Raw genomic sequence first — 48,598 nt, forward strand, 5'->3', positions numbered from 1 at the left:
GCAGCCGCCCCCGCCGCTGCGAAGGCCGGGCCCGACGACAAGGTCGCCGCGCTGGTCAGGTCCGTGACCGGGCCGGGCGTCCGCAAGCACCTCGTGGCGTTCGAGAAGATCGGTGACCAGCACGGCAGCCGCGCGTCGGGCACCCCCGGCTACCGCGCGTCGAAGAACTACGTGGTCAACCAGCTGCGCAAGGCGGGCTACCACCCGCAGGTGCAGTCCTTCGACTTCCCGTACTTCGAGGTCACGGCACCGCCGGTGCTCGAGCGCACCGACCCCGACCCGGCGACGTACGAGGAGGGCACCGACTTCGACCTCCTGGAGTACTCCGGTTCCGGCGACGTCACCGGCACCGTGCAGGGCGTCGACCTCGCGCTCGACGACATCGAGAACTCCACCAGCGGCTGCGAGGCCGAGGACTTCGCGGGCTTCACGGCCGGCAACGTCGCCCTCGTCCGCCGAGGCACCTGCGACTTCGCGGTCAAGGTCGTCAACGCCCAGGACGCCGGCGCCGCCGCCGTCATCCTGATGAACCAGGGCAACGGCGAGGACCGCAGCGGCCCGTACATCGGCACCCTCGGCGGGCCGGTCGGCACGGTCCCGGCCGTCACCACCAGCTTCGCGGTCGGCCGCGACCTCGACGGCGCGACCGTCCGCGTCTCGACCTCCACCGAGTCCGAGACCCGCACCACCTGGAACGTCACCGCCCAGACCCAGCGCGGCCGGCAGGGCAACGTCGTGATGGCCGGCGCCCACCTCGACAGCGTCGTCGAGGGCAACGGCATCAACGACAACGCCACCGGCAGCGCCGCGCTCCTCGAGGTCGCGGAGAAGCTGGCGAGGAAGATCAAGGCGCCGAAGAACCAGGTGCGGTTCGCCTGGTGGGGCGCCGAGGAGTCGGGCCTGCTGGGCGCCGAGCACTACGTCGGCGAGCTCGCCGCGGAGAACCCGCGGGCGCTGCGCGACATCGCGCTCTACCTCAACTTCGACATGGTCGGCTCGCCGAACTACGCGCTGTTCGTGTACGACGGCGACAACTCCGCGTTCCCCGCCGGCGACGAGGCCGCCGAGGCGCCGAAGGGGTCGGCGCAGATCGAGCGGGCCTTCCGGAAGTTCTTCAAGAGCCGCGGCCTCGCCACGCGCCCGACCGCCTTCGACGGCCGCAGCGACTACGGCCCGTTCATCGCCGAGGGCATCCCCGCGGGCGGCCTCTTCACCGGCGCCGAGGGCATCAAGACCGAGGCCGAGGCGAAGCTGTTCGGCGGTGAGGCCGGCGTGGCGTACGACGCGTGCTACCACCAGGCCTGCGACGACCTGTCCAACGTCAACATGAAGGCGGTGCGGGTCAACAGCAAGGCGATCGCCTCGCTGGTCGGCACCTACGCGTTCAGCACCAAGACCGTCAACGGCCGCGCCACGGGCCACGACCGGCGCAACGCGACCACGCCGCTCGCGCACGGCCACGGGCACGGGCACGGGCACGGGCACGGCGGGACGCCGACCGTCACCCGCTGACGACGGTCCCGACGGGCTGGGCGCTCAGCCCAGCCCGTCGAGGATCCCGACGACCTCCGCCCAGGCCGGGCCGTCGGGGTCGATGACGACGAAGTGGTCGCCGTCGACGGCCACCAGCTCGGCCCGCGCGCCGGCGGCGGTCGCGGCGGCGACGTACTCCTCGGACTGGTTGATCGGGACGACGTCGTCGTCGCGGCCGTGGACGCACCACAGCGGCACGTCGAGCGGCAGCTGCTGCTGCGGGTCGTACGCCGCGTCGACCGCGCCCGGGTCGGCGTCCGTGCCGAGCAGGTCCGGCACCGCGGTCCCGCCGACACCCTCCCGGACCGCCCGCCGCAGGTCGAGCACACCCGCCTGCGACACCACGGCGGTGAGCTCGACGCCGCCGGCCCAGCGCTCGTCGCGCGTGCGGGACGCCGCCCACGCCGCCAGGTGACCGCCCGCGGAGTGCCCCACGGCGACGACGGTCGACAGGTCCAGGTCGGTCCCACGCAGTGCGTCGACGGCAGCGGCAACGTCGTCGAAGGTCTCGGGAACGCCGCCGCCACCGCCCGGCCCCGAGCCGACCCGGCGGTACTCGATGTTCCACGCCGCCCACCCGCGCCGCGCGAGGTCGACGGCCAGCGGGGTGCCGAGCGACAGGTCGTACTGCGCGCGCCAGAAGCCGCCGTGCACCACCACGACCACCCCGTGCGGGTCACCCGCGGGCAGGTGCAGCTCGGCGAACTGCGCCGGCCCGGCGCCGTACTCGATCCGTCGGGGCTCCGGGGTCGTCGTCACGCGCTCGCTCCTCCTCGATGTCGGGGCCGGCGGCGGGTCCTCGCCGCAGGCAGCCAGCGACCCGATACCCAGACCGCCCGCGAGGAGCGCGCGGCGGGTGGTCCTCACTCGAACCGCCCCTGCCGGCCGCGCTTGGTCTCCCCGCGCCGCTTCTTCGCGGCCAGCCGCCGCTCCTTCGACCCGCGGGTGGGCCGGGTCGGCCGTCGGGTGGGCAGTGGCGGGGCGCAGGCGTCGCGGAGCACGGAAGCCATTCGTTCCCGGGCGGCCCGGCGATTGGCGAGCTGGGTGCGGTGCTCGCTCGCGGCGATGGTCAGCACCCCGTCGACCAGCCGCCCGGCCAGCCGGCCGAGGACCCGGTCGCGCAGGTGGTCGGGCAGCGACGGCGAGCCGGCGACGTCGTACGACAGCTCCACCCGCGAGTCGGCGGTGTTGACGCCCTGGCCGCCCGGGCCGGACGAGCGGGAGAACCGCTCGGCCAGCTCGGCGTCGGGGACGGTCCACCGCCCCGTGACGACCAGGTCTTCGGGCAAGGCCCCGGACCGACGATCAGGCCAGCGCCGCCGGCAGCGTCGCCATCCAGGCCGACCGCAGCTCGAGCAGCGGCACCTCGAAGGCACCCTCGACGACGAGCGCGTCGCCGCCGGTGGTCCCCAGCTCCGCGAGGGGCACGCCGTGGCGCGCGGCGAGGTCGCGCAGGCGGTCGGCGTCGCCTGCCCGCACCGTGACGACCGCGCGGCCGGCCGACTCGGCGAACAGCCCGACGAACACGTCGCCCGGGAGGGTCACGGTGACACCCACCATGTGCCGCATCGCGGCCTCGGCGAGGGTCTGGGCGAGCCCGCCGTCGGCGAGGTCGTGGGCGCTGGTGAGCAGCCCGACGCCCTCGTGGAGCAGCTGGGCGAGCGCCTTCTCGGCGGCGAGGTCGACCCGCGGCGGGGTGCCGCCGAGGTGGCCGTGCACGACGTTCGCCCACTCGGAGCCGGACAGCTCCTCCCGGGTCTCGCCGAGCAGGAACACGGTCTCGCCGGCCTCGGACCACGCGGACGGGGTGCGCTTCGTGACGTCCTCGACGACGCCGAGCACGGCGACGACCGGGGTCGGCAGGATCGCGGTCTCGCCGGTCTGGTTGTAGAGGCTGACGTTGCCGCCGGTGACCGGGATGCCGAGCTCGGCGCAGCCGTCCTTGAGGCCGCGGCAGGCCTCGGCGAACTGCCACATGACCGCCGGGTCCTCGGGCGAGCCGAAGTTGAGGCAGTCGGAGATCGCGAGCGGGACCGCCCCGCCGGTCGCGACGTTGCGGTAGGACTCCGCGAGGGCGAGCTGCGCGCCGGCGTACGGGTCGAGCTTGGCGAAGCGGCCGTTGCAGTCGGTGGAGACCGCGACGCCGAGGTTGGTCTCCTCGTCGATGCGGACCATGCCGCTGTCGGAGGGCTGGGCGAGGACGGTGTTGCCGCGGACGTAGCGGTCGTACTGGTCGGTGATCCACGACTTGTCGCAGAGGTTCGGGCTGGCGACCATCCGCAGCAGCGTCGCGCGCAGCTCATCGGGCGTCGTCGGGCGCGGGAGGTCCTCGGCACGGTCGGCCTGGAGCGCGTCCTGCCACGACGGGCGGGCGAGCGGGCGGGAGTACGTCGGGCCCTCGTGGGCGACCGAGCGCGGCGGGACGTCGACGACCCGCTGGCCGTGCCAGTCGACGTGGAGCCGGCCCGTATCGGTGACCTCGCCGATGACGGCGGCCTCGACGTCCCACTTGGCGCAGATCGCGAGGAACGCCTCGACGTCGCCGGGCTCGACGACGGCCATCATCCGCTCCTGCGACTCGCTCATGAGGATCTCCTCGGGCGAGAGCGTGGAGTCGCGCAGCGGCACCTTGTCGAGCTCGACGTGCATGCCGCCGTCGCCGGCGGAGGCCAGCTCGGAGGTCGCGCAGGACAGGCCCGCGCCGCCGAGGTCCTGGATGCCGGCGACGATGCCCGCGGCGAAGATCTCGAGCGTGCACTCGATGAGCAGCTTCTCCATGAACGGGTCGCCCACCTGCACGGCGGGGCGCTTGGCCGGCCCGCTGGTGCCGTCCTCGGCTGCGTCGAACGTCTCGCTCGCGAGCACCGAGACGCCGCCGATGCCGTCGCCGCCGGTGCGCGCGCCGTACAGCACGACCTTGTTGCCGACGCCGCTCGCCTTGGCGAGGTGGAGGTCCTCGTGGCGGAGCACGCCGACGCAGAGCGCGTTGACCAGCGGGTTGCCGAGGTAGGTCTCGTCGAAGACCGCCTCGCCGCCGATGTTGGGCAGGCCGAGGCAGTTGCCGTAGCCGCCGACGCCGGCCACGATCCCGGGCAGCACGCGATGGGTGTCGTCGGCGTCGAGCGGGCCGAAGCGCAGCGGGTCCATCACCGCGACCGGGCGGGCGCCCATCGCGAGGATGTCGCGGACGATGCCACCGACGCCGGTCGCGGCGCCCTGGTACGGCTCGACGTACGACGGGTGGTTGTGGCTCTCGACCTTGAACGTCACCGCGTAGCCCTGGCCGATGTCGATCACGCCGGCGTTCTCGCCGATGCCGGCGAGCGTCTTGCCGAGCGGCGTCTCCTGCGGCAGCTCGGAGAACTGCTTCAGGTGCACCTTGGAGGACTTGTAGGAGCAGTGCTCGCTCCACATGACCGAGTACATCGCCAGCTCCGAGCTCGTCGGGCGGCGCCCGAGGATCTCGTGGATCCGCTCGTACTCGTCGGCCTTGAGGCCGAGGTCGGCCCAGGGCTGGTCGCGGGCAGGGTCCTCGGCGGCAGCGGCCACGGTGTCGAGCACGGCGACAATCTACCGGCGCGGTGACCGGCTCCTGACCACGTCCCGGGTCGGGCGAGAACTACAGGTCTGTAGTTCACTCGAACGCCTGTGACGGGTGTGACTGCTGTGGTTATGGTGATTCGCCTTCCCCCACCCCTGGAGTGACGACCGATGCGCCGCCGTACCCCTGCCGTCCTGTCCGCCCTGCTCGCCGGAGCGCTCCTGCTCGGCCCGCAGGCCGCCGGCGCCGACCAGTCCGCCCCGACCTCCGCTGCCGCGACCTCCGCCGCGGCGGCACCGGTGGCGAAGAAGAGCACCAACCCGGTGACGCCGGGCGACTTCACCGGCTACGGCTTCGACCAGTGCCTGACCCCCGAGCAGTGGAAGATGAACCGCTGGCTCAAGCACTCGCCGTTCCTGGCCGTCGGCATCTACATCTCCGGCGACTCCCGCGCCTGCCGCAACCAGCCGAACCTCACGCCGAGCTGGGTGACCAAGCAGCTCAGGAAGGGCTGGCGGCTCCTGCCGATCACCCTCGGCCCGCAGGCGTCGTGCCAGCCGCGGTTCCCGCGCTACGACGACGACGTGAAGATCAACCCCAAGCCCGGCGGCAACGGCCGCTACTTCCTGGCCCGGCAGCAGGGCTTCGCCGAGGCCGAGAAGGCGGTCGCCGCGGCCAGCGCGCTCGGCATCGCGCAGGGCAGCACGCTCTTCTACGACCTCGAGGGCTACGACAACAGCAACACCCACTGCCGCGAGTCCGCGCTGGCGTTCGTCGGCGCGTGGACCGAGAAGCTGCACGAGCTCGGCTGGGTCTCCGGCGTCTACTCCAGCGCCGGCTCCGGCATCAAGGCGCTCGACGACGCGCGGGTCAACCGGCCCGGCACCTACACGCTGCCCGACACGATCTGGATCGCCCGCTGGGACGGCGTCGCCAACACCTCCACCCCCTACATCCGGGACGACGGCTGGCGCCCCGGCGGCCGCGTCAAGCAGTACCGCGGCGGCCACGACGAGACGTGGGGCGGCGTGACGATCAACATCGACAGCAACTTCCTCGACGTCGGCCGCGGCTCGATCGCGCCCCGCGAGGTGCCGATGTGCGGCGGCGTCCGCGTGAACTGGCCCGTCTACGCCCCGCTGCGCCCCGCCACCGGCACCCAGAAGCCCTCCGACCCCCGCCAGGTCAAGGCGCTGCAGTGCCTGCTCAAGGACAAGGGGCGGTACGCCGGCGACGTCAACGGCACGCTCAACGCCCGCCTGCTCACCAGCATCCGCGCGTGGCAGTCCGCCACCGGCGCGCCGGTGCGCGACCGGTGGACCAAGGCGAACTGGATGTCGCTGCACGCCGCCGGCTCCTCGCCGGTCCTCAAGCGCGGCTCCGCCGGCGCCGAGGTGCGTCGCGTCCAGCGCGCCCTGAACGCCGCCAGCCCGAAGGCCAAGGTCGTCGTCACCGGCGTCTTCGACGCCCGCACCGACGCCGCCGTCCGCGCCTGGCAGAAGAAGGTCGACCTCCCCGTCTCCGGGGTCGTCAACCCCGAGTCCTGGGCGGCGCTCCGCAACGGGATCCGCTGACGTGATGCCGGGCCGGTCCTCGGGCCGGCCGGATCGCCAGGTTCGTCGGGGCCCCGATGAACCTCCCGGTCCCCCGATGAAATTTCATCGGGGGACCGTCAGCCTTGCCGGGGCCCCGATGAAGCTCGCGACCGACGCGGCCGGGCGGGCAGCTCGATCAGCCGACGGGCGGGCCGGCGAGGAGCGCGATGCCGAAGAGCGCGAGGACGGCGACGACGGCGGCAGCGAGCCCGCGGGCGGGGTTGCGGACCAGCCAGCCGACGGGCCGCTCGAGACCGGAGCCCCCGGACGAGCCGGCGGCGGCCGAGGAGCGCAGCCGCCAGGAGTCCGCGAGCAGGCCGTGCTTGGCGGCGTACCGCTCGAACCACAGGGTGAGGAACGGCGGCACCGACGAGGCCAGGCCGGCGACCAGGCGGCCGGCGGACCAGCGCTGGTCGACGGCGACGACGACGGTGGTCACGCAGTAGGCGATGAACACGGCGCCGTGGATGGGGCCGAAGATCGTGACGCCGGCCTCGGTGGTGTCGGTGACGTACTTGAGGAACATCCCCGCCAGCAGCCCCGCCCAGGTGACGGCCTCGGCGGTAGCGACGGTGCGGAAGAGCCGGTTCGGGGAGGAGATCACGCGAAGACCTCGGCGGCCAGCGAGGCCAGGGTGAAGAACCCGAGCCCGTCGGTACCGGTGCCGCACAGCTCCTCGACGGAGTGCTCGGGGTGGGGCATGAGGCCGACGACGTTGCCGCGCTCGTTGGAGATGCCGGCGATGTCGCGCAGCGAGCCGTTGGGGTTCTCGCCGAGGTAGCGAGCGACGACCTGCCCCTCCCCCTCGAGCCGGTCGAGCGTCTCGGTGTCGGCGACGAAGGACCCCTCGCCGTTCTTGAGCGCGATGACGACCTCCTGGCCCTCGGCGTACGCCGCCGTCCACGGGGTGTCGGTGCGCTCGATGCGCAGGCGCTGGTCGAGGCAGAGGAACTTCTGGCGCTGGTTGCGGATGAGCGCACCGGGCAGCAGGTGGGACTCGCAGAGGATCTGGAAGCCGTTGCAGATGCCGAGCACCGGCATGCCGCGGCCGGCCGCCTCGATCACCTCGGTCATCACCGGCGAGAAGCGCGAGATGGCACCGCAGCGCAGGTAGTCGCCGTAGGAGAACCCGCCCGGCAGCACGACGGCGTCCACGCCCTGCAGGTCGTGGTCGCCGTGCCAGAGCGCGACGGCCTCGTGGCCGCCGAGCCGGACCGCACGCCGCGCGTCGACGTCGTCGAGCGAGCCGGGGAACGTGACGACGCCGACCTTCATGCGTCCTGCTCCACCCGGACGGTGTAGCTCTCGATGACGGGGTTGGACAGCAACGTCTCGGCCATCCGGTCGACGTCGGCGAGCACCGCGTCGGTGACCTCGCCCTCGACCTCGAGCTCGAAGCGCTTGCCCTGGCGGACGTCGGTCACCCCGCTGAAGCCGAGCCGGGGCAGCGCCCCGAGGACCGCCTTGCCCTGGGGGTCGAGGATCTCGGGCTTGGGCATGACGTCGACGACGACTCGGGGCATGGATCCAGTCTAGGTCCGTCGGGCACTGTTGCCGTATGAGCATCCCCACTGGTGCGCCGATGGGCGGGGCCGGCGCCGGCCGCTCCCCCCTCGGCCTGGAGTTCCCGCAGTCGCTGGCCGTGTACGACGACTACGCGGCCGCCCAGAAGGCCGTCGACTTCCTCTCCGACCGGGAGTTCCCCGTCGAGCAGTGCATGATCGTCGGCACCGACCTCAAGCGGATCGAGCGGATCACCGGCCGGCTCACCACCGGCAAGGTCGCGCTCGGCGGCGTGCTGTCCGGCGCCTGGCTCGGCCTGTTCATCGGGCTGCTGTTCAGCCTGTTCACCACCGAGGGCCTGCTGGCGATCCTGCTCTCGACGGTGCTGTTCGGTGCGCTGTTCGGCGTGATCTGGGCGCTGGCCGGCTACGCCGCCACCCGCGGCCGCCGCGACTTCTCCTCGGTCACCCAGATCGTCGCCACCCGCTACGAGGTGCTCGTCGAGCACAAGGTCGCCGCCCGGGCCCGCGAGCTGCTCGCGGAGCTGCCCGGCGGCCGGCCGGACCCGTTCGCCTGAGCCACGTCGGGCCGACGCGGCCGGGCCGGGCCGCGGTGCAGGGGTCACCGGTTCACCGGTGACCCCCTCGCTTACCACGGCAGATCTCCCCCGGTAAGCGAGGGACTCCCGTGGGAAGTCGACCCGCTCAGCGCGTGACCACGCTCCGCCCGAAGGTCAGCCCGAGGCCGAGGACGACCAGGTAGAGCGGGGCGAGCAGGGCCGGGACGCCGGGCACGCCGAGGCCCAGGACCATCGCGGTGGTCTGCAGGACGGGCAGCAGGCTGACGACGCCGAGCCAGCGGGCGACGGTGCGCTCGCGCAGGCCCATCCAGGCGATGCCGGCAGCCGCGACGACGACGCCGAGCCAGCCGATCCAGGAGCCGAAGTCGTTGAGCATGAAGTACGTCGTCAGGCCGGCGTCGTCGAAGGAGCCGCCCTCGGTGCCCTCGGGCAGGTAGAGCCCGAGCGCGCCCTTCCAGCCGTAGCCGTAGGTCAGTCCGGCCGCCGACGAGACCAGCCCGAAGGTCACCAGCGGGGCGGCCGTCGAGGTGGGCACCCGCGGCTCGACGCGCCGCCGCCACTGGGCGGCGAGCAGCAGGAGCATGGCGACGGCGGCGTACCCCAGCACCAGCGAGAGCCGGTAGACCACCGGGTCGAGGGTGTCGAAGAAGCCGTCGGTGAAGCGGACCTCGGTCGGCACGTCGTCACGGCCGTCGAGCACGAGCGTGGCGACGAGGCCGAGCGCGCCGGCCGCCGTCGCGGCGAGCGGCCAGCGGCCGCGGCCGGCGGGAGTGGCGCGGTCGATGGCGCCGGGAACGGGTGCGGTGGTGGTCATGGTGTCCTCCGGGACGGTGGGGCCGGTCGGCGGTCGACCGGCGGTGAGGACGACGGTGGCCCGCCCGCTGTCCCGGGCACGAGGGACATCGACCACCTGATCCGGGGACGCCGGTTCGGGCAGCATGAGCGACGTGACCGTCCCCGACCGCGCGCTGCGCGCCCTCGCCGCCGCCGCGGCGGTGGTCGCGGTGGCCTGCTGCGCGCTGGTCCGGCCCCTGCAGGACTGGTGGGACGCCGGCACCGAGGCCGGGGCCGCGGGGGACCTCACGCTCGGCACGGTCTGGCCGGTCGTCGGCGCGCTCGTGGTCCGCGCCCGGCCGCGCAACCCGGTCGGCTGGCTGCTGCTGGTGCCCGCGCTGATCGGCCCCTACCAGGGGTGCTGTCGGTGTACGCCGGCCACGTCGCGGGCGCCGGCGTCCTGGGCGGGTTCGCCGCGTGGGTGGCGATCTGGGGCTTCGCGCCGTACTTCTTCACCCTCCCGCTGCTGCCCCACGTCTTCCCCGACGGCCACCCGCCGAGCCCGCGCTGGCGGCCGGCGGTGCTCGTCGTCGCCGGGGTCGCGGTGGTGACGACGCTGGCGCGGATGGTCTCCCCGGTCGACGCCGACATCGTCCCGGGCCTGTCGAACCCGGTCGGGATCGAGCAGGCCACCTGGCTGAGGCACGTCACCCAGACCGGCGCCTCGTTCCTCTTCGTCGTCGGCATCCCGCTGGCGGTGGTCTCGCTCGCCGTGCGGATGCGCCGCGCCCGCGACGTCGAGCGCACCCAGCTGCAGTGGTTGGTGCTCGGCGGCCTGCTGCTCGTGGCTGCGGTCCTGCCGCCGGTCGGCTAGCTCGACGCCTGGAACGGCGTCGTCGGGCTCTCCGCCCTGCCGCTCGCGATCGGCGTCGCGATGCTGCGCCACCGGCTCTTCGACGTCGAGCTGACCCTCAACCGCACGCTCGTCTTCGGCCTGCTCACCGGCGCGGTGGTGGCGGTCTACCTGCTCGTCGTCTACGGCGTGCAGGCCGTCGCCCCCGACTCCACGTGGAGCGTCGTGCTCGTCGCGCTGTCCGCGCTGGCGGCCGCCGCCGGCCGCGACCGCGTGCAGGAGGTGGTGGACCGGCGCCTCTTCGGCCACCGGCACAACCCGTACGCCGTGGTCTCGCGCGTCGGGCGCCACGTCGCGGCCGCGTCGGAGCCGGTCGAGGCCCTGCAGCGGCTCGTCGACGGGCTGCGCGACGCGCTGCGGCTGCCGTCGGTGGCGTTCACCAACGACGAGGTCTCGGTCGCCTCGGGCGCCCCGCTCCACGGCAGCCGCGTGGTCGCCTGCACCGCGCTCGGCAACCGGGTCGGCGAGCTGCACGTCGGCCTGCGCAGCCCCGGCGAGCGCTGGTCGGCCGAGCAGGAGGCGGCGGTCGAGGAGGTCGCGGCCCGCGCCGGCACCCTGGCGTACGCCGCCGGGCTGGTCGCGGACGTGGCCCGGTCCCGCGGCCGGATCGTGGCCGCGCGCGAGGAGGAGCGGCGGCGGCTGCGCGCGGACCTGCACGACGGCGTGGCGCCGAACCTCGCCGGCACCGCCCTCCAGCTGGAGTCGCTGGCCAAGCGGCTCGCCCGCGAGGAGCAGCCGGCGCTGGCCGAGCGGGTGACCCAGCTGCGCGACGGCCTGCGGGGCACGGTCACCGAGCTCCGGGCGCTCGTCCACGGGCTGCGCCCGCCGGTGCTCGACCAGCGCGGGCTGGCCGGCGCCCTGCGCGACCTCGTCGCCGGCCACGAGGACGTCCCGCGCTGCACCGCCGAGGTCGGCGACCTCGGCGCGCCGCACGCCGCGGTCGAGGTGGCGGCGTACGCGATCGCCTCCGAGGCGCTCAGCAACGCCCTGCGCCACGGGGTCGCAGCCGAGGTCCGGCTGCGGGCCCACGTCGCGCGTGAGGACCTCGTCGTCGAGGTCGTCGACGACGGCGTCGGCCTGCCGGCCCGTCCGCGGGCGGGCGTCGGCACCGTCAGCATGCGCGAGCGGGCCGCCGAGGTCGGCGGCCGGCTGGAGCTGCTCCCCACGCCCGGCGGCGGCACCACCGTCCGCGCCACCCTGCCCCTGGAGGTCCTGTGACCAGCAGCAGCACCAGCCGCGACCCGGGCACGGTCCGGGTCCTCGTCGTCGACGACCACCCGGTCTTCCGCGCGGGCATGGTCACCGTGCTCGACGACCTCCCCGGGGTCGCGGTGCTCGCCCAGGCCGGGAACGGCGAGCAGGCGGTCGCGCTCGTCGGGGAGCACTCCCCCGACGTGGTGCTGATGGACCTGCGGATGCCGGGCGTCGGCGGTCTCGAGGCGACCGCACGGATCCGTGTCGAGCATCCCGAGGTCGCGGTCGTCGTGCTGACGATGGACTCCGACGACGACTCGATCTTCGCGGCGCTGCGGGCGGGGGCCCGGGGCTACCTGCTGAAGGAGGCGGAGGTCGACGACATCGAGCGCGCGATCGTGGGGGCGGCCCGGGGCGAGGCGGTCTTCGGATCGGGGATCGCCGGCCGGGTGCTGGCGTACTTCTCCGGTGCGCGGCCGACGGTCTCGGCGTTCCCCCAGCTCACCCCGCGCGAGCACGAGGTGCTCGAGCTGATCGCGCAGGGGCTGGACAACGCCTCGATCGCCCGACGGCTGTACCTGTCGGACAAGACCGTGCGCAACCGGGTCAGCGACGTGCTCGGCAAGCTCCACGCCCGGTCGCGCGCCGAGATGGTGGCGCTGGCGCGCGACGCGGGCCTGGGCGGCGGCCCGGGGAGCTAGGCCCGGCTGTTCTGCACGACGACGATCACCAGCGCGACGCCGAGGCCGGTGAGGATCGGGCCGAAGACGCCCGATCCTCCGCCGAACCACCACAGGCCGCCGGAGATGATGAGGAAGCCGGCCAGGACCAGCAGCAACGCCCTCACGGGCGGACCTCCCGGCCCCGGCTCCCGGCAGGGTGGAGCGCTCGGGTCACGAGAGCTCGCGCTTGAGGATCTTGCCGGTGGCCGTCATCGGGAGGGTGTCGACGACCTCGACCACACGCGGGTACTTGTAGGCCGCGAGCTGCTCCCTGGACCACTCGACCAGCTGCTCGGGGGTGGTCGAGACGCCGTCGTTCAGGATGACGAACGCCTTGATCTCCTCGCCGTGGCTCTCGTGGGGCACCCCGATGACCGCCGCGAGCGAGACCGCCTCGTGGGTCATGAGCACCTCCTCGATCTCGCGCGGGTACACGTTGAAGCCGCCGCGGATGATCATGTCCTTGGACCGGTCGACGATGTAGTACCAGCCGTCCTCGTCCTTGCGGGCCAGGTCGCCGGAGCGGAACCAGCCGTCGCGGATCGCCTCCTCGGTCGCCTCCGGCCGGCCGTAGTAGCCCTTCATGATGTTGTGGCCCTTGATGGCGATCTCGCCGACCGCGTCCGTCCCGGCCTCGTCGATCTCGTCCCACGACTCGGGCTTGAGCAGCTTCATCTCCACGCCCGGCACGGGCTTGCCGATGGAGCCGACGCGCGGCGGCTCGCCGTGCGGTGAGAACGACGCGACGGGCGAGGTCTCCGAGAGGCCGTAGCCCTCGAGGATCGTCACGCCGAACCGCTTCTGGAAGTCCTTGTGCACCTCCACCGGCAGCGCGGAGCCGCCGGCGGCCGCCACGCGGAGGTTGGCGGCGATCGAGGCGACGTCCACGCCCTCCTCCAGCGCGCCGAGGAGGCCCCAGTACATCGTCGGGACGCCGGCGAAGAAGGTCACCTTCTCCTTCAGCATCAGCTGCAGCGCCGGCCCGGCCTCGAACCGCGGCAGCATGACGACGGTGCCGCCGTAGGCGAACGCACCGTTCTGGATGACGGTCTGGCCGAAGGAGTGGAACAGCGGCAGCACGCACAGGTACGTGTCGGGGTTCGTCGCGTCGGCGCCGAAGAGCTGCTCGCCCAGCAGGGCGTTGTCGCGCATGTTGCGGTGCCGCAGCTCGGCGCCCTTGGGCTGGCCGGTGGTGCCGGAGGTGTAGAGGATGACCGCGGTGTCGTCCTCGTCGGTCTCCACCGACGTGAACTCACCGGGCTGGCCGCCCATCGCCTGCGCCATCGTCTCGGTGCCCTCGATCGGGCTGTCCGCGCCGAGGTCGGCGGTGATGACGAAGAAGTGCTCGCAGCCCTCGGCGTCGCCGAACCCGGCGTACCCCTCGGTCGCCATCGGCAGCTCGGGGGTGCCCTGGAAGCAGAAGTAGGCCTTCGCGTCGGAGTCCTCAAGGTGGTAGGCGATCTCGCGGCCCTTGAGCAGCACGTTCAGGGGGACGACGGTCGCGCCGGCCTTGAGGATGCCGTAGTAGACGACGGAGAAGTACGGCAGGTTCGGGCAGCTCAGCGCCACCTTGTCGCCGGGCTCGATCCCGCGGGAGACGAGCAGGTTGGCGACCATGTTCGCGAAGGAGTCGACCGCGGCGTAGCTCAGCCGGGTGTCACCGAGGACGACCGCATCGCGGTCGGGGTACTGCCGGGCGCTGTTCTCGAGCAGGGACGAGAGGTTGTACGACGACACAGGTGGCCTCCATCACGACGGTCGGGGGAGGCCAACCTACCCAGGGGTCACGAGCCGGCGGGAGTGGCCGGTCGGTGCCGCTCCCCGAGGATCCGGGCCGCCCGGCGCAGGTCGGACCGGACCGCCGCCGGGGACACCACGCCGAGGGCGCGGGCGAGCAGGCCGGCGGGGCCGCGTCCGCGCAGCTCCACCTGCACCGTGACCACGCACCCGCCGCCCGGCGCGGGCGCCAGCTCCAGCGCGAGGTCGGCCTCGAAGGGCCCCCAGGTGCCGGTCTCGGCCCACCGCAGCGGCCGGACCAGCTCGGTGGTGCGCATCCGCGGACGCGGGCCGGGCACGGTCACGTCGGTCCAGGTCTGGCCGACGCCCACCTGCCCCACGACGTCCTCGACCCGGGCCAGGCTGGACTGCCACTCCGCCCGGTTGACCGGGTCGGCGAGGTAGTCGATCACCACCTCCGGCGGCACCGGGAAGTGGACCGACCCGCTCACGACCGGCTCACCAGCGCTCGCCGGTCAGCCGCTCGTAGGCCTCGACGTACCGCGCCCGCGTCCGCTCGACCACCTCGGCCGGCAGCGGCGGCGGCGCCTCGCCCGAGGACCGGTCCCAGCCGGACTCCGGCGAGGTCAGCCAGTTGCGGACGACCTGCTTGTCGTACGACGGCTGGGTGCGGCCGGGCTGCCACTCCGCGAGCGGCCAGAAGCGCGACGAGTCCGGCGTGAGCACCTCGTCGCCGAGCACGGTGGTGCCGTCGGCGCGGTCGCCGAACTCCAGCTTGGTGTCGGCCAGGATGATCCCCTGCTCCCGCGCGATCGACTCGGCGCGGGCGTAGACCTCGAGGGTCAGGTCGCGCAGGCGAGCCGCCCCGCCCGGGCCGACGACGGCCGCGACGGCGTCGAGGTCGACGTTCTCGTCGTGGTCGCCGAAGTCCGCCTTCGTGGCCGGCGTGAAGATCGGCTCCGGCAGCCGCGAGCCGTCCACCAGGCCCTCGGGGAGCGGATTGCCGCACACCTCGCCGGTCGCGCGGTAGTCGCTGAGGCCGGAGCCGGTGAGGTAGCCGCGAGCCACGCACTCGACCGGGAACATCGACAGCTTCTCGCAGACCACCGCCCGCCCGCGGACCGCCGCCGGCACGTCGGTGGAGAGCACGTGGTGGGGGACGATGTCCTCGAGCTGGCCGAACCACCACAGCGACATCCGGGTGAGGATCTCGCCCTTGTCGGGGATGGTGGCGTCGAGGATGAAGTCGTACGCCGAGATCCGGTCGCTCGCGACCATGAGCAGCGCGCCGGCGTACGGGCCCTCGGTCAGCTCGTAGAGGTCGCGCACCTTCCCCGAGTGCAGGTGGGTCGCCCCCTCGATCGGCGGGGCTGCGGGGATCGCTCCGAGGTCGGCCACCCGGTCAGGCTAGTGCGGTGGCACAGTGGGGTCATGGCCGAGTCCGCAGCCGAGGTCCACGCCCGCGTCCTGCAGCACGCCGCCGACGGGCGCCTCCCGATGCCGCCCACGGGCGAGTGGGACGTCTTCCCCTGGGAGGTCCGCGACGGCCGCGTCGCCCCGCGCGCGCTGCGCCGACCCGCGCCCGAGCCGCGTCGTGAGGGCGAGGACCCGTCCCGCCCGTGCTCGTCGTGCGCCGGGTTCGACCCCGAGCGGGTGGTCTGGGAGGACGAGCGGTGGGTGCTCACCCACCGCGGCGCGCCGTCCGGCCTGCCGCTCGTGCTCGTGCTGCACACCCGCGAGCACCTCGACGCCGGTGACCTCGACGACGAGCACGCCTCCGAGCTGGGCCGGATCACCAACCGGCTCGTGCGCATCGTCGGCGGCCTCGACAACATCGGTCGCGTCCACGTGAACCGCTGGGGCGACGGCGGTTCGCACTTCCACCTGTGGTTCCACGCGCGCACCGCCGGGCTCACCGGCGTGCTCGGCTCGTACGCCGTCGAGTGGGACGACATCCTCCCGCCCGGCCCCGAGGACGTCTGGCGCGCCGACCTCCACACCGTCGCCACGAAGCTCGCCAACTGGGGCGGAACCGCCCGCGCCTGACGCTCCCTCGCCCGCTCCCTCGGGTGGTCGAGGAGGTCGCGCTGGCAACCGTCTCGAAACCGCCCGGCCCACGAGGGTCAGCGGCGCCAGGGGGCGGGGCGGCCGTGGAGCCACCACTCCATGCGGCGGGTCATCCACGGGAGGGCGGCGTACGTCATCACCGGCGTCATGACCAGCACGACGACGAGCACGCGCAGCGGGAGCCAGACGTCGCCGAGGACCGGGGTGGCGAGCCAGTTGACCAGGACGCTGAGCGGGTAGAACACGAGGAAGATCACCGACGCCTGCTTCCACCGCGGCGGGGCGGCCGGGACCGCGCGGAGGTCCTCGACGTCACGGGCCGCCGGGTCGTCGAACCAGCCCTCGATCCCCGTGCGCCGCTCGACCCGCGACTCGACCACGCCGAGCCCGGCGGCCGAGGAGCGCCACCACTGCCGCTGGGGCGAGTGCTCCCAGGCCTGGAGCGAGGTGTCGTCGGCGAACCGGTAGAGCATGTGCCAGGTGTCCGACCCCACCTCGGGCCGGACCCAGCCCGCGCCGAGGAAGCCGGGGAACTGCTGGGCGAGGGTCGTGCCGGCCTGCAACCAGCTGAGCATCTCCGCGTCGTGGCCGGGGTCGAGCGTGCGGGTGATCGAGACGGTGACGGGCTGGCTCATGGGCGCATGCTCGGCGGCCGACGGCCGCGCCCGCAAACCGGCGGACGACTCGGCGGACGACCGGGCGACCGGCGGCTGACTGAGTGGAGGGGCGAGGGGGCAACGGGACCCGGTGAGCGAGGAGGGGATCCACACCCGCGAGGTGTCGGAGGAGTCGGCGGGCCGGTCGGAGGCGGCGTACACCCCCGACCCGCGGCGCTGGAAGATCCTCGGCGTCACCCTCGTCGTCGGGTTCATGTCCCTGCTCGACGTCACGATCGTCAACGTCGCGATCCCGTCGATGCGGGAGGGGCTGGACACCTCCGCCGGGACGATCCAGTGGGTCGTGTCGGGCTACGCGCTCGCGTTCGGCCTGACCCTCGTCGCGGGCGGGCGCCTCGGCGACGCCTACGGGCGGCGGAGGCTGATGCTGATCGGCCTGACCGGGTTCATCGTCTCCAGCGCCGCGGTCGGGTTCGCACCGAACGTCGAGACCGTCATCGCCGCCCGCCTCGCGCAGGGCGCCACCGCCGGCCTGCTCACGCCGCAGAACTCCGGCCTCATCCAGCAGCTCTTCCGCGGCCCCGAGCGCGGCCGCGCGTTCGGCGCCTTCGGCTTCACGGTGTCCCTCTCCTCGGCGCTCGGGCCGGTGCTGGGCGGCGCGATCATCGCGCTGGCCGGCGAGGAGGAGGGCTGGCGCTGGTTGTTCCTCGTCAACGTCCCCATCGGGCTGGCCGCCCTGGTCGCGATCGCCGTGATCGTCCCGGGCCCCGACCGCCGGGACGACGACACGGGCACGTGGATCGACGTGCCCGGCGCGCTGCTGCTCGGCGGCGCGGTGCTGTGCGTGCTCTTCCCGCTCGTGAGCCTGGAGAGCGGCGCGCTGCTTCCCCTGGTGCTGCTCGTCGGCGCCCCGGTCCTCGGCTGGGGCTTCGTCCGGTGGGAGGCCCGGCTCCGCCGCCAGGGCCGACCACCGCTGCTCGACGTGTCGTTGCTGCGCAGCCTGCCCGGCTACAGCACCGGCATGGCGATCGGCACGCTCTACTTCACCGGGTTCACCGGTGTCTTCCTCGTGCTCTCGGTGCACCTGCAGGGCGAGCTCGACCTGACCCCGCTGCAGGCGGGGCTGCTGGTGACGCCGTTCGCCGTCGGCGCCGCGATCACCGCACCGATCTCGGGCCGCCTCGTGTCGCGGTACGGCCGCTCGCTGACCGTCGTCGCGCTGGTGACCATGATGACGGGCACGGCGCTGACGGCGTGGCTCGCGCCGATGCACGACGGCGGGGACATCTGGATGGCGCTCGTGCCGTGCCTGTTCCTCGCCGGCGTCGGCGGGGGCGGGGTCATCTCGCCGAACTTCACGCTCACCCTCGCCGAGGTCCCGCCCCGGATGGGTGGCGCCGCCGGCGCCGCGCTCCAGACCGGGCAGCGGATCGGCTCCTCGCTCGGCGCGGCGCTGCTGATGACGACGTACGGCGTGGCGATGGGCCCGTTCAGCGGCGGCGGCGCGCTGCGGGCCGCGCTGGTCGCGTCACTGGTCGTGCTGTGCGCCGCGCTCGCGGCGGCGGTCTGGTCGCAGCGACACGAATGAGGTCTCATGGGTCATGGCCTCCGAGACGTTCCTCCGCGACCCCGACCCGCACCCGTCGGTCGCCGCCATGCTCGACGCCGACCGCTCCGAGCACGGCTTCGTCATGAACCTCACCCGCGTCTGGGCCCACCAGCCCGACGTCCACCGGGCGTACGTCGCCCTCGTCACCTCTGCCGCCGAAGCCGCGGGCCTCTCGATGCGCGACCGCGGGGTGCTCGTCACCGCGCTCGCCAGCACGATGGGCGACGCCTACTGCTCCCTCGCCTGGGGCGGCCGGCTGGCCGCCGAGGTCGGCGACGCGACGGCGGTCGCCGTGCTGGCCGGCAGCGACGAGGGACTCGACGACCGCGAGCAGGCGCTCGCCGCCTGGGCCCGCGCGGTCACCCGCGACCCGAGCGGCACGAGCGCGCAGGACGTCGACCGGCTCCGCGCCGTCGGGTTCAGCGACGCCGAGGTCGTCGCCGCCACGGTCTACGTCGCCGCGCGGCTCGCCTTCTCCAGCGTCAACGGCGCCCTGGGGGCCCGCCCCGATGCCGACCTGCGGGCCTCGGCCCCGCCCGGCGTGGTCGCCGCGATCACCTGGGGCCGGCCGATCGAGCCCGACGAGCCGGCCCAGCGCTCCTAGAGGGCCTCCCCGAGCGCCCCGAGCACCTGCTCCTTGCGCGGCGCTCCGGCCGCCCGGCTGACCTCGCGGCCCGCGGCGTCGAGCACCAGCGTGGTCGGGGTGCGCAGCACACCGAGCCGGCGGACCAGCTCGAGGTGGTGCTCGGCGTCGACCTCGACGTGGGCCACGCCCGGCACCAGGTCGGCCACCTCGCCCAGCGTCCGGCGGGTCACGCGGCAGGGCGCGCAGAAGGCGGTGGAGAACTGCAGGAGCGTGGCCCGCTCGCCCGGCGCGACGTCGGGCACCGCGGCCGCGACCTCCGTCCACACCGAGGGTTGCTCCGCGCCGACCGTCGTCTCCTCGCGCACCCGTCCCCTCCTCGCGAACCGGCCGTCGGCCACCGCCCGCCACCCGCCCACGGCGAGCGCGAGCACGACGGCGCCCGTCAGCACCCACAGTCCGGTGGTCATGGTCGGGTCAACCGTGCCCGGGGCGCCGTTGTTCCGGTGCCGGCCGCCCCGGCGCACCCCCGCGCGCCCGCAGCCGGACGTTCGCCGCACGGAGCCGGCGTACCTCCTCCTCCAGCGCGAGGACCCGTCCGATCCCCGCCAGGTTGAGCCCATCGGCCAGCAGGTCGCGGATGCGGTGCAGCCGTTCGATGTCGGCGCGGCTGTAGAGGCGCGTGCCGCCGGCCGTGCGGTCGGGGTCGACGAGCCCGCGCCGCTCGTAGACGCGGAGGTTCTGGATCTGCATCGAGACCATCTCCGCCGCCACGGAGATGGCGAAGACGCCTCGCTCGTGCTCGCGGTCCGGACTCACGGGCTTGATTCTGTCGGAAAGATGGAATACAAGAAACCTGTAACCGTTGATACAGGTACGACGGGCTCCGCGGCTCACGCAGACGCGGCACCGTCACCACGAGATGATCGAGGAGGACACCCCATGTTGCTGCGCACCACCGACCCGTTCCGCGACTTCGACCGCCTCACCCAGCAGCTGCTGGGGACGACCAACCGCCCGGCCGTCATGCCGATGGACGCCTGGCGGGAGGGCGACCGGTTCGTCATCGAGTTCGACCTCCCGGGCGTCGCCCGCGAGAGCATCGACCTCGACGTCGAGCGGAACGTGCTGACCGTCCGCGCCGAGCGGACCCCTAACAACGGCGACTGGCAGATGCTGGCCACCGAGCGGACCCGCGGCTCGTTCAGCCGCCAGCTCGTCCTCGGCGACAACCTCGACCTCGACCGCATCGAGGCGTCGTACGACGCCGGCGTGCTGCGGCTGGTCGTCCCCGTCGCCGAGAAGGCCAAGCCGCGCAAGATCGAGATCGGCTCCACCTCCCCCGAGGCGCAGCCGGCCGCGATCGAGAGCTGACCGCCGGCTCCAGCACCGATGGGCCCGGGCACCGATCGGTGTCCGGGCCCTCGTGCGTGCGGGCTAGAGGATCGCGCCGGGGACGTACGCCGCCGCGTCGGGGTGCCGCTCGGTCACGGCCGCCACGCGGCGCACGACCTCCTGCACCTGGGCCACCGCGGCGCCGGTGAAGGCGATCGGCTCGGCCACCAGCGAGGCGAGCTGGTCGGCGGAGAGCCCGAGGCGGGGGTCGGCGGCGAGGCGGGCGAAGACGTCGTTCTCGGCCTGGCCGCGGCGCATGTCGAGCGCGGTGCCGACGGCGGCCTCCTTGATCGCCTCGTGCGCGGCCTCGCGGCCCACGCCGTTGCGGACCGCCGCCATGAGGACCTTGGTGGTGGCGAGGAACGGGAGGTACCGGTCGAGCTCGCGCTGGACGACCGCCGGGAAGGCGCCGAACTCGTCGAGCACGGTGAGGAAGGTCTGGAAGAGGCCGTCGACGGCGAAGAACGCGTCGGGCAGCGCGACGCGGCGCACCACCGAGTCGGAGACGTCGCCCTCGTTCCACTGGTCGCCGGCGAGCTCGCCGATCATCGAGAGGTAGCCGCGGGTGACGACGGCGAGACCGTTGACGCGCTCGCACGAGCGGCTGTTCATCTTGTGCGGCATCGCCGAGGAGCCGACCTGCCCCTCCTTGAACCCCTCGGTGACGAGCTCGTTGCCCGCCATCAGCCGGACCGTGGTCGCGAGGTTGGAGGGCCCGGCGACGAGCTGGACGAGCGCGGAGAGCACGTCGAAGTCCAGCGAGCGCGGGTAGACCTGGCCGACGCTGGTCAGCACCCGGTCGAAGCCGAGGTGGGCGGCGACCCGCTGCTCGAGCTCGGCGAGCCGGGACTCGTCCCCGTCGAGCAGGTCGAGCATGTCCTGCGCGGTGCCCATCGGGCCCTTGATCCCGCGCAGCGGGTAGCGACCCAGCAGGTCCTCGACCCGCTCCAGCGCCACCAGCATCTCGTCGGCGACCGTCGCGAACCGCTTGCCGAGCGTCGTCGCCTGCGCCGCGACGTTGTGGCTGCGGCCGGCCATCACGGTCAGCTCGTGCTCCGCGGCGAGCCGGCCGAGCCGGGCCAGGGTGGCGACCGCGCGGTCGCGGACGATCTGGAGGGACTGCCGGACCTGCAGCTGCTCGACGTTCTCGGTCAGGTCGCGCGAGGTCATGCCCTTGTGGATGTGCTCGTGGCCCGCCAGCGCGCAGAACTCCTCGATGCGCGCCTTCACGTCGTGGCGCGTGACCCGCTCGCGGGCGGCGATCGAGGCGAGGTCGACGCCGTCCTCACCCTGGGCCACCACGGCCTCATAGGCCTCGACGACCCCGTCCGGCACCTCGATCCCGAGGTCTCGCTGCGCCTTGAGGACCGCCACCCACAGCTGCCGCTCGAGGACCACCTTGTGCTCCGGCGACCAGGTGCCGGCGAGATCGGGAGCGGCGTACCGCGTGGCGAGGACGTTCGGGACGGTCACGCGGCGGATTCTCCCACGGCCCGGGCGGTCGGCAAGCTCACGGCTGCCGCAGGCCCCGCCACGGGACCCCGGCGCGCCCGCTCAGCCGTCGAGGACGGCAGCACCCTCGACGACGCCGAGCGGCTCGGCGGCGATGTCGGAGCGGCGCTGCATGCCGGGGAAGGAGATCTCGTCGGCGGCGGCGTACGCCGCGGCGCGGGCCGTCGCGACGTCCGGCCCGGTCGCGCGGACCGACAGCACGCGGCCGCCGGCGGTGACGAGGGCGCCGTCGGGGACCGCGGTCCCCGCGTGGATGACGTCGACGCCGTCGTGCGCGGAGGCCGCGTCGACCCCGGAGACCACGTCGCCCTTCGAGGACGACTCGGGGTAGCCGGCCGAGGCGAGCACGACGCTGACCGCGGCGCCGGCGCGGAAGCGGGGCGGGTCGACCTCGCCGAGGCGGCCCTCGGCGGCGGCGAGGAGCAGCTCGCCGAGCGGGGACTCGAGCAGCGCGAGCACGGGCTGCACGTCGGGGTCGCCGAAGCGGACGTTGAACTCGATGACCCGCGGGCCGGCGGCGGTCAGCGCGAGACCGACGTACAGGCAACCCCGGAACGGCGCGCCACGGCGCGCCATCTCGTCGAGCGTGGGCTGGACGACGGTGGCGATGACGACGTCCGCGAGGTCCGGCGGCGCCCAGGGCAGCGGCGAGTAGGAGCCCATCCCACCGGTGTTGGGCCCGCGGCCGCCGTCGTGGATGCGCTTGAAGTCCTGCGCCGGCTGCAGCGGCCGGGCGGTGGTGCCGTCGCAGACCGCGAAGAGCGAGACCTCGGGCCCGTCGAGGAACTCCTCCACGACGACCCGGTCGCAGGTGGCCGCGTGGGCGAGCGCCTCGTCGCGGTCGGTGGTGACGACGACACCCTTGCCGGCGGCGAGCGCGTCGTCCTTGACGACGTACGGAGACCCAGCCTCGTCCAGTGCTCTACCGACGTCGGTCAGGGAGTCGCACACCCATGACCTGGCGGTAGGAACTCCTGCGGCGGCCATGACCTCCTTGGCGAACGCCTTGGACCCCTCCAGCCGGGCCGCCGCGCGCGACGGACCGAAGCAGGCGGTCCCGGCCTCGACGACCGCGTCGGCGACGCCGGCGACCAGCGGCGCCTCGGGCCCGACGACGACCAGGTCGACGGCGAGCCGTGCGGCGAGCGCGGCGACCGCCGCCGGGTCACCGGGGTCGACGTCGTGCAGGGTGGCGACGGCCGCGATGCCGGGGTTGCCGGGGGCCGCGTGGACCTCGGTCACCCCGGGGTCGCGGGAGAGCGCCAGCGCGAGGGCGTGCTCACGGCCCCCGGTGCCGACGACCAGGACGCTCGCCGGGCCGGTCACGGGTGGACGACCACCGTCTGCTCGCGGCCCGGCCCGACGCCGACGCCCCAGATCCTGGTGCCCGAGAGCTCCTCGAGCGCCTGGACGTAGCGCTGCGCGTTGACCGGCAGGTCGTCGAAGGTGCGGCAGCCGGAGATGTCGGTGCCCCAGCCGTCGAAGTACTCGTAGACCGGCTTCGCGTGGTGGAACTCGGTCTGCGTCATCGGCATCTCGTCCTGGCGGACGCCGTCGACCTCGTAGGCCACGCAGACCGGGATCCGCTCCCACGCGCCGAGGATGTCGAGCTTGGTCAGGAACAGGTCGGTGAGCCCGTTGACGCGGGAGGCGTAGCGGGCGACGACGGAGTCGTACCAGCCGCAGCGGCGCGTCCGGCCGGTCGAGACGCCGATCTCGCCGCCGAGCTGCTGCAGCTGCCGGCCGTCCTCGTCGAAGAGCTCGGTGGGGAACGGACCCGAGCCGACGCGGGTGGTGTAGGCCTTGATGACGCCGATCACCCGGTCGATACGGGTCGGGCCGACGCCGGCGCCGACGCAGACGCCGCCGGCGACGGGGTTCGACGAGGTCACGAACGGATAGGTGCCGTGGTCGACGTCGAGCATCGTGGCCTGGGCGCCCTCGAAGAGCACGGTCTCGCCGCGGTCGAGCGCCTGGTTCAGCAGCAACGAGGTGTCGGCGACCATCGGCCGCAACCGGTCGACGTACGCCGTGAGCTCCTCGACGACCGCGTCGACCTCGATGGCGCGCCGGTTGTAGATCTTGGTCAGCAGGTGGTTGCGGACGTCGAGGGCCGCCTCGATCTTCTGCCGCAGGATCTTCTCGTCGAACAGGTCGGCGATGCGGACGCCGTACCGGTTGACCTTGTCGGAGTACGCCGGCCCGATGCCGCGGCCGGTCGTGCCGATCTGGTTCTTGCCGAGGAAGCGCTCGGTGACCTTGTCGATCGTCGAGTGGTACGACGCGATGACGTGCGCGTTGGCGCTGACGACGAGGCCGCCGATCTCCACGCCCCGCTCGAGCAGGCCGTCGAGCTCGCGGAAGAGCGCCTCGGGCGAGACCACGACGCCGTTCGCGATCACCGAGGTGGCGCCCGGGGTGAGGATGCCGCTGGGCAGCAGGTGCGTGGCGTACTTCTCGCCGTTGATGACGATGGTGTGACCGGCGTTGTGGCCGCCGCTGGTGCGGACGACGTAGTCGATCGGGTCGGTGGTCGCCAGCTGGTCGGTGGCCTTGCCCTTGCCCTCGTCACCCCACTGGGCACCGAGCACGACGATCGCGGGCATGCGTGACTCCTCACGGCACGAAGGAAAGGCCCCGGCAGCAAGCGCTGTCCGGGGCTCTTGCGTCGACACGTTAGCAAGAACGGCGTCGGCACCGCCCGCTATGGTCGCCGCGATGGACCCCCTCCTCGTGATCACCAACAGCGACGCCGGCACCGCCGACGAGCAGCAGCTCGAGAGCGCCCTGGCGATCCTGCGCGCCCGCACCTCGGTGGAGGTCTGCGCCACGTCCGACCCCGGCGAGCTCGACGGCGTGCTCCACCGGGCCGCCTCGCGCCGCATCGTCGTGGCGGGCGGCGACGGCAGCATGCACGCCGTCGTGGCCGCACTGCACCGGCGCCGCGAGCTCTCCGACGCCGTCCTCGGCCTGCTGCCGCTGGGCACCGGCAACGACTTCGCCCGCGGCAACGGCATCCCGCTCGACATCGAGGAGGCGGCCAAGGTCGTCCTCCACGGACGACCGCGACGGATGGACCTGATCCTCGACGAGGTCGGCGAGATCGTCGTCAACAGCGTCCACGCCGGGGCCGGCGCCCAGGCCAGCCGCCGCGCCGACCGCTGGAAGGACCGGCTCCACGGGATCGGCGTCGGCGGGGTCAACCTCGGCCGGCTCGGCTACCCGATCGGCGCGCTGCTCGCAGCGGTCCGACCGCCCTACGTCCGGCTCCGGGTGGAGATCGACGGCCGGGTCGTCGTCGACTACGACGAGCCGGTGCTCATGGTCGCGGTCGGCAACGGCGCGACCGTGGGCGGCGGGACCGAGCTGACGCCGGAGGCCGACACCCGCGACGGGCTGATGGACGTCATGGTCGCCCGCTCGGTGGGGCCCTTGCAGCGGATCGGCTACCTCGGCTCGCTGCTCCGCGCGACCCACCACGAGCGTGGCGACGTCCTCTACGTCCGCGCGAAGCAGGTGACCATCGACGGCGAGCAGTTCTACTGCTCCGCCGACGGGGAGATCTACGGCCCCGAGCGCCGCCGGACCTGGCGCCTGGAGCCCGGCGCCTACTCGATGGTCCTGCCCTGAGCGGTCCTGCCCTGACCCGGCCCTGACCCTCGAGGGCCGGCTACAACCACCCGCGCCGCACGGCCTCGGCGCCGGCCTGGAACCGGGTGTCGGCGCCGAGCTCGCCGAGCAGGTCGGCCACGCGGCGGCGGACGGTCCGCAGGCTGACCCCCAGCCGGCGGGCGATCTGCTCGTCCTGCGCGCCCTCGGCCAGCTGCTGGAGCAGGAAGCGCCGCAGGTCCGGCCGGCCCTCGGCCCGCTCGAGCTCCGGCACCGGGAGCGCGCGCTCCCAGAGGGCGTCGAACCACAGGCCCAGGGCCTCCACCAGACCGCGTTGCCGCAGCAGGGTCAGCGGCTCGTCGACGAAGCCGAGCGGCTCGGGGAGCAGGGCGTAGCTCGTGCCGATCACGCACAGCCGGGTCGGCACGCTCGGCAGGACGCGCACCTCCTCGCCCGCGGCCGCGCGCCGAGCCAGGGCGGCCCGCGACCCCGTCAGCGCCCGCACCGGGTAGATCGCCCGCGCCCGCCGCCCCTGGCCGACCACCTCACCGAGCAGCTCGGTCATGCCGTCCTCGCGGGCCTCCTCGAGGTACTGGTCGGGCCGCAGCGACCGGACCTCGCCGAGGTTCTGCTCGATCAGCGTCCGGGTGAGGTCCACCGCGTGGGTCCCGCCCCCCGTGCTGATCTCGCCGTCGATGGGCCGGACGTGCCCGTCGTCGGCCATCGACCGCACGGTGCGCCCGGCCAGCAGCGGCACGGCCGCCGCGAGGTCGGAGAGCCGGGCGTGCGCCCGGGCCGCGGTCGCGGCCGTCTCGCTGAGCACCCGGACGACCGCCTCGGCCGGGCTGTCGACGAAGACCCGGTCGTCCTCGATCCGCACGATGCCGTGCTCGACGAGCGGCGCGAGCTCGCGCAGCAGCTCGTCCGGCGTACGCATCAGGGCGGCAGCGACGGACACCACCTGGCGGCCCGCCTGCGCGCGGACCCGCTCGTAGAGCTGGTCGTCGTCGTCACCGAGGCCGAGCGCCTCACGCAGGGTGGCGGGCGGACGGGCGGCAGGCACCCCTCCACGGTAGTGGCATCTTCCGGCCACCGGCAGCCAAGCGCCGCGATGGCCTGGAACGGCCAGGCATGCTGGAGGCGTACGCCGACGAAGGGATCGGCCGCCGGACTCGGGGGAGGCGGCGGCCGACCGGGTCCCGCGTCGGGGGACGTGGCGGCCGGTCGGCGTGCCGGAGGGCGTCGGGACCGCCGCAGGGGACGGTTCCGGCGCCTTCCTCCCCCGGCGGTAGCGTTGCCCCTCGTCCACATCACGTGGTCCACCCGACGTGCGAGGAGCGAGCAGTGGCGCGAGGCAACCGGTCCGAGAAGGGCGCCGGGGAGCCCGTCGACTGGGTCACCCGCGCCGCCGACGACGCGATCCGGCACGCCGGCCTGGGCGACGGTGCCGACGGTCGTGAAGGTGACCTCGACGGTGACCGGATGATCACCTGCGCCTCCGGCGCGAGCCCGTCGGGCCCGATCCACCTGGGCAACCTGCGGGAGTTCCTCACCCCGCACCTGGTCGCCGAGGAGATCCGCCGTCGCGGCATCCCCGTGCGGCACCTGCACAGCTGGGACGACTTCGACCGGTTCCGCAAGGTCCCCGCCGGCGTGCCGGCCGAGTGGTCCGAGCACATCGGCCGGCCGCTGTCGGCGGTGCCGGACCCGTGGGCGTGCCACGAGTCGTGGGCCGAGCACTTCAAGGCGCCCCTGCGGGCGGCGCTGGCCGAGATGGGCGTGGAGATGGAGGAGGTGTCGCAGACCGAGCGCTACCGCGCCGGCGCCTACACCGAGCAGGTCCTCCACGCCATCCGGCACCGCGACACGATCGAGGAGGTGCTGGCCGAGCACCGCACGAAGAAGGCCGCCCCCGTCGCGGAGAACGAGCAGGAGGCCGAGGCGCTGGCCGACTCCGTCGCCGACGAGGACGAGCCCGGGGCCGGGGCCGGGGCCGCCGGGGACGGTTCGCTGGCGCGCTTCCCCTACAAGCCGTACTGCCGCGACTGCGGCCGCGACACCGTCGACGTCACGGCGTACGACGACGACACGACCGACCTGTCCTACACCTGCTCCTCCTGCGGGTTCAGCGGCGTGACCAACGTGGCGACCCAGCACGAGGGCAAGCTGGTCTGGAAGGTCGACTGGCCGATGCGCTGGGCCTTCGAGCGCGTCGACTTCGAGCCCGGGGGTCTCGACCACTCCACGCCCGGCTCCTCCTACACGGTGGGCAAGGAGCTGGTGAAGCGCGTCTTCGACTTCCGCGCGCCCTCCTACGTCGCCTACGCCTTCGTCGGGTTCGCCGGCATGCAGAAGATGTCGTCCTCCGCCGGCGGGGTGCCTACCGCGGCCGACGCGCTCCAGGTGCTCGAGGCGCCGATCCTGCGCTGGCTCTACGCCCGCCGCCAGCCCAAGCAGGCGTTCAACATCGACTTCGGCGCCGAGGTCGTCCGCCTGTACGACGAGTGGGACTCCCTCGGCCGCAAGGCCGCCGACCCGGCCAAGCGCGACGCCCAGGTGCTGGCCTTCGAGCGCGCCTCGGCGACCGCCGCGGCCGGCACGCTGCCGACCCCGCGGGTCGTGGTGCCGTTCCGGCTGCTCTCCTCGGTCGCCGACGTGACCGCCGGCAGCGCCGAGCTGATCAGCGGGATCGTCGCCCGCGGCGGCCACGCCCACGACTCCGTCGCCGACCTCCAGCCGCGACTGGACCGCGCGATGACGTGGACCGCGGAGTTCGTGCCCGCCGAGGACCGCACCACCGTCCGCGAGGAGCCCGACGCCGAGCGGCTGGGCCGGCTCACCGAGGACGAGCAGCGCTGGCGGACCACGCTGCTCGACCGCCTGCCCGCCGAGCTCGACGTCGACGGCACCACCGCGCTCGTCTACGGCGTCCCCAAGCTGGCCCGCGGTCTCGCCCTCGACGACGCCCCGACCGACGAGGTCAAGGCCGACCAGAAGGCGTTCTTCCGGCTGCTCTACGAGCTCCTCGTCGGCGCCGAGCGCGGCCCCCGCCTCCCCACGCTGTTCCTCGCCCTCGGCCCCGAGCGGATCCGCCACCTGCTGACCACGCCGTAGCCCGGCCTCCCGCGGCTGGTCGCGGAGCGGACCGGTTCAGCCCGCGACGAGGTACGCCGCGGGGAGACCGAGCAGGCCGACCACCCCGGTGGCGGCGAGCGCGAGCAGCACCAGCGGCCGACCCGTGCGGCGGAGCGCGCCCGGGTCGAGCGAGCAGCCGAGGGCGAACATCGCAGTGGCCAGCGCCGCGGCCTGGACCGCCCCGGCCGAGGCGAGCAGCCCGTCGGGCAGCGGCACGGCCGCCCGCAGCGCGACGAGGGCCACGAAGGCGACGACGAACGCCGGCACGAGCGGCGGGCGGCGCACTCCCGGGGCGGTGCGGCGGGCGCGCACGGCGACGACGGCCAGGACCGGCGCGAGCAGCAGCACGCGGCCGAGCTTGACCGCGACGGCGACCTCGAGCGCTGCGCCGCCGAGCAGCCCGCCCGCGACGACGACCTGACCGACCTCGTGGACCGACGCCCCCGCCCATGCGGCGGTGGAGGCGGGCGGGAGGCCCAGGACGGTGCCGAGGAGCGGCACGGCGAGCATCGCGACGCTGCCGCAGACGACGACCAGGGCGACCACGCGGGCGACGTCCTCGGCGCGGCTGCGCCGGACGCCGTCGAGCGCGGCGACCGCGGCGGCCCCGCAGATGGAGAACCCGCAGGCGACGAGCAGCGCCTGGTCGGGCGGTACGCCGAGGACCCGGCCGACCGCGAGGGTCGCGGTGATGCCGAGCGCGACCACGCCGACGACGACCGCGACCACGGGCCAGCCGAGCGCAAGCACGTCGTCGAGGACCAGCTGCAGGCCGAGCAGCGCGACGCCGACCCGGAGCACACCCCGCGACGCCGTGCCGAGGCCCGGCCGGACGACCTGCGGGAGGCGACCCGACGCGGCGGCGGCGAGGCCGAGCGCCACGGCCACCAGCGTCGCGCCGAGCGCCGGCACCGCGGCGTGCACGGCCAGCGCCACGGCCCCGGCGCCGCCGGCCAGGAGCAGGCCGGGCAGCGCTCCGGACAGCGCCCCGGGCGCGCGGGTCTCGACCATGCCTCCACCCTCGGGGTCGGACGGCCGCGGCGGTAGCCGTCGATCCAGCCGGGACTCATGCCGTCTTGATATGAGTCAGCGCCTGCTCATACGTTGGGCGCATGAGCGGACAGCCGGACCTCGCCGGCCTCGACCTGCTGGTCCGGGTCGCCGAGACCGGTTCGGTCGGCGCGGCGGCGCGTCAGGTCGGGATGGCGCAGCCCAACGCCAGCCGGTTGCTGGCGAAGCTGGAGCGGCAGCTGGACCTGGCGCTGCTGGTCCGCACGACGGCCGGGTCGCGGCTCACGACCGAGGGCGAGGTGGTGGTCGCCTGGGCGCGGGACGCGCTGGCCGGGGTGGAGCGGGTGGTGCTGGGCGCGCGTTCGCTGGCCGCCCAGCGCAAGGCGCACCTGACGGTGGCGAGCAGCCTCACGGTCGCCGAGCACCTCGCGCCGCGCTGGTTGGCCCGCTTCCGCCGGGAGCACCCCGACCTGCACGTCAGCCTCGACGTGGGGAACTCCCACCACGTGCTCGACCGGGTGACGTCGGGACGCGTGCCGCTGGGCTTCGTGGAGTCACCGACCGTCCCGCGGACCGTCGCGTCCACGACGGTCGCGCGCGACCGGCTGCTCGTCGTCGTCGGACCGGCGCACGCGTGGGCCCGGCGGCGTACGCCGGTCACGGCGGCCGAGCTGGTCGCCTCCGACCTGGTGCTGCGCGAGGCCGGCTCGGGGACCCGGGAGACGCTCGTCCGCGCGTTGGACCTGGCCGGCCACGCGCTCGGCGAGCAACGGCTGGAGCTGGCCAGCACGGCGGCGGTCAAGGCGGCCGCGGGCGAGGGCGGGGCGCCGGCGGTGCTGAGCGAGCTGGCGGTGGCCGCGGAGCTCGCGACCGGTCAGCTCGTCGCCGTACCCGTCGCCGACCTCGACCTGTCCCGCTCGCTGCGGGCGGTCTGGCTGCCCTCGCGGCGGCCGGAGGGACCGGCCGCCGCGCTGGTCAGGCTGGCGCGCGCCTCGGGTCAGGCGTCGCCGAGCAGCTCGGCGTAGGCGGTCGGCGAGGAGTCGCGCAGGAAGTCGCGGCACCGCTCCCACTCGTCGGTCTCGCCGATCGCGCGGGCGGCCTTCGCGAGCAGCGCGAGGCAGGTGAGGAAGCCGCGGTTCGGCTCGTGCTCCCACGGGACGGGGCCGTGGCCCTTCCACCCGTTGCGGCGGAGCAGGTCGAGGCTGCGGTGGTAGCCGACACGCGCGTAGGCGTAGACCGTCACCGCGTCGGCGTCGGCCGCCACGGCCTCCTGGGCGAGCGCGGCCCAGGCGACGGGCGACGCCGGGCTGCGGCGCACGACCTCCGTCGGCGCCTCGCCGCCCGCCAGCGCGTCGGTCGCCGGGTCCGCCGGGAGGTGGGTCGGCGGGGGGCCCGCCATCAGGTCGCGTCCGATCGGGGTGGTCATGGAAGCATTGTCCACGGCGGGGTGTTCACTCCCCTCGTGACCTCGACCGCCGCCCCCACGACCGCGCCGACGGCGTCCGACAAGGACCCGTGGCCGGCCCTCTTCGCCCTCTGCCTGGGCTTCTTCATGATCCTCGTGGACTCCACGATCGTGTCGGTGGCGACGCCCGCGCTCATCGAGGACCTGCGGGCCGACGTCAACGCGGTGGTCTGGGTGACCAGCGCCTACCTCCTGGCGTACGCCGTGCCGGTGCTGATCACGGGCCGGCTCGGCGACCGGTTCGGGCCGCGGCGGATGTACCTCGCCGGCCTGTCCGTCTTCACGCTCGCCTCGCTGTGGTGCGGCCTGACCGGGTCGATCGAGGGCCTGGTCGCGGCCCGCGTGGTGCAGGGGCTCGGCGCCGCGATGATCACGCCGCAGACGATGGCGATCATCACCCGGATCTTCCCGGCCGAGCGCCGCGGCAAGGCGATGGCGCTGTGGGGCGCGACCGCCGGCGTCGCCACGCTGGTCGGCCCGATCCTCGGCGGCGTGCTGGTCGACGCGCTGGGCTGGGAGTGGATCTTCTTCATCAACGTGCCGGTCGGCGTCGTCGGCTTCGTGCTCGCCCTGCGGCTCGTGCCGGTGCTGCCGACCAACAACCACCGCTTCGACTGGCTCGGGGTGGTGCTCAGCGGCGCGGGCATGTTCCTGCTGGTCTTCGGCGTGCAGGAGGGCCACCAGCTGGAGTGGAGCGCGCTGGTCTGGTCGATGATCGTCGGCGGCGTCGTCGTGCTGGCGCTCTTCGTGGGCTGGCAGGCGCGCAACCGCGCCGAGCCGCTGGTGCCGCTCAGCCTGTTCGGCGACCGCAACTTCTCGCTGGCCAACGTGTCGATCACCGCGATGGGCTTCGCGATCACGGCGATGGCGATCCCGATCATGCTGTGGGCGCAGGTCGTGCGGGGGCTGAGCCCGACCCGGGCCGCGCTGCTGCTCGTGCCGATGGCCGTGATGACCATCGTGCTGGCCCGCCCGGTCGGCGGCCTGACCGACCGGGTTCACCCGCGCCTGCTGACCGGCTTCGGGTTCTCCGGGATCATCGCCTCGCTCGTCTGGCTCGCGTTGGTCCTCCAGCCCGACGGCTCGATCTTCTGGCTGGTGCCGCCGATGCTGCTGCTCGGCGTCGGCAACGCGTTCGTGTGGTCGCCCAACTCCGCGACCGCCACCCGCAACCTGCCGCTGCACCAGGCCGGCGCGGGCTCAGGCGTCTACAACGCCACCCGCCAGGTCGGCGCCGTGCTCGGCTCGGCCGCCATCGCCGTCCTCATGGACGCCCGGCTCGCGGCCGAGGGCCTGCCGGCGTACGGCGGGGGCGAGGCCGGCGCGTCCGCGGCCGGGGGCGACCTCCCCGCGGCCGCTGCGCAGTCGTTCAGCGACGCGATGGGCGCCTCGCTGCTCCTCCCGCCGGCCGTGCTCGTGCTGGGCCTGGTCGCCGTGCTGTTCTTCGAGCGGCCCCGCCACGCCGGCTTCGGCGGCGGCTCGGTCATCCCCGTGCCGGCCGCTGCTGCGGACTGAAGACCCGGGCTAGCCGGGCTCGGTCCGGTCGCTCGGGTGACGAGCCGGCCGGTTGGTTCATCCAGGTATGCAGCCGAACCGTCACTCCCCCGTGTGAACTCACCCTGGGGAGTGACGGGACATCAAGGTATGCAGCCGAACCGGCACCCGGCCCGCCGTCGGTTTCCCTGCATACCTTGATGAAACGACACGACGCCAGCCCCCACAAGAGACCGGCGCCGCGACGTAGGTGCAGGAGCGCTGAGGAGGCGCGTCAGCCGAGGGTCTTGCCGGCGGAGCGCAGGTGCTCGCAGGCCTCGACGACGCGGGCGGCCATGCCGGCCTCGGCGGCCTTGCCCCAGGCGCGGGGGTCGTAGGTCTTCTTGTTGCCGACCTCGCCGTCGACCTTGAGGACGCCGTCGTAGTTGTTGAACATGTGCGCGGCCACGGGGCGGGTGAAGGCGTACTGGGTGTCGGTGTCGACGTTCATCTTGACCACGCCGTAGTCGACGGCGGCGGCGATCTCCTCGGCGGTGGAGCCGGAGCCGCCGTGGAAGACGAGGTGGAACGGCTTGGCGCCGGCCTCGAGGCCGAACTCGGAGACGACCGCCTCCTGGGCCTCCTTGAGCACCTCGGGGCGGAGCTTGACGTTGCCCGGCTTGTAGACGCCGTGCACGTTGCCGAAGGTCAGCGCGGTCATGTAGTAGCCGCGGTCGCCGTACCCCAGTGCCTTGGCGGTCGCGATCGCGTCGGCGGGGGTCGAGTAGAGCTTGTCGTTGATCTCGTGGGCGACGCCGTCCTCCTCGCCGCCGACGACGCCGACCTCGATCTCGAGGATGATCTTCGCGGCGATGCAGCGCTCGAGCAGGTCGGAGGCGATGGTGAGGTTCTCCTCCAGCGGCACCGCGGAGCCGTCCCACATGTGTGACTGGAACAGCGGCGCCTCGCCGCGCTGGACCCGCTCGCGGGAGATCTCCAGCAGCGGGCGGACGAAGCCGTCGAGCTTGTCCTTCGGGCAGTGGTCGGTGTGCAGCGCGATGTTGACCGGGTAGTTCTTGGCGACCTCGGCGGCGTACTGCGCGAAGGCCACCGAGCCGCTCACCATGTTCTTCACCGACGGTCCGGAGAGGTACTCCGCGCCACCGGTCGAGACCTGGATGATGCCGTCCGAACCGGCATCGGCGAAGCCCTTGAGGGCGGCGTTGAGCGTCTGCGAGGACGACACGTTGATGGCCGGGAACGCGTAGGCGTCCTGCTTGGCCGCGTCGAGCATCTCGGCGTACTTCTCGGGGGTCGCGATGGGCACTGCGGGCTCCTCCAGGGACGGTGCAGGACGGGCGGGGCGGGCCCGGCGCCGGTCACGGGCGCGGGCCGGGATTCTGCTGGCACCCTAGTGGCTACCGGCGGGCCATGCTCCGACGCACCTCGCTCCGGACGACCCGGCGCGCCAGCACCCTTCCCCTCCCCGCCGACCACGCCTGGGCGGTGGTGGCGTGCGGCCTGGAGGGGTCGCGGTGGTACGTCGACGCCGGCCCGCTCGTGGTGCGCGGGCTCATCGACCGGCTGGTCGGCGGTGGCGGCCGACGGTGGTCGGTGCCGGACCGCCCGTTGCTGGTGCGCGGGGACACGGTCGGCTTCTGGCGGGTCTGGGAGGTCACGGACGGACCCGGGGAGCCGGGCGGGACGCGCCGGCTGGTGCTCGTCGCGGACGTGCGCTCGCCGGGCCGGGTCACGCTGACGACGACGGTCACGCCCGACGGCGCGAGCGGCTGCCGGCTGGAGCAGGAGGTCCGGCTCGACCCCGACGGGCTCGTCGGTGCGGCGTACCTCCTCGCCGACCTGCCCGCCCGCGAGGCCGTCGCCGAGCTGGTCCACCGCCGCGTCGTCGGTGACGTGCTGCAGGGTCGCTGAGGTGCGGGGCAGGTGAGGGGCCGGTAAGTCGCCGTCGTCGGCCCCGCGGACACCGCCACCGAGGAGCAGCTCGCCGCGGCCACCGAGGTCGGGCGGCTGCTCGCCGACGCCGGCGTCGTCGTGCTCACCGGCGGGATGGGCGGCGTCATGCGCGCCGCCGCGGCCGGTGCCCGGGACGGGGGCGGCACCGCCATCGGCCTGCTGCCGGGGACCGACCGGGCGGAGGGCTCGGCGGAGCACGCCTACCTGGTCCCCACCGGTCTCGGCGAGCTCCGCAACGGCCTGCTCGTGCGCGCCGCCGACGCCGTCGTCGCGGTCGGCTGCAGCTGGGGGACCCTCAGCGAGGTCGCGCTGGCCCGGCGGACCGGCGTGCCACTCGTCCTGCTCGACCCGTGGGACCTGCCCGAGGACGTCGGCACCGTGGTGGTCTCGCCCAGCGAGGCGCTCGGCGCGCTGGAGCGTGACCTCAGCGGGTGACGGAGCGTTCTGGAGGGCAACCGACCCGCATCCAGGAGCCCGACATGCGACTCCCCGCCCTCGCCGCCGCCACCACCGCGGCCCTCGCCCTGGCGCTCGGCGCCCTCAGCCCGTCGCCGGCGGCCACCGGCACCCCGGCCGGCGCCGCGTCCCTCTTCGCACCACGCCTGGTCACGGTGGACACCCCCACCGACGCCCACAAGGACCGACTGGCCGCGCTCGGCCTGGACCTCACCGAGCACGCCGGTCACGACTACGTCGAGGTCGTCCTGCACACTCCGGCCGACCTGCTCGCCCTGGTCGCCGGCGGCTTCACGTTCGACGTGCGCATCCGCGACCTCGTGCGCCGTGGGGTCGAGGTCGCCGAGATCAACGAGGCGTACGCCGCCCGGGTCGCGCGCTCGCCGCTGCCCTCGGGCCGCGACACCTACCGGACCCTGGCCGACTACGAGGCCGACATGGCCGCGCTGGCCCGCAAGCACCGCACGATCGTCAAGCGGTTCGCGCTCGACCGACCGAGCCTGGACGGCCGGACGATCTACGGCGTCGAGATCGGGGAGGACGTCCGGCGACCCGCGAGCGGCCGCCCGACGCTCGTGCTGCTCGGGCTGCACCACGCCCGCGAGTGGCCGTCGGGCGAGAATGCGATGGAGTTCGCGGTCGACCTCGCGACGTCGTACGGCAAGGACCGGCGGATCACCCGGATGCTCCGGCAGGCGCGGGTGGTCGTCGTGCCGGTCGTCAACGTCGACGGGTTCGACCTCTCGCGCACCGACGGGGAGTACGTCGACCTGCGGGCGCTCAACGACGTCGACCCGCTCGGCGGGTCGCTGTCGGTGCTCGCCACCCCGGGCCACGCCTACAAGCGCAAGAACTGCCGCGTCCTCGACGGCGTGGACACCCCGGACGGCACCTGCCGCGCCTCGCTGACCAGCAGCGGCGGCTTCGGCATCGGCGTCGACCTCAACCGCAACTACGGCGGCTTCTGGGGAGGGCCGGGCGCGGCCGCGAGCACGCCGGACCTCGCGAACGTCGAGGCGGGCGTGCTCGACCCGACGTACCGCGGCGCCGCGGCCTTCTCCGAGCCCGAGACGCAGAACATCCGCGACCTGGTGCGCGAGCGGCAGGTCACGATGCTCATCTCCAACCACACCTTCGGCAACCTCATCCTGCGCCCCAACGGGGTCAACCCGGAGACGCTCGGGCCCGACGGCAAGCCGGTCGGCGACGCGCCCGACGAGAAGGCGCTCAAGCGGCTCGGCGCCGCGATGGCGGCCAACAACGGCTACGACAACATCCACGGCTGGGAGCTGTACGACACCACCGGCACGACCGAGGACTGGTCCTACAACGCCACCGGCGGCTTCGGCTACACCTTCGAGATCGGCCCGGACGAGTTCCACCCGCCGTTCCCCGACGTCGTCGACCAGTACCGCGGAGCCGGGAAGTACGCCGGCCGGGGCAACCGCGGTGCCTACCTCGTCGCCCTCCAGCACACCATCGACACCGCGCACCACGGCGTGCTGCGCGGGAAGGCACCCGCCGGGACCGTGCTGCGGCTGCGCAAGGAGTTCCGCTCGCCCACGTGGGAGTCGGCCTACGACGACTTCGTCGACTCGACGATCACCGTGCCCCGCAGCGGGCGGTTCCGCTGGGTGGTGAACCCCTCCACGCGACCGGTCGTGCAGCCGCGGACCTACCGGGTCGACGGCGTCACCCGCACCACCGCGGGCAAGCGCGAGGCGTACACGCTGACCTGCGAGCGGCGCGGGAAGGTCGCGCAGCGCTCGAAGGTCTTCGTGGACCGCGGGCAGGTCGTGCGGCTCGGCGCCGCCTGCCGACGGTGAGGACCTAGCCGACCCGGGCGAGGAAGGCGAGGACGCGCTCGACCAGCAGGTCGGTCGCGTCCTCGTCGTACGTCGCCAGGCCGCTGTCGGCGAACAGGTGCACGTCACCGGGGTAGGTGAACAGCTCCACCTCCGCGACCCCGGACCCGGCGAAGTCCCGGGCCGCGTCGAGGTCGCCCTCCTCGGCGAAGAACGGGTCGGCGTCCATGCCGTGCACCTGCGCCGGCAGCCCGTCGGGCCAGGTGCCGAACTCCGTCGGTGGCACGAACGACTCCATCAGCACCGCCCCGCGCACGCCCGGGCGGGTCTGCGCGACCAGCTGGGCCGGCAGCACGCCGAGCGAGAAGCCGGCCGTCACCAGCGCCTCGGGCAGGCCGGCCGCCGCCTCCCGGCCGCGCTCGAGGACGGTGGCGAAGCCGAGCTCCTGGGCGTGGGCGACCCCCTCCTCGACGGCGCCGAACACGCGCCCGTCGAACAGGTCGGGCGTGTGCACGGCATGCCCGCCGGCGCTCAGCCGGTCGGCGAACGCCCGCACGCCGTCGGTCAGCCCCAACGCGTGGTGGAACAGCAGGATGTCGGTCATGCGGCCATCGTGGACCCGGGCACCGACAGAGGGCTACCCCCGCCAGGCGTCGCCGGAGAGGTCGGCGTGCGCGCGGACCCAGGAGTGCATCGCGATCGCGGCGGCCGCGCTGGCGTTGATGGAGCGGGTCGAGCCGAACTGCGCGATCGAGAACGTCCCGTCGCAGGCCTCGCGGGCGGCCTCGCTCAGCCCCGGACCCTCCTGCCCGAAGAGGAAGCAGACGCGGCGCGGCACGTCGGTGGTCTCCAGGTGCAGCGAGCCGGGGAGGTTGTCGATGCCGAGCAGCGGGACCGGCCCGCCCGGCAGGTCGGCGAGGTACGCCGCCAGGTCGGTGACCGTCGGGTGGTGCCGGACGTGCTGGTAGCGGTCGGTGACCATCGCGCCGCGACGGTTCCACCGGCGGTTCCCGACGATGTGCACCTCGGCCGCGAGGAACGCGTTGGCCGAGCGGACGATCGTGCCGATGTTGAAGTCGTGCTGCCAGTTCTCGATCGCCACGTGGAAGTCGTGGCGGCGGGTGTCGAGGTCGGCCACGATCGCCTCGACCGTCCAGTACCGGTAGCGGTCGACGACGTTGCGGCGGTCGCCCTCGGCCAGCAGCGCGGCGTCGTACTGCTCCCCCGTCGGCCAGGACTCCGGCCCGCCCGGCCACGGACCCACGCCGACCTCGGCCGGTCCGTGCGGCATCGGGTCGTACGGCGCCCGGCGGTCCTCCTCCACGCCCCGCAGCGTAGGTGGCCGACCCGGCGCGTCCGGCGCCCGGCCGTTAGGCTGCGAGGGTGAGCGCGCTCGCGGGAGGCTTGGCCCTCCCCTCGCCGATGATGCTCGGCCTGGACTTCCTGGACCCGCAGTGGCTCCTCTCCCAGTTCGGGGCCGAGCTGTTCTGGATCAGCCTGCTCATCGTCTTCGTCGAGTGCGGCCTGTTCTTCCCCTTCCTGCCCGGCGACAGCCTCCTCTTCGCGCTGGGGATCTTCATCGCCACGGGCCAGATCGACCTCTTCCCCGGCACCCGCCTGGCCGAGCTCGGCATCGCGATGGTGCTGATGGTGGTCGCGGCGTGGCTCGGCAACGTGGTCGGCTACGAGATCGGCCGGCGGATCGGCCCGAGCCTGCGCGAGCGCGACGGGCGGGTGCTGAAGCAGAAGTACTTCGACCAGACCGAGGCCTTCTTCGACCGCCACGGCAACAAGGCCCTGGTCATCGGCCGGTTCGTCGCCTTCGTCCGCACCTACATCACCGTCGTCGCCGGTATCACCGGGATGCCCCGGCGCCGGTTCTACGTGTGGAGCGCCGTCGGGGGCGTCTGCTGGGTCGTCGGCGTCACCTGCCTGGGCTACTTCCTCGGCCACACCGTCCCGTGGCTGGAGAGCAACATCGACCTGATCTTCCTGGTCATCCTCGCCTTCACCGCCGTGCCGATCGCCTACGAGTGGTGGCGCCACCGCCGCACCGACAGCCCCCTCGCCGACGACAACGACCACGACGGCCGGCCCGACCGCGACATCACCGGCGCCTCCGTCCCGCCGCGCTCCGGCGCCTGAGACTGCCGGCACCTCCGCCGGTCGAGCAGCGGAGGTCAGGCGGCGCGGCGGTCGTGCCGGATGGCGCGGACGCGGAGCACGAGCCACCAGCAGACGGCGAGGGCGACGGTGACGATGACGACCCATTGGAAGACGCCGACGTACTGCTCGACGCGGTGCCACTGCTCGCCGAGCCAGTAGCCGGCAAGCACGAAGACGGTGTTCCAGATGGCCGAGCCGAGGAAGGTCAGCAGCAGGAACTGGCCGAACGGCATCCGCTCCAGGCCGGCCGGCACCGAGATCAGGCTGCGGAAGATGGGAATCATCCGGCCGAAGAACACCGCCTTGCGGCCGTGCCGGCCGAACCACGCCTCGGTCTTCTCCAGGTCCTCGGTCTTGACCAGCGGCAGCCGCTCCCAGACCCAGTAGACGCGGTCGCGGCCGATGACCACACCGAGCACGTAGAGCAGCACCGCGCCGACGACCGACCCGGCGGTGGTCCAGCCGAGCGCCTCGGCCAGCGTGAAGCTGCCGCGGCTGGCGGTGAACCCGGCCAGCGGGAGGATCACCTCGCTGGGCAGCGGCGGGAAGAGGTTCTCCAGCGCGATCGCCAGCCCCGCGCCGGGCGCGCCGAGCTTCTCCATCAGGTCGACGGCCCAGCCGGCGACCCCGCCGACGTCGTCCGCCGACCCGGCAGCCAGGGCGACCACGTCCGTCCTCATCCGCCGGAGCGGGCCGTGGCGCGGCGGTCCTCGGACCGCCTTTCGAGACGCGCCTCGATGACGATGAGCAGTGCGACCACCGCGGCGCCGAGCAGCGCGAGCAGCACGGGACCGGCCACCGGGTCGTCGGGCGCGAGCAACGAGCCCGGCCCGTGCGCCTCGCCGTCCCCGCCGCCCGGCTGCGTCTGCCACGGCCACAGCGCCCGCAGCGAGCCGATCATCAGTCCCGCCATCGCGAGCAGCGTCGTGCGCCGGTGCCGGTCCAGCAGGTGGTTGAGGACCTGGACGAAGGAGCCCAGGCCGACGGCCGCTCCGAGGGCGAAGACCGCCAGGTACCCCAGGTCACGCTCGTGCACGGCGTCGAGGGTGGTGCTGTAGAGCCCCACCGCCAGCAGGAAGAACGAGCCGGAGACGCCTGGCACCACCAACGCGCAGATCGCCACGGCGGCCGCAGCGAGGACGACGTACGGCGCCGGGTCGGCCGACGTGCCGCCGCCCGCAAGACCGACCAGCACGAAGGCGACGACCGCCGCCGTCAGCACCACCGCGACGTCCACCAGCGGTGGGCGGTGGGCGCCGGGCAGCATCCGCAGCGGCACCAGCACCGAGACGCAGACCAGGCCGAGGAACAGGCCGCGGGCCAGCTCGGGTCGGCCGGTCACGAAGGACTCCATCACCCCGGCGACGGTCAGCACCGCGGCGACCATGCCGACCAGGACCGGCCCCACCAGCAGCCAGTCGGTGCGCCGCAGCTCCGCCCGGGCCGAGCGCAGGCGTTCCGGGCCCGTCAGGAGGCAGCGACCAGCGCGCAGCACGTGCGACGCGGACTCGATGAGCTGCTCGTAGACGCCCGTCACGAGGGCGACCGTGCCGCCCGACACGCCTGGGACGAGCTCGGCCATGCCGATGAGGAACCCCCGGACCAGGTCCAGCGCGAGCTGCAGGGGCGACCGCCTCGCGGGCCGCGAACCGTCCCCCGGGCCGGCCTCCGGCGTGGCCTGCTCAGCCACGAGCCGCGTCGAGGTCGGCCTTGGTCAGCACCGAGCGGACCTCGAGGCCGAGGTCGGCCAGCGGCTGCTCGCCCTCCGGGCTGCGGTCGATCGCGCAGACCACGACCTCCACGACGGCGCCGGCCTCGCGCAGCGCCAGCGTCGCGTCGCGCACCGCGCCGCCGGTGGTGATGACGTCCTCGACGAGGGTGACCCGCCGCCCGGCGACGGCCGGGCCCTCGGCGAGCTTGCAGGTGCCGTACTCCTTGGCCTTCTTGCGCACGAACAGCGCCGGCGTCCCGGTCATGCCGCTCACCGACGTCGCCAGCGGCACCCCGCCGAGCTCGAGGCCGCCGACCAGCTCGGTGTCGTGCGGCAGCAGCTGGACCATCTCCCGCGCGACCCGCTGGAGCAGGATCGGGTCGGCCTCGAAGAGGTACTTGTCGAAGTACTCCGGCGCCACCTGTCCCGACCGGAGCGTGAACGTCCCGGTCAGGCGGCAGCAGGCGTCGATGTCGGCGGCGAGCGAGTCGTCGGTGGTGGTCACGCGCGCCATTGTCCCGTACGCCGCCAGCCCGGCCGGCCGCGTGCCCCGCGCTGCGTACGCTGGCGAGCGTGCTGACTCCCCGGACGGCCGCCCGCACTGCTGCCCGCTTGGGCGGCATCCCGCCGACGATCTTCACCGAAATGTCCGCGCTCGCGCTGCGGACCGGGTCGGTGAACCTCGGCCAGGGCTTCCCCGACCTCGACGGGCCCGCGTCGGTCATCGAGGAGGCGGCCGCGGCGCTGCGCAGCGGGCACAACCAGTACGCCCCGGGGCCCGGCGTCCCCGCGCTGCGGCAGGCGGTGGCGCGCCACCAGCAGCGGCACTACGGCCTCGAGCTCGACCCCGACACCGAGGTCGTCGTGACCACCGGCGCGACCGAGGGCATCGCCGCCGCGCTGCTCGGCCTGGTCGACCCCGGCGACGAGGTGGTCGTGCTCGAGCCCTACTACGACTCCTACCTCGCGATGATCCAGATGGCCGGAGGGGTACGCCGCCCGGTCACCCTCCGCGCGCCGGACTTCCGCCTCGACCCCGACGCGCTCCGCGCGGCGGTGGGCCCGCGCACGAAGCTGATCCTCCTGAACTCCCCGCACAACCCGACCGGCACGGTGCTGACCCGCGACGAGCTCGCCGCGGTCGCCGCGGTCGCGATCGAGCACGACCTGGTCGTGGTGACCGACGAGGTCTACGAGCACCTCACCTTCGACCACGAGCACGTGCCGCTCGCGACCCTGCCGGGCATGCGCGAGCGGACGCTGACGCTCTCGAGCGTGGGCAAGTCCTGGTCGTTCACCGGGTGGAAGGTCGGCTGGGCGACCGGCCCGCGCGAGCTCGTCGGTGCCCTGCTGGGTGCCAAGCAGTGGCTCACCTTCACCTCCGGCGCGCCGCTGCAGCCGGCGGTCGCCCGGGCGCTCGACGAGGAGCCGGAGTGGCCGCGCGAGCTGGCCCGCGACCTGCGCCGGCGCCGCGACCGGCTCTGCGCGGGGCTGGCCGAGGTGGGGATGGACGTGCGGGTGCCGGAGGGCACCTACTTCGCGATCGCCGACGTGGCGGCGTACGGCTGGGCCGATGGGCGGGAGTTCTGCCTCGCCCTGCCGGAGCGGGCCGGCGTGGTCGCGATCCCGGCGGTGGCCTTCCACGACGACGTCGAGGCCGGGCGGCACCTGGTGCGCTGGGCGTTCTGCAAGGAGGAGTCGGTCATCGAGGACGGCCTCGCTCGGCTGCGCGAGGCCGACCTCATGGCCTGAGCCGGCGGGTCAGCCCCAGGGCTGGGTGGTGCCCGGCGGGAGCGGCTGACCCGGCTGCTGGCCCGGCTGCTGGCCGCGGCGCGCGAACCAGTCGCCCGCGCCGCCGGCGAAGAGCAGGATGATCGTGGCGACCGAGGCGATGAACGGCACCGCGGAGACGATCGACAGGATGCCGACCAGGCTGAGCAGGGCGCTGATGGCGGCGCTGACGACCAGCAGGATCCGGGCGACGTTGGACCGGCGCATGGCCAGCACCGCGAGCACGCACGCGATCACGGACCAGATGAAGAGCACCGCCATGACCACCGTGAAGATGGTGGCCAGCTCGTCGCCGGTCGGCATGTCGGTGCTGTTGAAGGCCGGGTCGTCCTCGATCGCCTTGCGCAGCTCGTCGGAGAACGACTCGCGGGCCACCGCCAGCGCGGCGGTCGCCAGGCCGAAGAGCACGGCGGACAGGCCGGCGCACACCAGCGTGATGACGGCGGCCGCGGTGACGGTGCCGGGCCGGCGGTCCGGGTCGCCGCCGCCGGTCGGACCGTAGCCACCGGGTCCGGCGCCGTACGGCGAGCCGGCGGGGCCGGAGCCGTAGGGCGAGCCGCCGGCCGGGCCGGAGCCGTACGGGGAGGCCGGCTGCCCGGGCGTCTGGCCGTAGGGGTTCTCGCTCGGCGGGGGTGGTCCGTAGGGAGAGTCGCTCATGAGGACCACTCTTCCAGACACCGGCGACGGCCGGCGGGTGCGCGCGTCAGCGGCGCGCGGCGAAGGCCCGCGCGTCCGGGCGGGCCAGCAGCACCAGCGTCGCGACACAGATGCCGAGCGGGACGAGCACGATGACGTTGCCGCTGAGCACGCTGACCAGGCACAGGGCGGCCGCCGCCGCCGCCGAGACGACCAGGGTCAGCCGGGCCCAGCCGGCGCCGCGCCAGGCGAGGCCGGCGAGCACCGCGGCGACCACGGACCAGACCACGACGAGCACCCCGGCGGCCACGACGGCCTCGCGCAGCGTGGACGCGGACAGGTCGCGGTCCCCGAGCTGCGGGTTGCGCCGCAGCTGGTCGAGCACGAAGTCCGGCGCGACCAGCACCACGAGCACCACCATGCCCATGCCGATGGCGGCCAGGCCGGTGCCGGCCCAGGTCAGCGCGCACGCCCACACCAGGCTGGAGGGGCGGGCGCCACTCCCCGCCGAGGAGTACGCCGCCGGCGACGGGGCCCGCGAGCGGGACTGCGCCGCGTGCCCGGCGGCCTCGGGCCGGCCGCCGGCCGGCGTGCCGAACCCCTGCCACGCCCGCGGCTCCGACGCCCCGCCGGCCGGCCGGTCCTCCGCCGCCGGCGGCGTCGTGGAGCCCGGCGCCTCGACCCACCGCGCCGACGGGTCGGACGACCCGGACGAGCGAGACGACCCGGACGAGCGGTCCCCGCCCGGGCGCGCCCGCTCGGGCCGGGCCGGTGGCTCGGTGCCGTCGAACCACGACCGCGTCGGCTGCATCCACAGCACGACCACGGCGGCGGCGACGACCGCGGAGACGAACCCGCCGACGGCCATGCCGGTCAGGAACAGCGGCACCGCCAGCACCGACAGCACCAGCCGCGCGCTGCGGGAGCGCTGGAGGACGTGGTAGCCGAGCACGGCGGAGGCGGCCGCGCAGGCGGCGGCCGTCATCGTCAGCACCCGCAGCGCGTCGATGACCTCGGCGGTGCCGAGCCCGAGCCCGTCGCCGGGCGGGACGGCGAGGAAGTCCTCGACGGACTCGCGGGTCTCGAGGCTGGTGAGCCCCGAGACCCGCTCGAAGGCCGAGAGCACGACGAACACCGAGCCGACCATGATCATCCAGGCCGACAGCGTGGCCTGGCGGGGACGGACCGGCTGCGTGCTCATGCCGCCCAGTCTCCCAGGTCAGCCCGCACGCAGCTCCAGGCCCTCGCCGCCGACGTCGACCGAGACCGAGCCGCCGTCGGTGACCTCGCCGCCGATGAGCATCCGCGCGAGCGGGTCGCCGATGGCCGACTGGATGAGCCGACGCAGCGGGCGGGCGCCGTACGCCGGGTCCCAGCCCTTCTCGGCCAGCCAGGACTTGGCGGCCGGGCTGACCTCGACGGCGATCCGCCGCACCGCCAGCCGCTGCCCGAGCAGCGCGAGCTGCAGGTCGACGATCCGGGTCAGGTCGGCCAGCGACAGGGCGTCGAAGGTGACGATCTCGTCGAGCCGGTTGAGGAACTCCGGCTTGAACGACGAGCGGACGACCGCCATCACCGACTCGCGCTTCTTCTCCGGGTCCAGCGTCGGGTCGACGAGGTAGGTCGAGCCGAGGTTGCTGGTGAGGATCAGCAGCGTGTTGCGGAAGTCGACCGTGCGGCCCTGGCCGTCGGTGAGCCGGCCGTCGTCGAGCACCTGGAGCAGGATGTCGAAGACCTCCGGGTGCGCCTTCTCGACCTCGTCGAGCAGGACGACGGAGTACGGCCGGCGCCGCACCGCCTCGGTGAGCTGGCCGCCCTCGTCGTAGCCGACGTAGCCGGGAGGCGCACCGACCAGCCGCGAGACGGCGTGCTTCTCGGAGTACTCGCTCATGTCGATGCGGACGATCGCCCGATCGTCGTCGAAGAGGAAGTCCGCGAGCGCCTTGGCCAGCTCGGTCTTGCCCGTGCCGGTGGGGCCGAGGAAGAGGAACGAGCCGGTCGGCCGGTTCGGGTCGGCGATGCCGGCCCGGGAGCGGCGCACCGCGTCGCTCACCGCGGTCACCGCCTCGCGCTGGCCGATCAGCCGCTCGCCGATGACCTCCTCCATCCGCAGCAGCTTGGCGGTCTCGCCCTCGAGCATCCGGCCGGTCGGGATGCCGGTCCACGCCTCGACGACGTCGGCGACCTGCTCGGCGCCGACCTCCTCGCCGACGAGCGGCTCGAGGGTCGAGGTCTGCGCGGAGGCGGCGTTCTCGATCTGCTGCTCCAGCTCGGGGATGCGTCCGTAGAGGATCTCGCTGGCCTTGCCGAGGTCGCCCTCGCGCTGCAGCCGCTCGGCCTCGATCCGCAGCTGGTCGAGCTGGCGGCGCAGCTCGCCCTCGCCCTCGAGCGACTGCTTCTCCGCCTCCCACCGGGCCTCGAGCGCACGCAGCTCCTCCTCGTGGTCGGCGAGGTCGGCGCGCAGCCGCTCGAGCCGGTCGGCGGAGGCCTCGTCGCTCTCCTTCTCCAGCGCGAACTCCTCCATCTTCAGCCGCTCGACCGCGCGGCGGAGCTGGTCGATCTCCTCCGGGGAGGACTCGATCTCCATCCGCAGCCGGCTGGCGGCCTCGTCGATGAGGTCGATCGCCTTGTCCGGCAGCTGGCGGCCGGGGATGTAGCGGTCGCTGAGGGTCGCGGCGGCGACGAGCGCGGCGTCGGTGATCCGGACGCCGTGGTGCGCCTCGTACTTCTCCTGGATGCCGCGCAGGATCTGCACGGTGTCCTCGACGCTGGGCTCGCCGACGAAGACCTGCTGGAAGCGGCGCTCGAGGGCGGGGTCCTTCTCGATCCGCTCGCGGTACTCGTCGAGCGTGGTCGCGCCGATCATGTGCAGCTCGCCGCGGGCGAGCATCGGCTTGAGCATGTTGCCGGCGTCCATCGCCGAGTCACCGCCGGCGCCCGCGCCGACCACGGTGTGCAGCTCGTCGATGAACGTGATGACCTGCCCGCCGGCGTCCTTGACCTCCTCGAGGACGGCCTTGAGCCGCTCCTCGAACTCGCCCCGGTACTTCGCGCCGGCCACCATCGCGGCCAGGTCGAGGCTCAGCACGCGGCGGCCCTTGAGGGAGTCCGGCACGTCGCCCGCGACCACGCGCTGGGCGAGGCCCTCGACGACGGCGGTCTTGCCCACGCCGGGCTCGCCGATGAGGACGGGGTTGTTCTTGGTGCGCCGGGACAGGACCTGCACGACGCGGCGGATCTCGGCGTCGCGGCCGATGACCGGGTCGAGCCGGCCCTCCTCGGCGGCCCGGGTGAGGTCGACGGAGTACTTCTCGAGCGCCTCGTACGTCGACTCGGCGTCCTGGCTCGTCACGCGCCGGTTGCCGCGGACGGCGGTCAGCGACTCGCGCAGCCCGGCGGCGGTCAGCCCGGCGTCGGTCAGCACCGTGCGGGCGCTGCTCTCGACGGTGGCCAGCGAGATCAGCAGGTGCTCGGAGGCGACGTACTCGTCCTTCATCGAGGCGGCGAGGTCGAGCGCCCCGGCGAGCACCCGGGTCAGCGCGGGGGACGCCGCCGGCTGCTGGACCGTCGCGCCGGACGCCGCCGGCAGCCGGTCGCGCGCGGCGGCCGCGGTCCGCACGAGGGCGGCCGCGTCGACGCCGGCCTTGCCGACGAGGTTCGCGGCGGTGCCGCCCTCCTGGAGGAGGAGCGCGACCAGCAGGTGGATCGGCTCGGTGGCCGTGTGGCCGGCGGTGGTGGCGGAGAGCTGCGCGGCCTCGATGGCCTCGCGGCTGCGGGTCGTGAACTTCTCGGCACCGAACTGGCTCATGGGTGGGATCTCCTGCTTCTCGGTGGTCTAGCGACCTGAAGGGGGACCAGTGTGGTCGTCGCTGGGCACAACGCGCCAGGAGTTGAGTCTGTTCCACTCAACTTCGACTTCTTTCCGCAGGTGGGGGCGGGTGCGCCCCCACCTCCCCACCCGAACGGCGGGCTGCCTAGTCCGGGCGGGTCATTTGCCGCGGATGGGGCTGCGCCGCCGCACCGCCGTCCTAGATTGCGTCGCGGGAGCCCCGGCCTGGCCGGGACAGGGGAGGAACAGATGACGGCCCTCACGGCCGCGGGCGGGGCGAGCCTGCTCGCGCACGGCGTGCACTGGACCATCGTCCTCGGCGGGACCGCCGGGATGCTGGCGCTGGTGCTGCCGTCGCTGCTCGACAGGTTCGCCCCGCGTCTGGCCCGCTACGTCGACCCGGCGCCGCGACGCCCGCGCGACGAGCACGAGCGGCGGGTCCACGAGGTGCGGCGGCACCTGCTGGCCGGCGCGCCCAGCGGCGTACCCACCGCCACGCCGTTCTTCCCCGGCACCACCCGGCACCTGGACGAGCCGCCCGAGCGGCCGTCGTACGCCGCCTGCCTCACCGTCCCCGTCGCGCTGGCCGGCAGCCTGGCGGCCGCCGGGGTGCACGCGGCCGTGGGCGCGGCCCACCTGTCCGGGCAGCCGCTGCTCGGCTCGCTCTTCGTGCTCTGCGCGTTCGCCCAGCTGGCCTGGGCCGCCCAGCTGCTCCAGGCGCCGTCGGCCTCGGTGGTCACCCTCGGGCTGGTCGGCAACGCCGGCCTGGTGGCGGCCTGGCTGGCCACCCGGCTGCCGGTGCTGCCCCTGCCCGGGTCCGGCGCCGAGCCGTTCGGGGTCTGGGACGTGCTCGCCGCCGGCTGGCAGGTCGCGGTCGTCGTGGCGTGCGCGTCGCTGCTGGCCACCGGCTCCGCCGCGACCCGGCCGGCCGCGTGGCGCGCCTGGCGGCCCGCGGCCCGCGCCGTGCTCGTCGGCTCGGCGCTGCTGCTCGTCCTCACGTCCACGAGCGGGGTGCCCGCGTGATCGAGTCCTGGGTCGTCGGCCTGGTCTGCAACACCGTGATCATGGTGGCCTACCTGCTGATCAGCGTCGCGATCATCGTGCCGCTGTGGCGCAGCCACCAGCTGCGGTCGAACCCGCTGGGTGCCGCCACCGCCGCGATCTTCCTGTCCTGCGCGGTCCACCACGGCGCGCACTCGGTGCACATGCTGATGCCGACCTTCGGTGTCGACGTGGCGGCCGGCTACGCGATGCGCACAGCCTGGGGCTGGCCGCTGGCGATCTCCGACATCGTCGGCGCGCTGGTCGGCCTCTGGTACTGGTCGCTGCGGCGCACCTACTCCTCCCTCATGCAGGGCGCGCAGCTCTTCGAGGACCTCCGCCGCCGCGAGCAGCAGGCGCTCGAGCTCAACGACACCGTCCTCCAGGGGATGGTCGTGGCGAAGATGGCGCTCGACCTCGACGACCCGGTGAAGGCGCACGCTGCGCTCGGCACCTCGATCGACTCCGCCAGCCGGATCATCACCTCCCTGCTCGGCAGCCAGCACTTCGACGTCGACATGACCCGCAGCGCGCCGGCCGACGTCGGCGCGCCCACCCCAGCACCCGGCCCTGCCGCCGTCCCCGCCCCTGCCACCGAGAGGCCCGCCCCATGACCGCCGT

49 protein-coding genes and 1 pseudogene are annotated in these 48,598 nt (G+C 74.0%); 21 read left to right on the top strand and 29 right to left on the bottom strand.

The genetic code is table 11. The features are described 5' to 3' along the window. Window positions 1–1,512, top strand: a 1,512-nt coding sequence (locus G6553_RS15040) for a M20/M25/M40 family metallo-hydrolase (protein ID WP_166194618.1), incomplete at its 5' end; no start/stop codon positions are given. Window positions 1,513–1,536: 24 nt separating this feature from the next. On the opposite strand, the gene G6553_RS15045 is transcribed toward G6553_RS15040, so the two are convergent. From G6553_RS15045 to purL, 3 genes are all read right to left on the bottom strand, one after another. Next, window positions 1,537–2,292 (bottom strand): prolyl oligopeptidase family serine peptidase, encoded by a 756-nt coding sequence (locus G6553_RS15045; RefSeq protein ID WP_347565733.1) that lies wholly within the window; start codon window positions 2,290–2,292, stop codon window positions 1,537–1,539. Between the two features lie 104 nt (window positions 2,293–2,396). Then, window positions 2,397–2,822: an alternative ribosome rescue aminoacyl-tRNA hydrolase ArfB gene (gene arfB, locus G6553_RS15050; RefSeq protein WP_207619832.1), complete on the bottom strand. Its 426-nt coding sequence runs from the start codon at window positions 2,820–2,822 to the stop codon at window positions 2,397–2,399. A gap of 16 nt (window positions 2,823–2,838) precedes the next feature. Next, a complete protein-coding gene (gene purL, locus G6553_RS15055) occupies window positions 2,839–5,094 on the bottom strand; it encodes a phosphoribosylformylglycinamidine synthase subunit PurL (protein WP_166194624.1) in 2,256 nt (751 codons plus the stop codon). A 150-nt stretch (window positions 5,095–5,244) separates the two neighbouring features. Here purL and G6553_RS15060 point away from each other — a divergent pair, with 150 nt between their 5' ends. Beyond that, window positions 5,245–6,648: a glycoside hydrolase domain-containing protein gene (locus G6553_RS15060; protein WP_166194627.1), complete on the top strand. Its 1,404-nt coding sequence runs from the start codon at window positions 5,245–5,247 to the stop codon at window positions 6,646–6,648. Window positions 6,649–6,805: 157 nt separating this feature from the next. Here G6553_RS15060 and G6553_RS15065 read toward each other — a convergent pair whose 3' ends face one another. From G6553_RS15065 to purS, 3 genes are read right to left on the bottom strand one after another with little or no spacing between them, the layout of a single operon-like run. Continuing rightward, window positions 6,806–7,273, bottom strand: a complete 468-nt coding sequence (locus G6553_RS15065; RefSeq protein WP_166194630.1) for a DUF3817 domain-containing protein — start codon at window positions 7,271–7,273, stop codon at window positions 6,806–6,808. After that, window positions 7,270–7,944 (bottom strand): phosphoribosylformylglycinamidine synthase subunit PurQ, encoded by a 675-nt coding sequence (purQ, locus tag G6553_RS15070; RefSeq protein ID WP_166194633.1) that lies wholly within the window; start codon window positions 7,942–7,944, stop codon window positions 7,270–7,272. Before purQ ends, G6553_RS15065 begins: the two co-directional genes overlap by 4 nt. After that, complete coding sequence (gene purS / locus G6553_RS15075; RefSeq protein WP_166194636.1) at window positions 7,941–8,192, bottom strand: phosphoribosylformylglycinamidine synthase subunit PurS; 252 nt, start codon at window positions 8,190–8,192, stop codon at window positions 7,941–7,943. The genes purQ and purS overlap by 4 nt, the downstream gene beginning before the upstream one ends. 35 nt (window positions 8,193–8,227) lie before the next feature. Here purS and G6553_RS15080 point away from each other — a divergent pair, with 35 nt between their 5' ends. Continuing rightward, a complete protein-coding gene (locus tag G6553_RS15080; protein ID WP_166194639.1) occupies window positions 8,228–8,749 on the top strand; it encodes a general stress protein in 522 nt (173 codons plus the stop codon). Between the two features lie 127 nt (window positions 8,750–8,876). On the opposite strand, the gene G6553_RS15085 is transcribed toward G6553_RS15080, so the two are convergent. Then, the gene (locus G6553_RS15085; RefSeq protein WP_166194641.1) at window positions 8,877–9,566 is read right to left on the bottom strand and encodes a hypothetical protein; all 690 of its coding nucleotides are present in this window, start codon (window positions 9,564–9,566) and stop codon (window positions 8,877–8,879) included. A 387-nt stretch (window positions 9,567–9,953) separates the two neighbouring features. Here G6553_RS15085 and G6553_RS15090 point away from each other — a divergent pair, with 387 nt between their 5' ends. From G6553_RS15090 to G6553_RS15100, 3 genes are read left to right on the top strand one after another with little or no spacing between them, the layout of a single operon-like run. Further along, entirely contained in the window at window positions 9,954–10,400 is a 447-nt protein-coding gene (locus tag G6553_RS15090) for a hypothetical protein (protein ID WP_166194644.1), read from the top strand. A 60-nt stretch (window positions 10,401–10,460) separates the two neighbouring features. After that, the gene (locus G6553_RS15095) at window positions 10,461–11,657 is read left to right on the top strand and encodes a histidine kinase (protein WP_166194647.1); all 1,197 of its coding nucleotides are present in this window, start codon (window positions 10,461–10,463) and stop codon (window positions 11,655–11,657) included. Beyond that, a complete protein-coding gene (locus G6553_RS15100) occupies window positions 11,654–12,334 on the top strand; it encodes a response regulator transcription factor (protein WP_347565734.1) in 681 nt (226 codons plus the stop codon). The genes G6553_RS15095 and G6553_RS15100 overlap by 4 nt, the downstream gene beginning before the upstream one ends. On the opposite strand, the gene G6553_RS15105 is transcribed toward G6553_RS15100, so the two are convergent. The 4 genes from G6553_RS15105 to G6553_RS15120 are packed head-to-tail and all read right to left on the bottom strand — an operon-like array spanning window position 12,331 to window position 15,490. After that, window positions 12,331–12,480, bottom strand: a complete 150-nt coding sequence (locus G6553_RS15105; protein WP_166194649.1) for a hypothetical protein — start codon at window positions 12,478–12,480, stop codon at window positions 12,331–12,333. The two genes, G6553_RS15100 and G6553_RS15105, sit on opposite strands and share 4 nt — an antisense overlap. 46 nt (window positions 12,481–12,526) lie before the next feature. Continuing rightward, window positions 12,527–14,092 carry a long-chain fatty acid--CoA ligase gene (locus G6553_RS15110; protein WP_166194652.1) on the bottom strand — a complete coding sequence of 522 codons (1,566 nt, stop codon included), beginning with the start codon at window positions 14,090–14,092 and terminating at the stop codon, window positions 12,527–12,529. A gap of 47 nt (window positions 14,093–14,139) precedes the next feature. Then, window positions 14,140–14,583 carry an SRPBCC family protein gene (locus G6553_RS15115; RefSeq protein WP_166194654.1) on the bottom strand — a complete coding sequence of 148 codons (444 nt, stop codon included), beginning with the start codon at window positions 14,581–14,583 and terminating at the stop codon, window positions 14,140–14,142. Window positions 14,584–14,590: 7 nt separating this feature from the next. Continuing rightward, on the bottom strand, window positions 14,591–15,490 hold the full coding sequence (locus G6553_RS15120; protein WP_166194657.1) for a phosphoribosylaminoimidazolesuccinocarboxamide synthase: 900 nt from the start codon (window positions 15,488–15,490) through the stop codon (window positions 14,591–14,593). Window positions 15,491–15,523: 33 nt separating this feature from the next. On the opposite strand from G6553_RS15120, the gene G6553_RS15125 reads away from it, so the two are divergent. After that, the gene (locus G6553_RS15125) at window positions 15,524–16,138 is read left to right on the top strand and encodes a hypothetical protein (protein ID WP_166194660.1); all 615 of its coding nucleotides are present in this window, start codon (window positions 15,524–15,526) and stop codon (window positions 16,136–16,138) included. A gap of 77 nt (window positions 16,139–16,215) precedes the next feature. Here the strand turns inward: G6553_RS15125 and G6553_RS15130 are convergent, their stop codons facing one another. Beyond that, window positions 16,216–16,794, bottom strand: a complete 579-nt coding sequence (locus tag G6553_RS15130; RefSeq protein ID WP_166194663.1) for an antibiotic biosynthesis monooxygenase — start codon at window positions 16,792–16,794, stop codon at window positions 16,216–16,218. 112 nt (window positions 16,795–16,906) lie between these two features. On the opposite strand from G6553_RS15130, the gene G6553_RS15135 reads away from it, so the two are divergent. Beyond that, window positions 16,907–18,364 carry an MFS transporter gene (locus G6553_RS15135; RefSeq protein WP_347565735.1) on the top strand — a complete coding sequence of 486 codons (1,458 nt, stop codon included), beginning with the start codon at window positions 16,907–16,909 and terminating at the stop codon, window positions 18,362–18,364. A gap of 13 nt (window positions 18,365–18,377) precedes the next feature. Further along, the gene (locus tag G6553_RS15140; RefSeq protein WP_166194666.1) at window positions 18,378–18,989 is read left to right on the top strand and encodes a hypothetical protein; all 612 of its coding nucleotides are present in this window, start codon (window positions 18,378–18,380) and stop codon (window positions 18,987–18,989) included. On the opposite strand, the gene G6553_RS15145 is transcribed toward G6553_RS15140, so the two are convergent. Next, window positions 18,986–19,438: a thioredoxin family protein gene (locus G6553_RS15145; RefSeq protein ID WP_166194669.1), complete on the bottom strand. Its 453-nt coding sequence runs from the start codon at window positions 19,436–19,438 to the stop codon at window positions 18,986–18,988. The genes G6553_RS15140 and G6553_RS15145 overlap by 4 nt on opposite strands. Window positions 19,439–19,445: 7 nt before the next feature. Further along, on the bottom strand, window positions 19,446–19,787 hold the full coding sequence (locus G6553_RS15150) for a MerR family transcriptional regulator (protein WP_166194672.1): 342 nt from the start codon (window positions 19,785–19,787) through the stop codon (window positions 19,446–19,448). Between the two features lie 123 nt (window positions 19,788–19,910). On the opposite strand from G6553_RS15150, the gene G6553_RS15155 reads away from it, so the two are divergent. Next, on the top strand, window positions 19,911–20,342 hold the full coding sequence (locus G6553_RS15155; RefSeq protein ID WP_166194675.1) for an HSP20 family small heat-shock protein: 432 nt from the start codon (window positions 19,911–19,913) through the stop codon (window positions 20,340–20,342). Window positions 20,343–20,405: 63 nt separating this feature from the next. Here the strand turns inward: G6553_RS15155 and purB are convergent, their stop codons facing one another. From purB to G6553_RS15170, 3 genes are all read right to left on the bottom strand, one after another. Beyond that, entirely contained in the window at window positions 20,406–21,836 is a 1,431-nt protein-coding gene (gene purB, locus G6553_RS15160; protein WP_347565736.1) for an adenylosuccinate lyase, read from the bottom strand. Window positions 21,837–21,917: 81 nt separating this feature from the next. Beyond that, on the bottom strand, window positions 21,918–23,201 hold the full coding sequence (gene purD, locus G6553_RS15165; RefSeq protein ID WP_166194678.1) for a phosphoribosylamine--glycine ligase: 1,284 nt from the start codon (window positions 23,199–23,201) through the stop codon (window positions 21,918–21,920). Continuing rightward, window positions 23,198–24,481, bottom strand: coding sequence for an adenylosuccinate synthase (locus G6553_RS15170; RefSeq protein WP_166194681.1), 1,284 nt, complete (start codon window positions 24,479–24,481; stop codon window positions 23,198–23,200). Before G6553_RS15170 ends, purD begins: the two co-directional genes overlap by 4 nt. 112 nt (window positions 24,482–24,593) lie before the next feature. Between G6553_RS15170 and G6553_RS15175 the strand changes: the two genes are divergently transcribed. Continuing rightward, window positions 24,594–25,505, top strand: a complete 912-nt coding sequence (locus G6553_RS15175; protein WP_207619833.1) for a YegS/Rv2252/BmrU family lipid kinase — start codon at window positions 24,594–24,596, stop codon at window positions 25,503–25,505. A 40-nt stretch (window positions 25,506–25,545) separates the two neighbouring features. Here the strand turns inward: G6553_RS15175 and G6553_RS15180 are convergent, their stop codons facing one another. Next, on the bottom strand, window positions 25,546–26,547 hold the full coding sequence (locus G6553_RS15180; RefSeq protein WP_347565737.1) for a helix-turn-helix transcriptional regulator: 1,002 nt from the start codon (window positions 26,545–26,547) through the stop codon (window positions 25,546–25,548). A gap of 281 nt (window positions 26,548–26,828) precedes the next feature. On the opposite strand from G6553_RS15180, the gene lysS reads away from it, so the two are divergent. Continuing rightward, window positions 26,829–28,598 (top strand): lysine--tRNA ligase, encoded by a 1,770-nt coding sequence (gene lysS / locus G6553_RS15185; RefSeq protein ID WP_166194684.1) that lies wholly within the window; start codon window positions 26,829–26,831, stop codon window positions 28,596–28,598. A 36-nt stretch (window positions 28,599–28,634) separates the two neighbouring features. Here the strand turns inward: lysS and G6553_RS15190 are convergent, their stop codons facing one another. Next, window positions 28,635–29,630 carry a putative sulfate exporter family transporter gene (locus tag G6553_RS15190; protein ID WP_166194687.1) on the bottom strand — a complete coding sequence of 332 codons (996 nt, stop codon included), beginning with the start codon at window positions 29,628–29,630 and terminating at the stop codon, window positions 28,635–28,637. Between the two features lie 101 nt (window positions 29,631–29,731). Between G6553_RS15190 and G6553_RS15195 the strand changes: the two genes are divergently transcribed. After that, window positions 29,732–30,655, top strand: a complete 924-nt coding sequence (locus tag G6553_RS15195; protein WP_166194690.1) for a LysR family transcriptional regulator — start codon at window positions 29,732–29,734, stop codon at window positions 30,653–30,655. Here G6553_RS15195 and G6553_RS15200 read toward each other — a convergent pair. After that, complete coding sequence (locus G6553_RS15200; protein WP_166194693.1) at window positions 30,628–31,056, bottom strand: DUF3151 domain-containing protein; 429 nt, start codon at window positions 31,054–31,056, stop codon at window positions 30,628–30,630. The two genes, G6553_RS15195 and G6553_RS15200, sit on opposite strands and share 28 nt — an antisense overlap. Window positions 31,057–31,092: 36 nt before the next feature. Here G6553_RS15200 and G6553_RS15205 point away from each other — a divergent pair, with 36 nt between their 5' ends. Beyond that, window positions 31,093–32,610, top strand: a complete 1,518-nt coding sequence (locus G6553_RS15205) for a DHA2 family efflux MFS transporter permease subunit (RefSeq protein ID WP_166194696.1) — start codon at window positions 31,093–31,095, stop codon at window positions 32,608–32,610. Window positions 32,611–32,863: 253 nt separating this feature from the next. On the opposite strand, the gene fbaA is transcribed toward G6553_RS15205, so the two are convergent. Continuing rightward, entirely contained in the window at window positions 32,864–33,895 is a 1,032-nt protein-coding gene (gene fbaA / locus G6553_RS15210; protein WP_166194699.1) for a class II fructose-bisphosphate aldolase, read from the bottom strand. Window positions 33,896–33,999: 104 nt separating this feature from the next. Here fbaA and G6553_RS15215 point away from each other — a divergent pair, with 104 nt between their 5' ends. From G6553_RS15215 to G6553_RS15225, 3 genes and pseudogenes are all read left to right on the top strand, one after another. Then, the gene (locus G6553_RS15215) at window positions 34,000–34,500 is read left to right on the top strand and encodes a DUF2867 domain-containing protein (protein WP_166194702.1); all 501 of its coding nucleotides are present in this window, start codon (window positions 34,000–34,002) and stop codon (window positions 34,498–34,500) included. A 39-nt stretch (window positions 34,501–34,539) separates the two neighbouring features. After that, window positions 34,540–34,977 (top strand): annotated as a pseudogene (locus G6553_RS15220) (TIGR00725 family protein); the annotation flags it as partial. 44 nt (window positions 34,978–35,021) lie between these two features. Further along, window positions 35,022–36,824, top strand: a complete 1,803-nt coding sequence (locus tag G6553_RS15225) for a zinc carboxypeptidase (protein ID WP_166194705.1) — start codon at window positions 35,022–35,024, stop codon at window positions 36,822–36,824. A gap of 4 nt (window positions 36,825–36,828) precedes the next feature. Here the strand turns inward: G6553_RS15225 and G6553_RS15230 are convergent, their stop codons facing one another. Both G6553_RS15230 and G6553_RS15235 read right to left on the bottom strand, forming a co-directional pair. After that, window positions 36,829–37,407: a dienelactone hydrolase family protein gene (locus G6553_RS15230; RefSeq protein WP_166194708.1), complete on the bottom strand. Its 579-nt coding sequence runs from the start codon at window positions 37,405–37,407 to the stop codon at window positions 36,829–36,831. Between the two features lie 33 nt (window positions 37,408–37,440). After that, a complete protein-coding gene (locus tag G6553_RS15235) occupies window positions 37,441–38,094 on the bottom strand; it encodes an RNA methyltransferase (RefSeq protein WP_166194749.1) in 654 nt (217 codons plus the stop codon). Window positions 38,095–38,186: 92 nt separating this feature from the next. On the opposite strand from G6553_RS15235, the gene G6553_RS15240 reads away from it, so the two are divergent. After that, on the top strand, window positions 38,187–38,948 hold the full coding sequence (locus tag G6553_RS15240; protein WP_347565738.1) for a VTT domain-containing protein: 762 nt from the start codon (window positions 38,187–38,189) through the stop codon (window positions 38,946–38,948). 35 nt (window positions 38,949–38,983) lie between these two features. Here G6553_RS15240 and G6553_RS15245 read toward each other — a convergent pair whose 3' ends face one another. Genes G6553_RS15245 through pyrE form a run of 3 tightly spaced genes read right to left on the bottom strand, consistent with a single transcriptional unit; the run spans window position 38,984 to window position 41,194 of the window. Beyond that, window positions 38,984–39,649 carry a DedA family protein gene (locus G6553_RS15245; RefSeq protein ID WP_166194710.1) on the bottom strand — a complete coding sequence of 222 codons (666 nt, stop codon included), beginning with the start codon at window positions 39,647–39,649 and terminating at the stop codon, window positions 38,984–38,986. After that, window positions 39,646–40,659 carry a DUF368 domain-containing protein gene (locus tag G6553_RS15250; RefSeq protein WP_207619834.1) on the bottom strand — a complete coding sequence of 338 codons (1,014 nt, stop codon included), beginning with the start codon at window positions 40,657–40,659 and terminating at the stop codon, window positions 39,646–39,648. The genes G6553_RS15245 and G6553_RS15250 overlap by 4 nt, the downstream gene beginning before the upstream one ends. After that, window positions 40,652–41,194: an orotate phosphoribosyltransferase gene (gene pyrE / locus G6553_RS15255; RefSeq protein ID WP_166194713.1), complete on the bottom strand. Its 543-nt coding sequence runs from the start codon at window positions 41,192–41,194 to the stop codon at window positions 40,652–40,654. The genes G6553_RS15250 and pyrE overlap by 8 nt, the downstream gene beginning before the upstream one ends. Window positions 41,195–41,253: 59 nt before the next feature. On the opposite strand from pyrE, the gene G6553_RS15260 reads away from it, so the two are divergent. After that, the gene (locus G6553_RS15260; RefSeq protein ID WP_347565739.1) at window positions 41,254–42,432 is read left to right on the top strand and encodes a pyridoxal phosphate-dependent aminotransferase; all 1,179 of its coding nucleotides are present in this window, start codon (window positions 41,254–41,256) and stop codon (window positions 42,430–42,432) included. A gap of 9 nt (window positions 42,433–42,441) precedes the next feature. Here G6553_RS15260 and G6553_RS15265 read toward each other — a convergent pair whose 3' ends face one another. The 3 genes from G6553_RS15265 to clpB are packed head-to-tail and all read right to left on the bottom strand — an operon-like array spanning window position 42,442 to window position 46,915. Then, a complete protein-coding gene (locus G6553_RS15265) occupies window positions 42,442–43,128 on the bottom strand; it encodes a cytochrome d ubiquinol oxidase subunit II (RefSeq protein ID WP_166194716.1) in 687 nt (228 codons plus the stop codon). Window positions 43,129–43,174: 46 nt separating this feature from the next. Beyond that, window positions 43,175–44,308 (bottom strand): hypothetical protein, encoded by a 1,134-nt coding sequence (locus G6553_RS15270; RefSeq protein WP_166194719.1) that lies wholly within the window; start codon window positions 44,306–44,308, stop codon window positions 43,175–43,177. A gap of 18 nt (window positions 44,309–44,326) precedes the next feature. Continuing rightward, window positions 44,327–46,915, bottom strand: coding sequence for an ATP-dependent chaperone ClpB (clpB, locus tag G6553_RS15275; protein WP_166194722.1), 2,589 nt, complete (start codon window positions 46,913–46,915; stop codon window positions 44,327–44,329). A gap of 270 nt (window positions 46,916–47,185) precedes the next feature. On the opposite strand from clpB, the gene G6553_RS15280 reads away from it, so the two are divergent. Both G6553_RS15280 and G6553_RS15285 read left to right on the top strand, forming a co-directional pair. Further along, window positions 47,186–47,959 carry a hypothetical protein gene (locus tag G6553_RS15280; protein WP_166194725.1) on the top strand — a complete coding sequence of 258 codons (774 nt, stop codon included), beginning with the start codon at window positions 47,186–47,188 and terminating at the stop codon, window positions 47,957–47,959. Then, a complete protein-coding gene (locus tag G6553_RS15285; RefSeq protein WP_166194728.1) occupies window positions 47,956–48,591 on the top strand; it encodes a hypothetical protein in 636 nt (211 codons plus the stop codon). The genes G6553_RS15280 and G6553_RS15285 overlap by 4 nt, the downstream gene beginning before the upstream one ends. Window positions 48,592–48,598: the final 7 nt, after the last annotated feature.

Source organism: Nocardioides sp. IC4_145, from assembly GCF_011250565.1.
In the GTDB taxonomy this organism is placed as follows: Bacteria; Actinomycetota; Actinomycetes; order Propionibacteriales; family Nocardioidaceae; genus Nocardioides.

Coding starts and splice junctions, on each gene's coding strand:
- G6553_RS15060 (WP_166194627.1), top strand. CDS start 5,245: ATGCGCCGCCGTACCCCTGCCGTCCTGTCCGCCCTGCTCGCCGGAGCG.
- G6553_RS15280 (WP_166194725.1), top strand. CDS start 47,186: ATGACGGCCCTCACGGCCGCGGGCGGGGCGAGCCTGCTCGCGCACGGC.
- G6553_RS15230 (WP_166194708.1), bottom strand. CDS start 37,407: ATGACCGACATCCTGCTGTTCCACCACGCGTTGGGGCTGACCGACGGC.
- G6553_RS15265 (WP_166194716.1), bottom strand. CDS start 43,128: ATGAGCGACTCTCCCTACGGACCACCCCCGCCGAGCGAGAACCCCTAC.
- G6553_RS15175 (WP_207619833.1), top strand. CDS start 24,594: ATGGACCCCCTCCTCGTGATCACCAACAGCGACGCCGGCACCGCCGAC.
- G6553_RS15190 (WP_166194687.1), bottom strand. CDS start 29,630: ATGGTCGAGACCCGCGCGCCCGGGGCGCTGTCCGGAGCGCTGCCCGGC.
- G6553_RS15140 (WP_166194666.1), top strand. CDS start 18,378: ATGGCCTCCGAGACGTTCCTCCGCGACCCCGACCCGCACCCGTCGGTC.
- G6553_RS15235 (WP_166194749.1), bottom strand. CDS start 38,094: ATGCCGCACGGACCGGCCGAGGTCGGCGTGGGTCCGTGGCCGGGCGGG.
- G6553_RS15130 (WP_166194663.1), bottom strand. CDS start 16,794: ATGAGCCAGCCCGTCACCGTCTCGATCACCCGCACGCTCGACCCCGGC.
- G6553_RS15245 (WP_166194710.1), bottom strand. CDS start 39,649: ATGAGGACGGACGTGGTCGCCCTGGCTGCCGGGTCGGCGGACGACGTC.
- G6553_RS15270 (WP_166194719.1), bottom strand. CDS start 44,308: ATGAGCACGCAGCCGGTCCGTCCCCGCCAGGCCACGCTGTCGGCCTGG.
- G6553_RS15085 (WP_166194641.1), bottom strand. CDS start 9,566: ATGACCACCACCGCACCCGTTCCCGGCGCCATCGACCGCGCCACTCCC.
- G6553_RS15225 (WP_166194705.1), top strand. CDS start 35,022: ATGCGACTCCCCGCCCTCGCCGCCGCCACCACCGCGGCCCTCGCCCTG.
- clpB (WP_166194722.1), bottom strand. CDS start 46,915: ATGAGCCAGTTCGGTGCCGAGAAGTTCACGACCCGCAGCCGCGAGGCC.
- G6553_RS15125 (WP_166194660.1), top strand. CDS start 15,524: ATGGCCGAGTCCGCAGCCGAGGTCCACGCCCGCGTCCTGCAGCACGCC.
- G6553_RS15155 (WP_166194675.1), top strand. CDS start 19,911: ATGTTGCTGCGCACCACCGACCCGTTCCGCGACTTCGACCGCCTCACC.
- pyrE (WP_166194713.1), bottom strand. CDS start 41,194: ATGGCGCGCGTGACCACCACCGACGACTCGCTCGCCGCCGACATCGAC.
- purS (WP_166194636.1), bottom strand. CDS start 8,192: ATGCCCCGAGTCGTCGTCGACGTCATGCCCAAGCCCGAGATCCTCGAC.
- G6553_RS15095 (WP_166194647.1), top strand. CDS start 10,461: ATGCTGCGCCACCGGCTCTTCGACGTCGAGCTGACCCTCAACCGCACG.
- G6553_RS15145 (WP_166194669.1), bottom strand. CDS start 19,438: ATGACCACCGGACTGTGGGTGCTGACGGGCGCCGTCGTGCTCGCGCTC.
- G6553_RS15200 (WP_166194693.1), bottom strand. CDS start 31,056: ATGACCACCCCGATCGGACGCGACCTGATGGCGGGCCCCCCGCCGACC.
- G6553_RS15195 (WP_166194690.1), top strand. CDS start 29,732: ATGAGCGGACAGCCGGACCTCGCCGGCCTCGACCTGCTGGTCCGGGTC.
- G6553_RS15215 (WP_166194702.1), top strand. CDS start 34,000: ATGCTCCGACGCACCTCGCTCCGGACGACCCGGCGCGCCAGCACCCTT.
- G6553_RS15170 (WP_166194681.1), bottom strand. CDS start 24,481: ATGCCCGCGATCGTCGTGCTCGGTGCCCAGTGGGGTGACGAGGGCAAG.
- purQ (WP_166194633.1), bottom strand. CDS start 7,944: ATGAAGGTCGGCGTCGTCACGTTCCCCGGCTCGCTCGACGACGTCGAC.
- G6553_RS15080 (WP_166194639.1), top strand. CDS start 8,228: ATGAGCATCCCCACTGGTGCGCCGATGGGCGGGGCCGGCGCCGGCCGC.